The sequence below is a fragment of the Microbulbifer maximicatervae (SeqCode) genome, from assembly GCF_052467695.1.
In genome coordinates, this window is the sequence record NZ_CP174320.1 from 2,270,515 (window position 1) to 2,328,185 (window position 57,671).

Sequence of the window (57,671 nt, forward strand, 5' to 3'; positions counted from 1 at the left end):
GAAATATCGGCTGATATTAGTACGGGTGGCCCCTAATGCACGTCTAACACCAATTTGCTTGGCCCTTTGGTTAATCCAAAAAATGGTTAGACCTACAATGCCAAGGGCTACAATAAAGCTCAGCATAGCTGCAACGATAGAGAGTACTTTAACCATCATATTGTCGATAGCATAGCTGCGTTTGACATACTTAGAGAGTGGCTCAACAGAGATTACTCGCTGAGGGTCTCGCTCGGAAAGCTTGTCAGCTAACACCTTCATTACCTCATCGCGTTTACCCGGCTCTGTACGTACTATATATTTTGCATAACGCCTATTTTTTATTTCTGGGTAAAACATCACATTACCAGCTTTGGACCATCCAACCCATGCTCCCAGATGCCGTTCTACAACTCCGACTATTTCCATCGGTTCAGAGCTACCACCGGAGAAAATTGGCCGTCCTATAGGATCCTGATTGGGGTAGAATTTATCGGCAAGTTGCTGGGTGATAATGACAACAGGTTTTTTTGTAGCCTCGTGAGAGTTGCTGGCCTGCATATCGGCCTCGGTAAAGTTACGACCTGCGACTAACTTTAAATTGAGGGTGTTAATAAAGTGTGGATCAACTTGATAGTAGTTGGCTCCTTCTCCGCCGATTTCCTGATTGGCTTTATTGTGATATACCGAAGACGATCCTGATTGCGATAGAGGGATTTGTTGAGTGATCGAGGCATCGACAACATTTGGAAGTTGACGGAGAATCCCTAAATCGGCTCGTACCGCCCCAATTGTGTCGTAGTCTTTTGGTATTGCCATGAACCCAATAGTAATAATGTTGTCGACATCGATTCCTGTGGGCCGGTTTATCTTTTCTACTCTATCTTGGATTATTATTGCTGTGTTGCTGATAATTGCCAGGGTTAAGCCAAGCTGAAGGGCAATCAGCAGTGCAGAAACTTTGTTGCGCCAGAGGGCGGACAGCATCGGTTTTAATTCAAGCATGGTCAGGCCTTACTGGGTTTTCAGGTAGATAGAAGGGTTGGTTTGACTGATCTTCAATGCTGGGTAAAAGCCTGCCAATAGGCTTGCGACAATAGCCAGGCCAATAGCCGCAACCATCATGACCCAATCCATAGTTGGAAGTGTGTCGATTTGGCCCATGGCCAGGTAGCGAATGCCGCTAAGGCCGAGTATGGCGAGAAAAATACCTGCTACTCCGCCGATGATTCCTATGGTTGCGCTTTCAATCAAGTGCTGGGTGAAAATCGCACTTCTACTTGCTCCCAAGGCGCGACGTACACCAGCTTCTGGTGCTTTGCGTAGAAATTTTGCCAACAACAATGCGACGGCATTGATAATACATACCAGGAGAAACGCCAGAGAAACCCACCCAAGAATACGGTTGTCATCACTGAGTACCTCATTGAGAACCAACCATTCAGATGGTTTACTCAAGGCAAATTTTAGTGGTCGCTCGAAACGCCCTTGAGCTTTCTCTTGCTGTATATAAGCGCGAAGAAAATTTTCGTACTGCGCTTTTTGCTCGCTAGTTGTAAGTTCAACCCAGTATTGAACCCAGAGATATTCACTCTGTAGAAACTCTTCATATCCCTGCGGATCGGCATTGTCCCAGCCATTGGTGTTGCCCCAGCTGTGAATTTCCAACTTGCGGTGTAAGCCAAAGGGTATGAATAACTCTTCTACTGTATCAAACGGGCTGTTGTTGACATCATATACCTTTGGTGAGGGCTCCCAAGTGTCGATAACACCCACTACCGTATAGGGTTCGTCGTTGAGTTTTATTGTCTTTCCAACGCTATTTTGACCAGAGAAAAGCTTGTCATTTGTCGGCTTGGAAAGCACAACTACTTGAGTAGGAGAGCTATCAGCAGACTCCTCCCAGGTGCCGCCATAAATAAAGGGCACATCGAACAAAGCGAAAAAGTCCCGGGTAGTTACCCGGGTATGTGATTCAAAAGGTCTAATAGCAGAGTTTTCAATCTCAACGGTAAAACCGTAGCGATGCATGGCAACTTGGCGGGTGGGAATATCTGAGCGCAATAACGCTTCGGCGTCCCGATAGGTCAGCTGCCAGGGTATTTCATTCTTACTTTTGTAAGCTTTATTAACATCCCAACTGTCTAGCTGTACAGCAAAGAGAACGTCGTCTTTGTGCTTTAAAGCATTCTGGGACATGGTGTAGTTCAGGGTCAGCACCGTCATAGAGGCGCCGACACCGACTGCAATAGCGGCAACCATTAAGCTGCTTAAAATCGGGGTTCCGCGCAAACTTCGTAGGGCCAGGGAAATATAATATCCAAACATGGTGCAGTCTCCTTAAGCAGTAACGGCAGCAGGATGCTCGGGGACCGCACGTAAATCGCAAACCTGTCCATCTACGATCTGGATGTTGCGGTGGGCACGGCGTGCAAGTTCTGGATCGTGGGTAACCATTACGATGGTGGTTCCCCACTCGTTAATAAACTCCAGTAGCTCCATTACCTGGCGGGCCATTAAGGAGTCGAGGTTACCGGTGGGCTCATCCGCAAGCAGAAAACGGGGTTCGCCAGCTAAAGCGCGGGCGATAGCGATACGTTGCTGCTGTCCACCGGAGAGCTGTGCCGGCAGGTGTTTAGCGCGTGCAGAAAGGCCTACCTGCTCGAGCACTTTTTCAATACGCTTGCGACGTTCTTTTGCATTGAAACCACGATAGCGCAGGGGAACGTCGATATTGTCGAATAAGGTTAGGTCGGGAATCAGGTTAAACCCCTGGAAAATAAAGCCTATTTTTTCGTTGCGCAGATGTGAGCGCTGGCGGTCATTGAGATTACTGACATTCTCACCGTCGAGCAGGTACTCTCCACTGGTGGGCGTTTCCAGTAGGCCGGCAATATTAAGAAAGGTGGTTTTACCGGAGCCACTGGGGCCGGTTACAGAAACAAACTCACCCTCTTTAACCTCGAGACTGAAATCGCGCAGCGCATGAGTTTCGATAGTATCGGTACGGAAACTTTTACGGATATTGTTCATTTTCAACATTGCGATATTCCCTTTTTCTTAAACTTTAAATTATTGATTGATTTACTAAGGAGCTATATCGAGCTCCAATTTGAATTCGGGGTTAATCTGTCAGCGCAATTAGCTGGGCATTTTCGAGTTCCTCGGAAGAGGAGATAATGATTCTGTCTCCCTCTTGTAGGCCCGAGATAATCTCTACCTGTTTTAAGCCAAAGGCGCCTATCTGGATGGAAACTCGCTCCGCCTGTTGTTCGCTGTTCAAACGAAAGGCATGGTTGCCACCGCTTTGATCGAGGAAGCCACCGCGTTTGACCAACAGTACGTTATTGCGGTTTTCCAGCAGTATGCGGGCGGTGAGGCGGAGATTTTGTCGAAGCTTTTTCGGCTGGCCCTCAGTGAAACGAACCCGTGCAACCACCTGACCGTTGATGACTTCGGGGGAGATTGCGGTAATTTCCCCGGATAATTCTTTTCCACCGAGATTGATTGCCACGGCCATGCTGATGCCCAGGTCGTCGGCATAGTTTTCCGGCACCTTGGCCTCGAGTTCAAAGCTGGTGAGATCGACAACTGTAATAAGTGGCGCATTGGCGCCTACGGCGCTGCGCTGCGCCACAGCTAAGCTACCGACGGTGCCGTTGACCGGTGAGATAATGTTCAGCTCGCGTACACGGCGCTCAGTTTCTTCTACCTGAAGGCGTTGTTGTGAGACCTGGAGTTCCAGGTTCTGGGTTTCAAAGGTCAGTGATTCTTTTTCCAGTCCCGCATTTTGTACGGCTTGTTCGTACTCCAGCTGGGCTCGGGCCATATCGTCTTTGGTTTTTTCAAAATCCAGCCGCGAGATAATTTGCTTTTCCATAGACAGCTCTGCACGTCTTAACTCTCGCTTGGCAGCGGTGAGGTTGACTTTGGCCAGGTCGGCCTTTTGCTGGTTTTCCATATGCTGGCGTTTGGCCTGGATTTTTTGGCGCTGCAGGTTCACCGTCAACTGGTTGAGTTGGGCGTTTTCCTGGGCCAGCTGATTGGATAGTTCCGGGCTGTCGACGGTGGCCAACAACTGCCCTTCGTCAACGGTATCCCCAGCTTTCACTGCAAACTTCACAATGCCCTGGGCAGGGCTGAAAAGCGTGGGGCTGTTTGCGGCGACCACTTGGCCCTGAACCACCAGATCCCGCACCAGGTCTCCTCGCCGGACCTGGGCGATATTGACTTGAGACAGGGAGAGGGTGCTGTCGACAGAGCTATTGCTGTGCCAGGAGCTAATACCCCAGGTCAGGAATGCCACTGTCAAACCGGCAAATACCGAGGCTTTGACGACCTTTTTGTTCTTCCAAACCGGCACGGCTTCTATCTTGGTATCTTGTCCGGAAGTATCTCTAATCATTGCGGCTTTCCGTTTCTCTTGCTGTTTTGCCTGTCATTGCTATTTGGATGCAGGCTTTTGGAAATTTGGATTCAGAGCTAAGAATCTGCTTGTTAGGAGGGGTATCGCAATAAGCATGCCAACAGTTAAATTTTATTTAACCTGTTGATATAAAAAGACTTTTTTAGGTTTTTGTGTTTTTTTGTTTTCTTAATGGTGTCCGCAAAAAGTGTCCGGTGTCCGCCTTGTCCGCGGTCGGACAGCTGTGGACAGTTCTGATATTTATCAGGGGAAAAGTGGGGAGAGGGAGGCTGCGCCATGCGGGGTTGCTGCCGTTTATGTTAGAGTGCGCGGCCTTTTTTTGATCAATCTCAATTTAATTAGCTGTCTCCTATGTTTCCTTCGCTGCTCTCATCGACCAAAGCCGACTGGTTCGGCAACATACGTCGGGATGTTCTCGCCGGCCTGGTAGTGGCCCTGGCTTTGATACCCGAAGCCATCGCTTTCTCGATCATTGCGGGCGTTGACCCCAGGGTCGGGCTCTACGCCTCTTTCTGTATCGCTGTTGTGATTGCATTTGTCGGCGGTCGCCCGGGAATGATCTCCGCTGCCACCGGGGCCATGGCTCTGCTGATGGTGACTCTGGTGAAAGAACACGGGTTGCAGTATCTGCTTGCGGCAACCTTATTGACTGGGGTACTGCAGATTATTGCGGGTTACCTGAAGCTGGGGAGCTTAATGAGTTTTGTCTCCCGGGCTGTGGTGACAGGGTTCGTCAATGCCCTGGCAATATTGATATTCCTGGCGCAAATGCCGGAATTGATCGGCGGCACCTGGGAAGTCTATGCAATGACTGCGGCGGGTCTGGGGATTATTTACCTGTTCCCTTATATCCCCGTGATTGGCAAGGCTGTGCCATCACCGCTGGTGTGTATTCTGCTCCTCACCGCAGTGGCAGTGACGATGGGATTGGATATTCGCACTGTCGGCGATATGGGTGAGCTGCCGGATACTTTGCCTGTTTTCCTCTGGCCAGAAGTTCCGCTTAACTTTGAAACCTTACAGATTATCTTTCCCTACTCCGCAGGTCTGGCCGTCGTGGGCTTGCTGGAATCCCTGATGACCGCGACGATTGTCGACGACCTGACGGATACTACCAGTGACAAGAACCGCGAGTGTAAAGGTCAGGGTATTGCCAATATTGCTGCGGGTACCCTGGGTGGTATGGCTGGCTGTGCGATGATCGGCCAGTCTGTTATTAATGTGAAATCCGGTGGCCGCGGCCGTCTTTCCACTCTGGTGGCCGGTATCGGTCTGCTGACACTGGTAGTGTTTATCAGTGACTGGGTTGCTGTGATCCCCATGGCGGCGCTGGTGGCAGTCATGATTATGGTCTCTATCGGCACCTTTGACTGGGGCTCCATCCGCAACCTGAAGCACTACCCACTCTCTACAAATTTGGTCATGCTGGCCACTGTGGTTGTGGTAGTGTGGACTCACAACCTGGCCTATGGTGTATTTGTCGGTGTGCTGTTGGCATCGCTGTTCTTTGCCAACAAAGTCAGTCACTTTATGTATGTGAGCAGCTCCCTGGATGAAAAGCAGAGTCGCCGCACTTACAAGGTCATTGGGCAGGTATTTTTCAATTCAGCCGATAAGTTTACCGCTTCATTTGATTTCAAAGAGGTGGTGGATACGGTGGTGATCGACCTCAACCGCGCGCATTTCTGGGATGTTTCCGGGGTTAATGCGCTGGATAAGGTGGTGCTTAAGTTCCGCCGCGAGGGAGCACAAGTTGAGCTGGTAGGACTGAATGAGGCCAGTGAAACGATCGTCGACCGTTTTGGCGTACACGATAAGCCCGAGGAAATTGAGCGGGTTCTTGGAGGACATTGATGGCCGTAAGCAACAGCGAAAATAACAATGAGAACACAGGTAATGGCGGCAAGGCGCCATTGATACTCTCTTGTATCGATGGCTCTCATTACACTGGAGCGGTGTGTGATTACTCGGCCTGGCTGGCCAGGAGCCTGCAAGCACCGCTGAAGCTGTTGCACAACATCGAAAGAAGCAGTGTCCCTGCGGTAACCGATTTTACCGGCAGTATTGGCCTGGGAAGTCAGGAGGAGTTGCTGGAAGAGTTAACTGCGCTGGAGCAGCAGCGGGCGCAGTTAATGGTGCAGCAGGGCAAACTGATGCTACAGGCCGCCCGCAGCCGCGCCGAAGACGCCGGTGTGCAAAATATCAAAGCCTGCCAGCGTCACGACAGCCTGACAGAATCAGTGGTGGAAATGGAAGACTCCATTCGCGCGCTGGTGTTGGGAATTCGCGGTGAAGAGCACGGGGATTCTGAGCGTGGACTTGGCGCTCACCTGGAGACAGTAGTGCGCTCACTGCACAAGCCGATTCTGGTGGTCAATCGGGACTTCACAGAGCCCAGCAGGGTGATGCTTGCCTACGATGGCAGTGAGGCCTCGTGCAAGGCATTGGCGATGGTTGCAGAGAGCCCATTATTTCGCGAACTCTCCTGTCACCTTGTCTATGTAGGGCCCGCTGAAACTGCGGAGAGTTTGTTGGCTGAAGCCTCGGCCAAACTGGATTCTGCAGGACTCACTTGTACTGCCAGTAATCTCACCGGCAATACCGTTGAAGCTTTGGTGGCTTACCAAACCGAGCACCAGATTGACCTAACCGTGATGGGAGCTTTCAGTCACAACCGCCTGCACGACCTTCTGATGGGAAGTATCACTGTAAAAATGTTGTTGAAAGCCCGCCAACCTCTGTTGCTGTTGCGGTAGAAGCCCCTTCGCTTCCCACTTAAAGTGCCAGTGCCGCTTCCCGGGGGCTGGCAAACCAGCGTAGGGGTTCTGCCTCATCGGGTAGTCTTAAATCGTAGAAATGGGCTTCGCGACCAACTTTGCGAAGCTCTTTTTCTCCCATCATTAAATAGCTCTTAAGATCTAAGTTGCAACGGTTTTCCTGCTCTTGTTGCGTGTCTTTATCAGTAAATGTCAGCTGAGAAATATCAAGCGATGTCCTCATTTTCTTATCCTGATATCTCCATACGCCGGTGAGTGGGTCAAAACGGTAAAACGGCAACAATCTCCAGCCGTAGTTGGCGACCAGGGCCACTGCCTCCAATAAGTATTCGAAGACCTCCTCGCTGATAAAATAGTTAAAGTTGAGTCTTATCCAACCGGGTCTCAGTACCTTCTGACCTTGCAGGATTTGTTCTTCCAGGGATTTACTGTGGGCCATATCGATGCCCAATAAAGCGTGTCCATAGGGACCGGCACAGGAGCAGCCTCCGCGAACCTGAATACCAAATAGGTCATTGAGCAATGCCACCGCAAAACCGTAGTGAAGGTCCTTATGGTTCCATTTAATTCGCAGGGAGATGATGGATAGTCGCGCAGAGTCAGTATTGCCGAGTATCTCAATGGCCTCTTCCTCCGACCAGCGTTGCAGTGCCCGCTGTAAAAATTGGGTTTCGCGTCGACCAATCTCTTTTGCGCCCACCGTCTGTTGAAGTTTGAAAACCATACCGGCCCTGATCGACTCGATAATGGCTGGAGTGCCGCCCTCTTCACTGCGCTCGGCGTCTTCCAGATAGCGGTGATCTTCCGGCGTGACATAAAGGACGGTACCGCCTCCCGGTGTGGCAGGTACCGAATTTTTCAGCAGGTCTTCGTGTACAACCAGAATACCTGGAGTGCCGGGTCCTCCGATGAATTTGTGCGGGGAGATAAACACGGCATCCTTTTGGTAGTGGCTATCCGGCGTTGCTGGCCCTTGCATATTAATTTGCACATAGGGTGCTGCGGCGGCGTAGTCCCAAAATGATAAAGCTCCGTGTTTTTTAAGGAGTGCAGTCACTGCCTCTACATCTGTTTTGATTCCGGTTACGTTAGAGGCCGCAGAAAAACTGCCGATTTTAAATGGTCTATGGGCATGGGCACGCAGTTCTGATTCCAGTACTTCAAGGTCAAGTTTTCCACTTTGATCCAGTGGAATAGCGATTAAATCGGCAATGCTCTCTCGCCAGGGGAGTTCATTGGAATGGTGCTCGTATGGGCCGATAAAAATAACCGGGCGATCATGTTCGGGAATTCTACTTAAGAGCTGGTGTTGCCTATCCAGGTCTGCGGGCAGGCGCAAGTTGAGAATATCGATCAATTTGTTGATCGCCGCTGTTGCACCAGAACCACAAAAAATTACTTTATGGTTATCGCTGGCGTTGACTGCCTGACGAATTTCTTCACGGGCCTGCTCCCGTAGCGCGGTGGTATGGGCACCGGTATAGGAACTCTCGCTGTGGGTATTGGCATAGAAGGGCAGTACCTGCTGGCGGATAGTCTCTTCGATAAATGTCAGCGCACGACCGGAAGCTGTGTAGTCGGCGTACACCAGAGGACGTTTTCCAAACGGCGTTACGATTGCTTGCATATCGCCGATTACTGAGTCGCGGATGTGCTTTATCAGGTCTGTCATGATTTCCTTTCCCCTGTTTTGTGGGGCTCACTTTAGTCCCGAATGCTTGAAACAATGTCTCTACTTGTATCCTTTATTGTGTGATTTATGAATGATTGTGCCGATAATAAGATTTAAATCGTAAAACTGTGCCATAAAGCGTTATTTTTGTGTGATTGGGCGAGGCGGGGACTGAGTGATGACTGAAGGATTAAGCAAACTGGATAGGGCAATACTCGAGCTGTTGCAGGCTGATGCGACCCTGTCAGTGGGGGAAATTGCCGAGCGGGTTGGGATGTCCAAGTCGGCATGTTGGCGCCGCATTCACCGTCTTGAGAATGAGGGGGTGATTTGCGACAGGGTTACCCTCCTCGATCAGCAAAAACTGAACTTGCCGCTGACGGTCTATATTTCAATTCGTACCAACCAGCATAATGATCAGTGGGCCGCCCGTTTTAGCGAATTGATACAGGGGGTGGCTGAAATTCTTGAGGTCCATCGTATGAGTGGAGACTTGGACTATCTGATCAAAGCGGTAGTCACCGATATGCCTGGCTACGATCGTCTCTACAAGGAACTGATCAAGGCCGACCTGTTTGATGTCAGCTCCAGTTTTGTGATGGAGACGATGAAGCAGACAACCCGTTTACCGCTAAATCATGCATTGTCGAAATAGGGGTGGATTCTAGCCGCGTCGATTACTCCACCAGTGGCGCAATCGGGTTTCTCCCAGGGCGCTGTCACCCGGGGGGGCCTTAAGGCTGTTGCGAATCTCACTCCAGGCGTTGGAGTTCAACCACAGGTTCAGGGCGAGTACCACCAGCATGGTGGTGATAGAGCCGAGCCCCGCCAGCAGCATGTCTTTCTGCGCGTCCCAGATATCTCCCTGGGAGCCGAGGAAGGCTGCGCCCAATTCTGGAGAGACAGCTTTTGCCGCTTGCCACTCAATGATTTCGTAGATTGATGAGAGCGCAAAAGTCACGTCTACCGGGAAGAAATAGGCCCAGAATCCACGCAGCTGAGCCAGGCGCACAAGAATCTCTCGCACCGGATAGGCCAGGAGAAGGCCAAAGCTGAAATGCACCAGGCGGTCGTACATATTGCGATCGGAGCCCAGCCATTCCTGCAAGGTGTAGCCAAAAGGCGTTTCGGCATAGGTGTAGTGAGAGCCGATCACATGAAGGCACATGAAGATGGTGATCAATGTATAGGAGATATTTGATAAGGGAAAACTCCGTGCACTGATCAAAATGATCGGTAGAGCGGCAAATACCAGATAGTTCTCAAGCAACCAGTCATCAGGGTGCAGGGGGTTCCAGGCTGACCAGGCCCAGGTAATGGCAAATGTGGTCAATAAGAACAGGTGGAACCAGTGTTGGCGAAGGAAAGTCTGCATATGTTTGGCGCCTCTACGTCGGGCTAGAGATTGGCGCCAGGATACACCATTGGAGGGGAATAGGAATTGCGTTGAATTACGGTCCGCTAATGCAATGCCGCGCGGTGTGGGGGTGCGGCAGTAATCGCGGCTTCCTCGTCGAGTAATTCAGATAGCCTCGCTTCCACTTTTTCGCGGGGAAAGTACTCCAGGGCGAGTTCGACAAATAGTTCGTGGTGGCGAGCTTCACTATCGGTGATGACCTGGTAGAAGGTCTTCAGGGGGCCAGCTGGCAGTGCATCAGCCACCAGTCCAAAGCGCTCGCACCCCCGCGCTTCGATGATCGCTGCGGTGAGCAGGCGGTCCATCAAGTATTCATCTGGCCCCTGGCGAATCAGTTGGCGCAGGGCGTTGATATACGGATCTTTCGCATCCGGTGCCTGGTAGATCCCTCGATCATGCATAATCTTGATAACCTGGCGGAAGTGGTTCATTTCTTCCAGTGCCAGGTTGATCATGGCTTCCACTAAAACGGGCTTGTCGGGATAGTGGGAGAACATGGATACCGCCATGCCGGAGGCCTTTTTCTCTGCGGCAGCATGGTCCTGCAGGAATCGATCAAAGTCGGCGAGCACCACTTGAGCCCAGGGTTTGGGGGTGTGAAATCGCAGTTCAAACATAGTCGATGGCGGTTAGTGCAAAGCGTCAGTATACCGCCACCGTTTCACTGCTCTAGAGCGTTATTGCTCCGGGGTAGAGTCAGCTGGCAATTCTGCGTTCGCGAACCTCCCGCTCTTGTTGAGTAACAATTCGGGCCTGTTCCAGGGACATGCCGGCCTTTGCGTGAGGGGTGGGCTTGCCATTTGCGTCCAGCGCGACAAAAACAATTTGGTCCACTTGCACAATCAGCTGTTGTGACTGTTTGTTGCGAACCTCGCAATGGACTGTGAGTGAGGTTTGGCCGATACCAACCACCTCGAATCCAAACTCCACCACATCACCGCAGCAAGCGGAGCTGACGAAGTCAATTTCCGACATCAGTTTGGTGACCAGCATTGGAGTACCCATCTGGCAGCCGGCAAAGATTGCCGCTTCCTCATCAATCCAGGACAGTAGCTGTCCGCCGAACAGGCGCTGGGCGGGATTGAGGTCTCCGGGTTTCACACAGTGTCGCGAATAGTATTTCACTCTGACCTTCCTAACTTACTACAGGTTGAACAACGCTCGAGCCATCCCTGGCTTGCTGTATGACAGCGAAAAGCTTCCTTCACTGGTGAGACTGCATACAGCGTGCCAAGCCAGAAAAAGCGCAGTTGATGAATTTTCCTGTGGAAATATGTCAATTAGCCCTTTTGTGGCACCGGCTTGGCGCGATATTAATCACTGTAGCCCCTTTTATGTGCAGGAAAGTCAGGAAATATCGATTTCCTGTTTGGGTTTTGAACAGGATGTGGCGCTTTGGCCGGGATAGTAGATATTTTGGACGTCATCTATCGATTGTGGGAAATACCGCTATGGGACTCCTCGGCGACAGAGATTAGAATGGCCCACGAACCTGACCCAGGCGTCGCACTCACGACCTTGGGTTGATAGTTCTCCGGAGCGCCACCAGCGTATCTGTAATCAGGTAACAACGATTCCCAAAAGACGAAGGGAGAGACTGTAAGGATGATCATCCAGCCGAAAGTACGCGGTTTTATTTGTACCAATGCCCACCCGCAGGGCTGCGCTGCTAACGTACGCGAGCAGATTGAGTATATTCAGTCCCAGCCAGCGGTCGAAAATGGGCCCAAAAAGGTGCTGGTGATAGGTGCCTCCACAGGCTACGGCCTGGCATCACGAATTACAGCTGCTTTTGGTTGCGGCGCAAGCACCCTTGGTGTGTTCTTCGAGAAGCCGCCTACTGAAAAGCGCACGGCTTCTGCGGGTTATTACAATTCCGCAGCTTTTGAGCAGGAGGCCCACAAAGCGGGGCTTTACGCAAAGAGTATCAATGGCGATGCCTTTTCAGATGAGGTGAAAGCCCAGACTGTAGCGATGATCAAAGAAGACCTAGGTCAGGTTGATCTCGTGGTTTACAGCTTGGCATCCCCGCGTCGCACAGATCCGAAAAGCGGTGAGCTGTATAGCTCTGTACTCAAGCCCATTAACAAATCTTACACTGCCAAGAATCTGAACACTGACAAGCTGGAGATCTCCGATATTACTTTGGAGCCGGCGAGCGACGAAGAGATCGCAAATACCGTCAAGGTTATGGGTGGTGAAGACTGGGAACTGTGGATGCAGGCCCTCGGTGATGCCGGGGTATTGGCTGATAACTGCAAAACTGTGGCTTATACCTATATCGGTGAAAAGTTGACCTGGCCGATTTATGGTCACGCGACTATCGGTAAAGCTAAAGAAGATCTTGATCGCGCGGCAAAAGCGATCACCGATAACGGTAAGGCTGCGGCTAACGTTGCCGTTTTGAAGGCGCTGGTGACCCAATCCAGCTCTGCTATTCCGGTGATGCCACTCTATATCTCTCTTGCGTACAAAATCATGAAAGAAGAGGGGACTCATGAGGGCTGTATCGAACAGCTATACCGCCTCTACACTGAGGGGCTCTATACCGATACTCCACGTCTCGATGATGTGAACCGTTTACGTATGGATGAGAAAGAGCTGCGCCCTGAGACTCAGGCGAAGATCGAAAAGCTCTGGCCAGAGGTAACTGCTGAGAACCTGTTTGACTTGACTGACTTCAAGGGCTATCAGGCGGATTTCCTCAAGCTGTTTGGATTTGGTGTTGATGGCATTGATTACGATGCAGACACCTCACCTATGGTAGATACCAAATTCGGCTGATTTTTTGCGGGACTCCATTTGGGAGTCCCGTTTCCCCTTCCTTAACGCACTCCTACAACTCTTCCTAGCAAAGCTGCATAATCCGGTTTTTCGGTTTATGGGGGCTCTTCAATGGAGTATCGCCAACTCGGCACCACCAACCTTAAGGTCAGCCAGATCTGCCTGGGCACCATGACTTATGGTGAACAGAATAATGAAGCTGAATCCGCTGAGCAACTCGACTATGCAATATCTCAGGGGGTTAACTTTATTGATTGTGCGGAAATGTATCCCGTACCGCCACGGCCAGAAACACAGGGCCGAACCGAGGAATATATCGGCAACTGGTTGGCTACACGAGGAGGCAGGCACCAGGTTGTTGTCGCAACTAAAGTGGCGGGCCGCAGTGCCGCCAATTCAGGTGTCGGCCATATTCGCTCGGGTCCCCGCCTGAGTCGAGAGCAGATTTTGCAGGCTTGTGATGATTCCTTAAAACGGTTGCGCACTGACTATATCGACCTCTACCAGGTCCACTGGCCTGAAAGGCAAACTAATTTCTTCGGGCGCCTGGACTATACCCACGGCAGCGATGATGGTGTGTCTTTAGCTGAAACATTGGGCGCACTCGAGGAGTTGGTCGAACAGGGCAAGGTTCGTCATATCGGTGTTTCCAATGAGACCCCCTGGGGTATGTTTGAGTACCTGCAACAGTCGATTGCCTACGGAAAGCCAAGGATTGTATCGATTCAAAACCCCTACAGTCTTTTAAACAGGGTTTTTGAAGTTGGCTGCGCTGAAATTGCTATTCGCGAGAGGTGTGGCCTATTGGCGTACTCCCCCCTCGCATTTGGGGTTCTTTCGGGCAAGTATCTGGGTGGAAGGAAGCCTGAGGGTGCACGACTTACCCGCTATGATCGCTTTCAGCGCTACGCTGGAGAGCGAACCCTGGCTGCGACCCAGGCCTATGTGGATTTGGCCCATGAGTTTGGTCTGGACCCTGCGCAGATGGCACTGGCATTCGTGAATCAGCAGCCATTTGTTACTTCAAATATCATTGGCGCCACAACTATCGAGCAATTGCGTTCCAATATTTCCAGCGTTGAAATTACCCTGGACAGTGAGCAATTAGCGGCTATCGAAGCTATACACCAGGGGAATCCCAACCCGGCGCCCTAAAAGGGCAGAGCCTGATTTCTATTGATGAAAGCCTGTGATGCCTCTGAAAGCCCCGCAGGAATAATGCGGAATGAATCAGGGGCTGCCCAACTATAATTGGGGTAGTCGCCATGAAAATCTGGCTGCCAGAATAGATAGCGGTAATCGTTATGGAAACTACTGGACATCACACACTGAAGGACCTGTTTTCCCAGTTGGGGCTGGCGTCTGAAGATGCACAGATCCATGAATTTCTGGTCACGCACTATTTGCACCGTCACGAGAAGCTTTCCTCCGCCTCCTTCTGGAGCGATGGGCAGCGAGAGTTCCTGGAGAATGCCATCTTGGATGATTCGGATTGGTGTGTCGCAGTGGATGAGTTGGACACCCTGCTAAGGCACTGACCTCCTGTGGCTGTTACGCGCTCCCCGCTCTCTTCGCATAGGGTATACTACGTCGTTTTCAACCGACTTAGGTTGCGCTTCGGCGCCACACCCTGATATAGATCTGATGGAAAAACCCCGATTTCGCGCGGCGCTGCTGCATCCTCGCTACTTGCTGACCTGGCTGCTTTTTGCACTATGGTTTTTGATCGCGCAACTGCCCTATCGCTGGCAGTTGGCCATGGGCCGTGCGTTTGGCCGCCTAATGCTAAGAGTAGCTACCAGCCGGCGCACGATTGCTGAACGCAATCTCGCGCTGTGCTTCCCCGAGCTGGGGGAAGATGAGCGAGCTGAACTTCTTAGGCGTAATTTTGAGTCCAGTGGTATCGCCTTGATGGAAACCGGCATGGCCTGGTTTCGCTCTGCAGCGTGGTTACAGAAACGCTTTACCTTTGAAGGGCTGGAAGCCCTGCAGGCCATCCAGGCCCAAGGCCAGGGCGTTCTCCTGATGGCTATGCATTTCACTACCCTGGAAATCGGCGCCGCCATGATGGGGATGAGCATTACTCTCGATGGCATGTATCGGCCGCACAAAAATCCGGTTTATGACTACATGCAGCGCAAAGGGCGAGAGCGCCATACTGAGAATGGCAGTGTTTATCAGCGTAAAGATGTGCGTGGGGTATTGCGAGCCCTGCAGCGCGGGCGTGCGGTCTGGTATGCTCCGGATCAGGATTATGGGATTAAGCAGGGGATCTTTGCTCCTTTCTTCGATGTTCCGGCGGCGACTGTTACGGGAACCTCACGGTTCGCCAGGGTCGGCAAGGCCAAAGTGGTGCCCTATGTGGTGACACGACTGGATGATGGCTCAGGTTACCGTTTGAAGATTTACGATCCTATTGATCAGATCCCTTCGGGAGATGAGCTGCAAGATGCCATTTTGGTGAACCAGTTTATCGAAGCGCGTATTCGCGAGGCCCCAGAACAATACATGTGGGTGCATCGCCGTTTTAAGACCCGTCCTGAAGGGGCAGAAAATGTGTATCACGGGGTACGCAAAAAGAAAAAGAAACGCAAAAGAGTGGCGAGCTAGTCGCACTGGCGCAGATACCCTGGCCTAAGTAACATACTGAACTGACTCTGGCGGTGGTATTCCGGGTGGAGTGCAAAAAATAAGGAGTGAGGATGTTAACCGGTAGTATGGTGGCCCTGGCCACCCCAATGTACGCAGACGGAAGCCCGGATTGGGACAGTCTGCACAACCTCGTTGAGTGGCATATCGAGCAGGGGACCCGAGCACTGGTTGCTGTGGGGACTACCGGTGAATCTGCAACCTTGGACTTCAATGAGCATATTGAGGTTATTCGACGTGTTGTGGACCAAGTGGCAGGTCGAGTGCCAGTGATTGCTGGAACTGGCGCAAACTCTACTTCTGAAGCGATTGACCTTACAGAGAATGCCGCCCGATGTGGTGCAGATGCCTGCCTGCTGGTTACACCTTATTACAATAAGCCCACCCAAGAAGGCCTCTACCAGCACTATCGTGCGGTGGCCAAAGCTGTCTCCATTCCCCAAATTCTCTACAATGTTCCCGGCCGCACAGCAGTAGATATGCTGCCAGAAACGGTACAGCGCCTGGCGTTGGTCGGCAATATCGTAGGCATTAAGGAGGCCACTGGTGACCTGGAGCGGGCTAAGGTTTTAATAGATACTCTGCCCGAAGGGTTTGCCGTTTACTCTGGCGACGATAGTACCGCGGTTGAACTAATGTTACTGGGTGGTCATGGAAATATTAGTGTAACCGCTAATGTGGCCCCCGCAGCAGTGGCCCAAATGTGTGAAGCGGCGCTGGCCGGTGATGCGGTGACTGCACGGACAATTGACCAGCGAATACAAATATTGCACAAAGTGCTGTTTTTGGAGTCCAACCCGATACCGGTGAAATGGGCTCTCCGGGAGATGGGTCGTGTCGACGGTGGAATACGCCTGCCTCTGACAAGTTTATCCCCTGAGCACCACGGAACAGTGCGCGAAGCTCTGCGCAGTGCCGGTGTACTCTAAACCCGCGAACTGAGAATTAACCAGGATAGCTTTAATGAAAAAATTGACCGTTGGAGCCGGGCTCTTTATCTCCAGTATTACGCTGGCAGGGTGCGGTGTGTTCGGCAACGATGGCTATTTCCGCGATCGCAGTAATGATTACCAGCATGCCGATAGCCTGACGCCTCTGCGGATACCTGAAGGTGTTAATACCAAGCACCAGGAGGAACTCTATGAGATCCCCCAGATTGCAGGAGAGCAGCTGGCCCAGGGGGAGTTTGAAGTTCCGCGTCCTCAAGCGCTTTCAGTGAATGCGGGTCTGGAGAGAGTAAAGATTCAAAAGCTCGGCGGAAATCGCTGGGTGCTGGTATCCCAGCCTCCTGAAGAGGTGTGGCCCCAGTTGCACCAATTCCTTCGCAGCTCAGGCTTGAATATAGAAATGTCAGATGCCAATGCGGGTGTGATGGAAACTGCCTGGATGGCCTTTAAAGAGAGTCCTGACACTAAAGATAAGTATCGCTTGCAGGTAGAAACTGGTGTGCAACCCGATACGACAGAGATTCATGTGCGTCACTTGTCTGTGCCTTCTGCAGCCCCGGTTGGCGGTAGCGTTAATTGGCCAGACCGCTCTTCGAGCCCTGAGCGAGAAGGGTGGATGATTGATGAAATGTCCACGGCACTGGCGTCAGAAACAGCTGCTGCTACAGCGTCTTTGGTTGCCCAGGCAATTGGTAGCAGCTCACTTAAGGTCCAGTTGAGGGAGCCTGCTGGTCATGAGCCCTATATTGCAATGGGGCTCGAAATGGATCGGGCCTGGGCTACTGTCGCTCATGCTGTGAATTCTGGTGCTTATCGTCTACACCGTGAAGATTCCGATATTGGACTTTTTTACGTCACCTACGATGAAGATCGTGCACTTGCTTCTGATGAGGAAGATGGCGACGGAGGCTGGTTCTCCTGGGGTAGCAAGAGTGATGAAGACGAGCTGGCAGAGAGCGCTGATCAGGTAAGCCTACAGCAGATCTTGGCTGGAATTGATATGACTGAGGGTGCTGAACCTGCTCTCTTCAAGGAAATCAAAGGCCTGGGAGTAGGAACCGCTACAAGCGAGGCTTATCCCGGTTATCTGATTGTTATTCGTGGCAATGACGATGAGATTGAAGTGCGCGTGCGCGATACTCGCGGACAGCCGCTTTCAAAGAATGAAGCTTCCCAGCTGCTTCAATCTATCCAGCAGAACCTTATTTAATGGGCCTGCGCTTCGCCTCTTTGGGAAGCGGCAGTAAAGGCAATGGAACAGTGGTCGCCAGTGGCGACCACTTTCTTTTGGTTGACTGCGGTTTTACCATCAAGGAAACCGAACGCCGTATGGCGCGGCTCGGTATGTCTCCCGCTGATATCTCTGCGATTGTGGTTACCCACGAACACAGTGATCACCTCTCTGGTGTAGGTCCACTTGCGCGCAGATATGGCCTGCCTGTCTACCTGACGCCCGGTACTTTTAAGGCGCGTGATATTGGCAGGTTACCGGAGCTGCACTTAATTGAGGGGCACCAGCCCTTTGTCGTCGCTGATATTGAAGTAACCCCGGTCGCGGTTCCCCACGATGCCCGTGAGGCGGCGCAGTTTGTGTTTCGCTGTCGCGGTAGCAGTCTGGGCTTGTTGACGGATCTGGGGACTATCACCCCTCATGTTGAAGCGCACTTTGGTGATTGTGATGCCTTGGTTCTAGAGGCAAATCACGACCCCCTGATGCTCGCTCAAGGACCTTATCCACCTTCGTTGAAGCGACGCGTTGGTGGTGCCTATGGCCACCTGAGTAATCAGCAGGCTGCTGGCTTCCTACAGCGTGTTGGCTATGAGCAGCTACAGCACCTGGTTGTAGCCCATATCAGTGAAAAAAATAACAGCCTTGCCCTGGCAAAGGAGGCCCTGGCAGAGGTTGCCGAAACAGTGGAGAGCTGTATTTTTGCCTGTCAGCAGGAAGGCTTTGACTGGCTTACAGTGGAAAGCCGAAGTTAAGGTCGCTATCTATCCCCAGCTTATATCTGTTTAAATGCGACAAAATTGTTTGTTGTATTTAAACGGGGGGGGCTATGGAAATACTACTGGTTTATTTGTTGGTTGGTGCCGCTGCTGGAACTATTGCCGGACTATTTGGCGTAGGTGGTGGCCTGATCATTGTCCCTGCCTTGGTCTTTGTTTTCACCGCCATGGGGATATCCCCTGAAATCCTCACCCACATGGCTGTGGGTACCTCCCTGGCAACAATCATTGTCACTTCAATCAGTTCAGTGCGCGCCCACAACAAGAAAAGGGCGGTGGACTGGAAGATCTTTGGGATTATGGCTCCAGGCATTTTAATCGGCTCCTGGGCCGGTGGTGCCACTGCTGAACTGCTGCCCGGTGCCTGGCTGCAGCTGCTGATCGGCGTCTTTGCGATCGTGATTGCGGTGAGGATGTGGCTTAGTGGTGCCCGGCACGATCAATTAACGGAGGGGGCCGGCAACTTGCCAAGGTCATCTTTATTGCTATCTGCTGGGGGAGTTATCGGCTGGGTATCCGCGATTTTTGGTATCGGTGGGGGCTCACTAACCGTTCCATTTTTATCCCGCTGCCGGGTGAAGATGCAGCGTGCGGTCGCTACGTCGGCGGCTTGTGGTCTTCCCATTGCGGTTGCGGGTGCGCTGAGCTTTGGTTTCCAGGGCTGGGGTAATCAGCTTCTACCAGAATGGAGTAGTGGCTATGTGTACTGGCCTGCGTTTTTTGGAATCGTTGTCACCAGCACGTTTTTTGCCCGCTTTGGTGCCAATCTCGCCCATCGCCTTTCTCCCAAAATGCTTAAGCATTGCTTTGCCGTTTTGCTGTTTATTATTGGGGCGCGCTTTATCTGGCTGAATGTCGGTCTGTTACAAGGCTTGCTTTAGGCGAGGGAAAATAAAAAAGGCCACTGCATAGCAGTGGCCTTTTTGGAATACAGCTAAGTATTAGGCCGTTTTAGTAGAGCCTTCAGCTGTCGCAGTATTCTGGGGTGCTTCTGAGTCAGTTTCCCAGTACTTGGACTTGAGGCTGATCAGGGCCAGGATGATACCCACTCCGATTGTGAACAAGCTGATTTGCAGGAATAGGTTTGGCATTTCAGCAACATTGTTCGGGTCAAAGTTACCTGACAGAAGACCGGCAAAGAGGTTGCCGATAGAGTAAGTCAGAACAAAGACACCCATCATCTGGCCAGCAAAGCGGCGAGGAGAAAGTTTACTTACTGCACTCAGGGCCACCGGGCTTAGGCAGAGTTCACCGACAGTGTGCAGGAAGTAAGTGGCTACCAGCCAGTAAGGAGCAACTTTCAGGCCTGCTGCTGCGTATTGAGCGGCAAAGAACATTACCAGGAAGCCACTGGCCATGATGATCAGGCCAAGTGCACATTTCAGCCCATAGGATGGGGTGATCATACGTTTGCCCAGGTTAATCCACAGCGCGGCAAAGAAGGGGGACAGGGTAATGATAAAGATGGAGTTAAAGCTTTGTAGCCAGGAGGTGGGCATTTCAAAGCTGCCAATCAGACGATCTGTGTAGTCGCGGCCGAATAGGTTCAGTGAGGAGCCCGCTTGCTCGAAGCCCGACCAGAAAAAGGTAGAGGCTACACAGACTAGGAATAGCGCCCACATTTTCTTTTTCTCTGACCCGCTCAGCTGGCCGCCAAAGTAGATAAAGCCAAAGTAGGCAAGGAAGGTCAGGGTGAAGGCTACAGCTACGTACTTGGCTATTTCTACCGGGTTGATGGTGATAGTGCCATTCATCACCAAGCCAGTAATCACTGCAACACCGACTACGACAGCACCAATTATGCGCCAAGCCAGTTTTGCCTTTTCTGGCGAAAGTGGGTTCTCGGGATTGAGGCTTGCGTCCCCCAGATTGTGGATAGTGCGGCGATACTGGATCAGGCCAATAGCCATTCCCACAGCAGCGGCACCAAAGCCCCAATGCCAGCCGACATTTTCACCAAAGTACCCGCAGACGGCATAACCGATGATTGAGCCCATATTGATGCCCATATAGTACAGTGCGTATCCACTGTCGCGACGAACATCATCTGGTTGGTACAGGTGTCCAACTGCTGCACTGATATTGGGTTTGAGCAGGCCGGTGCCGGTAGCAACAAGGATCAAGCCTATAAAGAAGCTCCAGCTGGTTGGGATAGCGAGCACAATATGGCCACACATAATGATGATGCCGCCGTACCAAATGGTGCGTTGCCCTCCTAGTAGGCGGTCTGCAATCCAGCCACCGGGCAGGCCGAGGAAGTACACGGCGCCAGTGTAGAGCCCATAAATAGCTCCAGCTGCTGCAACGGTAAAGGCCAAGCCCTCTTCCTGAAGGCTGGCTGTCATAAACAGCACAAGCAGGGCTCGCATACCGTAGTAACTCATCCGCTCCCACATCTCAGTGAAGAAAAGTGTCGAGAGTCCTTTGGGGTGGCCAAAAAAGCCGGCGTCATTTTGGTCTGTATTTGACGACATAAGCTGAAATTCCAGTTGTTATAGCTCTAATGCAATATGCTGTTGCATATTAGGAAGGCAGCCTGGCCAGGGAACTGAAATTTCGGTGCCCTTTGGCTAGCCAGGTAATTCATCCGTGTGTCAGAGTACTATTTTTTTCCTGTATTGCTCTTGTTTAAAGAGGTTGGGACCGATCTGGATTTGGACTGGGTGTTTCCAGCCAGCTCAAAGGCCCAAATGTTTGTACCGCCTACCTCCTGCGTAACTTGGAAAGTTTACCAGCTGTCTATTTAACAGGCGAACTGTTGTGAGGTTATTCATAAAAATGGCAACAGGGTACTTTGTGAGTCTGTAAATTAGAGTTAAATCCTGTTGTAGTCCTAATCTTGAGGGGAAATAACTGTGAAGCTTCTATTCGGACTTACTCTGGTGCTACTAACCACTGGTTGCTCCCAGTCTTCAAGTCGTCATGTGGAAATTACAGATACCGAGCTTGTGTTAAATGGTAAAGCGGTTTTTGGAAGTGCAGTTGAGCATTTAGAACTACCAGATGAAGATTTATTAGATCTTGATAGCAATATAGAGTCTTACCTCAATACAATTTCTCCCGGCTTAGCTCCTGATACACGGTTAAGGGGACTACTTCGCGCTTTCCGTCAGGGAGATATGCAATTTGAATACGATGCTGATACTACCCTTCCCGCAGTAGAGGCTTACCACCGAAAGCGTGGCAATTGCCTGACCTTCACCTTATTGATGGTTGCTATGGCTAGGCATTTGGGTGCCCAAGCCTATTTTAATGAGGTAGATGTACCGGCAGTTTGGACTCAAGATGAGGCCGAAATCTTCGTTGTCTACCGCCATGTGAACATGGTGTCCGAGCATGCGCGGGGCCGGCGGGTGATCGACTTAAACCTGGCTGCTTATGACCCTATCTACAAGCAGCAAAAGCTCGAGGATAGAGTTGCTTTTGCGCTCTATTACAGCAATCGAGGGGTTGAGTTGATGCGCGAGGGAGAAGAGAGGCAAGCATTTTTGTACCTGCGCAAAGCTATTCAGTTACATCCGGATAGGGCGGACCTCTGGTCAAACCTAGGAGCTTTCTACAGCCACTTTAACCATCTTGACGAAGCTGAACAGAGTTATTTACAGGCGTTAAACCTGCAAAAGGGAAACCTTGTTGCCATTAGTAATTTAGAGCGTTTGTACCGTAGCACAGGTAGGGAAGTGCTGGCTGATGGCTACGCAGATAGGGTTCGCTATCATCGTGAGAGAAACCCTTATTACATTTACTATCAGGCGCGGGAAGCCTATGAAAACGGCAAGTTTAAGCTCGCCGAAAAGCGTCTTCGAAGGGCTCTAAGAGCCGATAGTAGCGATCACCGATTTCATTTTTTGTTGGGGTTAACCCGATACCAGCTTGGGGATGTGGCATCTTCCAAGGAGAGCTTTTCAGAGGCATTTTCACTGGTAAATAATTTAACTGTTAAAAATAGATATATGAATAAGTTAGAGTTTTTAATGGGCTCAGGGAAGTAGTTGCTGGAGGGGAGCTGGTAACTTTCTTTGCGAGTACTTCACCAGCAAAAATAAGGGCGCCAAGAGGCGCCCTTATCGATTTGACTTAGAAAGTCAGTAATTAGAACTGATAGCTAACACCAGCCCAGGCGTAGCGGCCTTGGAAGTCGTAAGTACCATTCCAGTCGCTACCAGAGGTAGTAGACGGTTCGCGATCGGTGACGTTGTCGATACCTGCAGTAAGACGCATGGAATCGTTAACATCCCAACCAGCTTTCAAGTTCAGGTAGGTGTGTGAAGGCATATCCATATAGGGGCTATGGCCATCACCGATATACTGAATGTCTGCTCCAAAGTCCCAGCTGTCGGCATACCAGGTTGCACTGGCCAGCCCGCGCCATTTGGTGTATGCGTCACCAGTAGTGCCTATGTAGTCTACATAGTCAGTAGTTTGGTCAGTCTGGGTGTTGTACTCCTCATACTCAAGCAGGTGGGTCGCTTGAGCGCGCAGAGCCAGCTTACCAGCATCGTAGTAAAGGTTTTGAACTACGTCGATATCAATACCACTGGTATTAATTTCGCCAATATTCAGCAGAGAGCCTTCCAGGTAGTTAATTTGCCCACTGGTACCACGGCTAACAAGCTCACAGGCAGAGCTGATGCCGTCTCTGTAGCAATCATCCAAAATCTGCTGGGTGTCGGCATCTGTGATGGCGTCTTTGATTTGGATATCGAAGTAGTCCAGGGTAATGGACAGGTCTTCTACAAAGCTAGGAGTCCAAACAATACCAGCGGTGAAACTTGTTGATTCTTCAGGCTGAAGATCTTCGTTACCACCGATGTTTGTCGGTACCTGGGAGCCGGCTTGGGTGAAGCCCGCGCTTACCATGTCGCAGTTTGCGCCCTGGCCAGCAGAGTTGTTGCTGCTAGTGTCACATGGGTCGATGAGATACTCGTAGCTCTGTGAAGAACCGCTGTAGAGCTCATAAATACCTGGAGCACGGAATGCAGTAGACAAGCTGGTGCGGAAGCGCAGGTTTTCAGTCGGCGCATAGACTGCACCGAGCTTGTAAGTCGCTTGGCCGCCAAATGTGTCGTAGTCGGAATAACGAACAGCGGCGTCAACAGACAGCTCATCCGCATACTTTAAGCCAGCCAGGATAGGCAGGTTAAACTCGGCAAATACTTCAGTTACTGCGAAATCACCAGAAGTTGCATCTTGCTGGTTGCTAAATGTGGCACCGGATTGAGTTTCTTCGCTGGGGTTAAATTCGCCAGACTCCTCTCGATATTCAAGACCAGCAGCAAACCCTAAGGCACCGCCTTGGAATTGAATCTGTTCGATGTCTCCAGTCAAGCTCGCGCCGACATTGAGCATGTCGTACTCGTTGTCTTCGCGATCGGTGTAGCTGATGTAGTCGATAACTTCATCGCTCATGCCGCCGAGAAACTGAATATCCTCATCAGCAATTCCACTTTCCCCATCCAGAATTTCCTGCAGCATTGTTTTACTGATGGAGTTTCCGACAGTGTTTTCACCTTCGTTTTTACCGTAGCTTACGAAAGCGTCCCAGCCCCAACCATTTGCGAGATCTCCGCGCAAGCCGCCGAGGATACGGTAGGTTTCAGTTTTCTGTTCGGAGTCACGGGTTCCACCGGCAACAGGGCGCAGGCGAACATCAGAGAGGCCGTCTGCCCAGCTATCCCCATGGGTTGCAGTTGGTGCTGTAGGCTCAAGATCCTCTGGGCTACCTTGTGCTTCCCACTCAGCAACGGCAGCGTTGTAAGCTGCAAGTTCAATCTGGTAAGCATCTTCTGCTACCTGCCATGCTTCTGCTAATTGCTCTTGAACTTCATCAGAGAGGTGGTCAGCGGTCAGGTTGAGGCCATTGCCAGCGTACATGGGCTGAGCAGCAAGCTGTTGATTGGTAGTTTTCAGGGTGTAAGAACCTTCCCCGTAAAACTCAATATCATCAGTAATAGAGAATGTGCCACTTCCTGTGAAACTGGTTCGCTCCATAGAGCCAGACAGCCACATGTATTGGCCGATATCGTAGCTGGAGTAATCGCCCAGAGTGACACCATCATCAGCAACACTGAATGAACCGTAGCTGGTAAAGATATTACCGGTAGGAGACATGGAGCTTTGCAGGCCCGCCCAGTCACGGTCGTTATAAGTGATCTCGTCACGCTTGCTGTGGGTTACGTTTCCGATAAACGAGCCGCGTTCGAACTCTTTACCAAAAGTGATAGACAGTTCGCCGTTCTCACCGCCGCCAGCTTCGGTTGCGCCTGCACGAGCATTTATGCGGACGCCATCGAAAGAGTCCTTCATTACAACATTGATAACACCGGCAACTGCATCGGAGCCGTAAACAGCTGATGCACCATCGGTCAGTACTTCAATGCGGTCGATCATATCTACAGGGATATTGTTCATATCTACCGCAGAGGCTACGCCGGAGCTGGAAGATACGAAGCGACGGCCATTAACGAGAACAAGAGTCCTAGCTGAACCCAAGTTGCGAAGGTCTACAAATGAAAGACCGGCACCGCCGTTGTTGTCGTTTGCATTGATACCAGTGGTACCCATGGATGGGAGCTGGTTCAGCAGCTCATCAATGGTGCCTACACCAGAGCGCTGGATAGCTTCGGAATCAACCAAAGTAATTGGGCCAGTAGTGGATAACGGGTCACGAGCAATGCGCGAGCCAGTAACAATTACTTCTTCTACCTCTGCGCCAACATCAGCAGACTCCTGAGCAAAAGCGCCAGTGCTGGCGATGGTGCCCAGAGCAGCTATGGCGATGCTCAATTTGGTCTTGATCATAGTGGAACCTTCTTATAGTTAAGGTACTTATAATGCTTTTTATGATAAGGGTTAAAAGCTGTCGATGCTGACTTTAATGCATTAGATGGAAATATGGAACTATTCTGGTGATTTAATGATCTACTCGGTTGTAGATATCAAGAGCCTTTAAATGAAGTTTTTGGTTTAATTTTTGATTTTTTTAGGTTGAACAGCTCAATAACCTGATAAAACAAGCTATATTTTTCAATTTTGGACTGAAATTTAGTTGATAATGTTTTTTGGCTGACCCTCTCGTCAGAGGGCGGTGAAAAGCTAAATTTTGGTAAATTTAGCTGCAAGTCTTTCCGTGAGGGGGCAGTAAGGTTCAGATTTAACCTTAGAAAGTTACTGAATACGAAAGGTGTATCCTACTGTGCGTTCATTCCAGTGCTTTTTTTGTGGGATAGAGTGATAAAGCTCTTGGGAAATCCCGCTTTAATCTTAGCGATGAATTTCTATATTTATCCTGCAGTTAGATTTGTCACTGATTTGTGATAGTGCATAGCCTGAGACTATTTAAGTCACTTCCAGTGCATACACTTTGCCGATTTCTGCTTGATTCTATGCACTTTGTTTTGAATCTATTATTTTCTTTAACTTATTTGCAAGGTTGATAGGGGTGATGTGGGTTTAACTGTTTAATGTGATCCACACGCGTACTCATGTTCCTTTTCTGGATAGTTGGTGTTGTTAAAACTAATGAATTATCTCTACTGGACTAGGTGGCAAGATGATCTCTGGCAGTGGTATGGATTTATAGATTAAAGCTTCTTTTTTGAGTTGGTAGAAGGTGACTTGGGGATGATTAGTAGTCGTTAACAATAGCTGAATCTATAATTCTAGTTTTTCTGCTCCTTGTTAGTATTTTGTTTTCATAAATACTATAGATGAGTATTTCCTTAATGTTCAAAGAGCCCGGATTCTAATGTAGGTGCTTGGTGCGGTAGTCTTCATGGTGGCGTGGCCCTAAAAATAGATCTTGTGCTGTGAAGATTGGCATAACCTGCGCTTGAAGTGGCTATTTGGTAGTCACTCTATCTGGGGTCCTTGTATGCGCTGGAGCCTATATCGGTATAGAATCGAGTTTCGAGTCGATACCGTAATGGTTTTTAAACAAGGAGAGAAAATAATGGGCTTGAAAGTAGCTTTAGCTGGTCTTTGCACTGTTGTACTTGTTGGTGCGTGCGCAAGTAAACCAGTAGTTGATGAAGGGGGGGCAAATAATGATCTGGCCACCGCTTCAAGTAGTGATGCTGGCTCTCAGGCTGAAACATCTGAAAGCCGCTTAATTTGTAAAGTACGCTCTATTACTGGGTCCCGGTTTAAAGAAAAAACATGCATGACGGCTGAAGAGTGGAAGAGTGTTGCTGAAGCCTCAAAAAGCATGGTGAACTCTGCTAGTCGTAGGGGCGCGCAGGGAAACCCTGACGGGATTTAAGGAGTTTTGGGTCGACCCTTCTTGTGACGGAGGGGTCTACTTCCTTCCATACTGATACTTAGCATTTTACTCAAACATAAATAGTTGTAGAAATGATAAATCGACGCGGTCTTTTAAAGGAGTTGGGGCGTGCGCGTGAAGCGTGTGCTTCTTCAAATTTATCTGAAGCAGAAAATATCTTACTGGCATTGCTTAATTTAGGTGTTAAGGATGAGTTGGTCCTTGCGGAAATTTGCCAGTTTTATATTGCAAGTAAAAAGGTTGAAAGGGCGATTTATTATCAGAGAGAGTTTGTATCAATTAAGCCTTTAAGTATAGAGCTTGTTCTTAAACTAGCCTCTACATTTGCCGCTTCAGGAATAAGCGAAAGCGCAGTGGAAATGTACAAGTATGCTTTACTCCTCAATGCGAATCAGCCGAATTGTTTGTTCAATTTGGCTTTGCAGTTAAAGAGGCTAGGTAAGCTTGAGGAATCTGCGGAAGCTTATCAAAAGGCGGTGAAGCTTGGAATTGATGGTCTAGAGGAAGTTTACAACAACCTAGCGCTAGTGTACGCAGATATGAATCAGCTGGAGCTGGCGGTAAGGTTTTATGAAAAAGCTCTGTTAGTGGATCCAAATTATATCCCAGCTTTGTTTAACTTAGCTGGGCTGGTTGAGGAGCGAGGGGATAGGGTTTACTCGGGGAAGTTATATAGAAAGATACTTTTATTAGATGCAAATTATTATCCCGCTCTCTGTAGGCTGGCGTATCAAAGTGAAATTGAGAGTAAGGATGATCCAGTTGTTTGTGAGATAAAAGCTGCCCTATCGTCCGGTGTGGCATCTCCGCTGGAACATGAAGAACTGCTGTTTTCTCTAGGCAAGGCTCTTGATGATTGTGCTGAATATGACGACGCTTTTGAGGCCTATCATAAAGCTAATGAAATCGGACGTCAGAGGTTCCGCCCGTATCAAGGGGACTTGCAGGAAAAATATGTGAAGGATCTTATATCAACTTTTGACCAAAAGTGGGCTGAAAATTTGCCACAAAGAGAAGGCTTTGCCCCTACTTTTATTTGTGGAATGTTGCGCTCTGGTTCTACCTTGTTAGAAAGGGTTTTGAGTGGACACTCCCAGGTGACTGCGGGTGGGGAGCTCGATTTTATTCCCAGGCAAGTTGCAAGATTGGGTGGTGCATATTTTTTACAGCTTAAAGATAGGGAGAATGATTTCTTTGAAAGTACTGCATTAGCTTATGAGGACCATGTTAGCAGGAAGTTTGATCTGAAGAGTCTCTTTACCGATAAAAGGCCTGATAATTTTTTACATGTAGGGTTTATTAAGAGTCTTTTTCCTGAAGCTAAAGTTATATGGACGAGACGGGATTTTATGGATAATTGCCTGTCCGTCTACTTTCAGCAATTAGGGGCAGGGATGAATTATTCTGTTGATCTTGAGTGGATAGGGCATTATTACCGGCAGCAGGAGCTGTTGATGGAGCATTGGAGGCGCTTATTTCCTGATTCGGTGTGCTGTGTGGATTATGATAAGTTTGTTCATTCCCCAAAGGGTGAGCTTGAAAAATTGTTGAATTTTCTTGAGCTTGAATGGGAGGATTCTTGTTTGAACTTTTCGGAGAAGGAAGGAGTGGTGAAGACTGCGAGCATTTGGCAGGTTAGAAGGCCTTTATATAAGAAGTCCTCTGGGCGTTATGTGAATTATAGGCAGCATATGCTGGGGCTTCATTAGTATGTTTTGTTTATTGCTGTAAGCTGCCGTAGAGATTGTTTTTTATTTGAGTTGGCTAGAGTAAGTTGTTGTGTGCGAGAATTTTTCTCAGTGGTTCCAGTTCTTGTTTGTAGTTTTTCCATAGGCCAAGGGAGCTAGTGTAAATAGGTTTTCTGACCTGTGCTGCACTTGCTGTTGCTGTCCCTTTATCTTTCTTATTGTGAAAATCTAGACATTCTTCCGTCCAATCAAGGTTGCAATAGCTCATCAATATTTTGGAGGTTGTTCGGGGGGATTGCACAAGCTCCTCATATCTTAGCTCCAAGTATTCACCTTCGAATAAGTTGTTCCAATGAGACATTAGCTTTCTATAAGCGATGTAATATCTTGCCAGGTCTTCCATGCAGTAGGAGTATGGGTGGCCATATTTAAATAGGGTTTTAAATATAGCGTAGCATGTATCCATCGGATCTCGATTGATGTGGATTATTTTTGCTTTTGGGAGCGCGAGTTTAATTGCTCCAATATATAAAAAATTGCTGGGGTTTTTATCAATAATAAAAAGGCTGTTCTTTTGCTTTGCGATCCCTTCTAATTTGTTTTCGTACACTCTTCCCAGTTCTTCAAAATTGATATTTATGCTTTTACGGATAGCTTGTACTTGGGAATCGCTATTGAGAGATTGAATTCCTGAAGCTTGCATCGCGGCCCGGTAGAATATTTCACCGAATGTGTCAGGTTCGCCAGCGGAGTTTACTTGATTATTAGAGCAGAGGATTCTGTCGACAAGGGTAGAGCCGGTTCTCGGCATGCCGAGAATAAAGATTATATTTTCTCCTTTTCCGTTTTTTTTATTTGGTTTACTGTTGATGGAGTCAAAATTATAGGTTTTGCGAATTTCATCAATTGCAGAAAGATCTGATTCAACCTTGTATCCAAGGTTTTCTTTTTTCAATTGGGATCCAAGTTTTAAAGCTAAAAAACTATTCTTGAATTGGTTTAAATCTTCAAGTTCTTTTGCCAGGGCGAATTGTAGTTGGATTTTGCCTGTATTTGGTGTGGAGTCCTTAGATATTAATTGTTCTAGTTCCTGGGTGTGGTTGTTATCTTTTGTCTGTTTTCTTAGTGTTGATCTTAACCAGTAAGCTGGAAAATTGCTGGGAGCTAGTTTTATGGCCTGATCGTATATTTTTTCAGCAGTCTTGAGGTTGCCCAGCGCTCGATGTGTTGAGGCTGCATTGAATAGAAGTTCTGGGTTGCTTGGGTTTAAAAGTAGTGCGGCTTCTAGGGCAGTAAGAGCGGATTTATGTTCTTCACATACCGCTAGCAAATAACCTGCACGCCCGGCCAATATAGGGTCTTGGATTCTTATCAAGGTATCTAGATCGATACAGCTTGCGGCCTCGCCTAAGTCGCCAGACTTGATGTAAAGGCTGGTGAGGTGAATCTGGAGAGAAATTATTTCGGTGGGGGGAAACTTATGTTGGGTTATTGCGGACTTCAATGTGCTAATTCCCATTGGTAAACCCTGTGATCTACAATGGGAATCTGCTAGAAGATGCCATATGTTGGCATGTCCTGAATCAATGGTAAGTGCCTTCTGCAACAGCTGTTGGGCTAATTGAGGTTGGCTTTGCGATATGGCTGCCTGCGCACTATGAAATAGTTTTTTTATAGTGGCTTGCTGATCTCGTTGCATTCTATTCTCAAGTTCATGTTGCATTTTTTATAGAGCTTAAAAAAGCGCGACGAGGGTGTCCTCGCCGCGCTTTTTAGTAGATTCTCTAAATGTTAACCAATTAGAATTCTACAGTCATGCCCAAAAACGCATAGCGGCCTAGAGCATCGTATACACCGGGGAAGGTATTACCATTTCCGTAAATGCCTGCTCCAGCATTTGCGGTCAAAGGTGGCTCCTCTCCGGTAACATTGTTGATGCCACCACGAATAACAAGGTTGTCTGTGGCAGCCCAAGATGCAGAGAGATCCAGGTAGTCCATAGCGTCGAAGTTTTGGTTCACGTCGACAGTGTGAACTACGTCATTTGCATCGGTAACTCCGATAGTGTTCAGGTCATCTACTGCACTGATGTGGCGCCAAGCAGCAGTCACATCAACACCTACAGGGGTAGCCCAGGTTGCGCGAAGAGTGCTTACGAACTCTGGAGTAGGAGTGCCACAGGATGAGCCCCACTTGCCGACACAGTCTTCTACCGGATTGCCAGGAATTTCCTGCTGATCCCATTTGGTCAGATAGGTGGCGATGAAGTTGAGGTTAGCAGACCCCATAGTGTTGAGATCAAAGCCATAGTTGGCGTTAATATCAAAACCAGCGGTTTCAAAGAAGCCAATATTGGTATTGGTGGACTCTACGTGGGCGTCACCAATCCAAAGGTTTCCGTTAGAACCACGGTTAATCTTGTCACACAATGCGGAATCGCCGGTGTCGATACACTGATTAATGATGGTTTGTGGATCTACAAAAGTAATGGCGTCAGTCACTTCAATATTGAAGTAATCCACACTAACAGTCAGATCTTCTACAAAGCTTGGTGTGAAGACGAAGCCGACAGAAACAGTTTCTGACTCTTCAGGATCCAAGTCTGGGTTACCGCCCTGCAAGTAATTGTACTGGTTAGCAGGAGAGTTAGGGATATTGCCGTACTGTGCCTCAGTTACGCCAGTTAGAGCACATTCAGCTAAAGAGGCTTGAGGTGAAGAGCCGCCACAAGGGTCAACGTTCATATCAAACAGAGCAATACCCTGGCCGGTGAAAAGCTCACGGATATTGGCATGACGAACAGCGGACTGGAAGCTCGCACGTACTCTCACATCGGAAATTGGCTGCCAGTCAAAACCAACTTTGTATGTGTCAGTGGAAATGTCGGTGTCGTAATCTGAATAGCGGTAAGCAAGCTCCAGGCCTGCGTATTCGGCGCCAGGCAGGCCACTCAGAAGAGGGATGTTGGCTTCGGTGAAGAACTCTTTAACACTCAGTGAGCCACTTACAGGCTGAGTGGAGCCACCTTGACCAGCGCCATCTCCAGACTGGAAGCCGCTGTCTGGGCTAAAGTCCAGAGCTTCACGACGAGTCTCCGCACCTATCACCACTGCTACGCCGCTGTCGGCAGTAGGCAGCTGGACGCCATAGTCACCTAAATTACCAGTAACGTAGGCAGAGTAGATCTCTTGCTCGGTAGTGCCGCGGGCAAAAAGAGGTAGGATTAAGTAGTCAAGTGCTTCCTGAGTTACACCACCTTCCTCAAAAATATTCCAAGGTACGCAGTTCGGGTCGGTGCCGTCTAAAACAGACTGACACACGGCTTCACCGGTTTCAGGGTCAGTAACAACATTCAGCGCGCGACGAATGTTGGTATTAGACATATCATTGAGATATGTCTCTTCCATACTTACTTCTGCGTATTGAGCGTAAGCATCATAAGACCATGTTTCATTGATGTCGCCGCGTAAGCCAAATACACCGCGGAAGCTAGTGTGGCGAAGGTCATCCTGGCGTGGACCACCCTCTACATTGCGTCGGCCGATATAGAAAGGTGCATCATCGTCTGCACCCAGGCCAGCGCTCGTACAAATCAAATCACGTTGCTGGTCGGACAGTAGCGGGTTGTCACAATTGATGCTGCTGGTTTCGAAGAAGTTACCAGACGGTGCAATTTGTGCAACGGTACGGTCATCTGAATATGACAGTTGAGTGTATAAGTTGACATTGTCGCTAATATCGTAGTGGCCAAATACACCCATGGTCCAGCGCTCGTCAGGACGCTGGAAGTAGTTTAGTGGGCCGTAGTTATACAGCTGGCCATCCCAGTCCACAAACTCATTGCCGGAAACGTTGTAATAAGTCGAACCATCAAATGGGGTGATCAGGCCGTTAGGCAAGGTGCCAGAGCCCCCACAGCGATCACTTAGATCAGCAGAGGTTGGAGTGCTAGTGACGGTTGAGCTGGATGGCGTACGAATGCCCAGGGCACAGCCACTGTAATCGCGATCGGATTGAAGAACCGCTTCGATTTTGCGGTAGTTGGCGTAGGCTGTGACGTTGCCTCGGCCATTATCTAGGTTGGCACCCATGATCAAGGAGAAATCGTTGATTTCGCCATCGGTAGTGTTGCCGTCAGCAACATCAAAGCCACTGGATGTGACCAGATCTTGCATGTGGCTGTTGTCATTATTATGTTGGTAAACGCTGGTTTGTGTTTCGAAGCGTACGCCTTCGAAATCATCCATCATAACAAAGTTAACGACACCAGCGATTGCATCAGAGCCATAAGCGGCTGATGCGCCACCAGTGAGTACTTCTACTCGTTCTACCAAGGCGCCAGGAATTTGGTTCAGGTCTGCAGAACCACCACCAGCAATAGGAGAACCGGCCGGCATACGACGGCCATCAATTAGAACCAAAGTTCGTTTTGCTTCAAGGCCACGCAGGTCGACAGTGGCAGTACCGGTTGCGCCATTAGCTTGGCCTGCTGTTTGAGTGGCAGCTACTTGTGGCAAGTCGTTGAGTAGGTCTTCAACCCGAACAACACCTGTTGCTTTGAAGTCTTCTGAGTTTACAGAAGTTACCGGGCTGACGCTTGTCTCGTTTGCGTCACGCTGAATTCTAGAACCGGTAACGACAACCTCTTCTACGATCTCTGCATCTTGTTGAGCGAAGGCGGGCATAGCCGGAACCATGATTGCAGCTGCGGTGAAGCCAAGGGCTCCTTTGACAGCTACAGACAGGAGGTTCTTTTTCATTGTCAATCCTCTCTTGATCGTTGGATTTCTAGTCTTTTGTCATGAATGACGATTGCCGGAAGTAGCTACCCCCAAGTGGCTACTTCCCTCCCAACACACCTATTAACGTTTGGCGGACGGAACCCCTCAAAAGAATCGTGTTTTTTTCTGATACTGCGTATTGTCAGGTTTGGTAGGTCAGCTTGCGTTTGCTTATCAGTCTTTTTTTATTTTTGGTTTGTCTGAGAGCGGTAAGGGGGAGTAGCAGGGGTTTGGATAGAAAGGTGTAACCTAGAGGCTCAGAGAAAAGCTTCCGTAAAAAAATCGACCGGTAAGATCATATGTTAAGTAGTCGTGGTTGTTGCTCTCTGCGGTTGAAGCAAAAGGAGGTGAGCGATCAAGCAAGTTATTGATACCGAAGGCAAACCTCAGTCTAGAGCCCGAAGTGTAAGCAACCTGAATATCGTGTGAAGACCAGTCGCTGATGTTGCGGTTTTCGCTTGTGCCATCCAGGCTGGTAAACGTTTCATTAAGGCTGTCTACATAATGGACAGTATAGCCGGCATTCCAAGGGCCTTTTTTTAAGTAGGCTCCAGCATTGGCTTTCCATTTTGGCAATGATCCTGGGCCGCCGGCTGAAATATCTGTGAAGGTGCCAGATAGATCTTCTTTGGTTGAGTTAGGTGAGCTTTGATTGAAGTAGTGAAGCATTCTGCTGATGTTTAAAGCCAAATGCAGCTCGTTTTCACCCTCTAATTGGAAGTTATAACGAAAGGCTGCGTCATATCCGCGGATCTCACGGCTTCCTTGATTTATACGAGAAGCGTATATTTTGGTTATATCACCGCTCTGGTCGCGTATGACCAAGTCAGTATAAAGGTTGTAGTAGGCATTTTGGTCCAACAAAAACTGGGGGTTGGTGCCGATCACTTGGTCTTCGTCGATGTCATAAAGATCAAATTTAGCGGTAAAGTCGGGAAGCTTGAGGGGCTCCCATGTCACTCCGAGAGAAATTGTGCGGGATGTTTCAGGTGCTAGATCTGGATTACCGCTAAATTCAGTTAAATATTGTATCCGCGAGCTGTCAGACCGATATTGGCAGCCAGGAAGGTCACTTGTATTTGTGCTTGTACAGGGGTCGAATAGAAATTCTTGAGTTTGGTAGCCCTGTTGATTCATGTCTGTGAGAGTTGGGGCTCTAAATCCTGTGGTATAGCTGCTTCGTACAAGAAGTGAGGGGGTTGGTTTCCATCTCAGAGCCAGTTTGGGGTTACTAGTATCCCCGAAGTCGTCATAGTGAGAGCTTCTAATGGCACCATCTAGCCATAGCTTTTCTGAAATTAGCGGGATGGACACCTCAGCAAAAGCTTCTTTGACAAGCCGGGTTCCTTCTGTAGATCCAGGGGCATGCCCACCAATAAAGGACATTCCGAAATTATCATTGGAGTGAAGACTTACGCTTTCCCGTCTGAACTCAATTCCTGCTGCTGCAAGAATATTTCCTGCCGATATCTTTTTGATAATGCCGTCAGTTATGAATGTGAAAGATGTCATTCGCGAGTTGCTAGTGGTTATACTCTTGCCACGAATGAACTCTAGTTGTTCCGCATCAATACTGCCGCTGGGGCCAAGAAGGTTTACGGCCACACAGGAAGTTGTGGTATTGCAGACATCTGGTCCTTTTAGCCCTAGGGAGAGCGCAAAGGGATCTATTACATTGTTTAGTGTTTCTTTCTTAGAAGTTCTGTGGATTGAGGCACCCAGTTCCCATTGCCATTCATTCCAGAAGCCTTTAATTCCGGTATTGAATCTCCAGCTGTTTGTTCGGTTATTTTGTGTCCTTGGGCCAAGCTCGATAACGCGTCTGCGGACATCATAAATTTCTTCGTTAAAAGTATTGTAAATATTATCAGCCGCTATCGTTAAGTCCCCGTTGTCAAAGCGTGTGAATACAGGGGTGGGAGCAGAGGTTGATACTCCGCTGGATCGGACGCCCATAATTTCAGAAAAAGCTTGCGTGCTTTCGCCAATATCCAGGTTGCCGGCTATGTATATTGAGTCGCTTTGGGTGGGGGTAATTGCTGAGGTGTAGTCGCTGTAGTTAAATTTCTCTTCCGGCGACCAGTTCTGATAGGTCCCAGGGGAGAGGTTGGTTAATACCTCATTTCTCTCGAGGGCAATAAAGCCATCTGGGATGGCAGATGACCGCTGATCGGTCCCCCCAATTGCGCGACTATCCGCTGAGCTGGATAGGTCCCTGTCTCGGCTCATTACTTTTCCCTGGCGATTTTGGGCCAGGTTAAACATTACGTGAGACCGGTCCCCTCTCCACCCCCAGGTTAGGTGGTGAGATTCACTCTGTCGATCACCTTGCGAAGCTTGTCCGTAATAGCTCTTCATCGAGAGCCCTTCAAAGTCAGTTTGCAAGATAATATTCACAACTCCCGCGATAGCATCGGAGCCATAAACAGCTGAAGCTCCGTCTTTTAGAATCTCGACTCTTTCAACTAGTGCTAGAGGGATAGTGTTTAAGTCGGTCGCTTCACCATTAAATCCATCGCTGATGATTCGCCTCCCATTGAGGAGAACAAGAGTGCTATTGGCTGGTAGGCCGCGTAGCGAGACTGCTGCAGTACCATCGCTCTCCTGGCTAACTGAAGTGCTTGTGGAGTTGCCTGAAATGGCAGGTAAAAACTTTAGTAAATCGGCAATAGTCTGAGCGCCGGTCATCTCCAGCTGGTCTCGCGAAAGGCGGTCTACCGGCAGGTATCCTTCTGATTGGAAGTGGCGCAAGTGGCTTCCGGTTAGGCTTTGGCCGGTAACCGTTACTTCTTCGGTTTGCAAAGCTTCCGTTGCTATTTGCCGGGAAGAATCAGTCTGGGGTGATTCAATAACAGCTACTGATGATGGGCCTACTTTTTTGAAGGATAGCGGTACTCCTTCTAATAGTTGTTCTAGAGCGGGCTCAAAATGGCCATCGGGGCTAAGTAGTGTCTGCCTGTTAACTTGAAATTTTGCAGCTGATGAGGCTCTAACCAGTAGTGATATTTTACATTGCTGGCCCAGAGATATCAGGGCTTGAGAAAGGTTTCCTTTGGAGATTTCGATTCCTGACTCTGGGCACAGGGCATAGGTAGCGCTAGGGGAACAAAGCGCTAACACAAGGGATATTGTTATCCAGTGCCTAGGTGTCAATGAGGTGCCCATTCAAATACATGCAGCATGTCAAAATGCAGCAAACTGATAGTTCTTCTTAGATTCTGGGCGGGCTTATTTTGCTTGCCTAATATATAACCGCCGTGATGACGGTTATAACCTAGTTATGTGCGGGAGACAAGATAGTCAGGTTGGAGTTACTGTGGTCTTCGTGTAAGTCGAGCGCAGTAGCGATAGCTTTCAAGGTGCTGTCTGGATCGGAGATCTCGAAGGTCCCCGAAACTAATTTGTCCTCTACTTGGGGGGAGGCGGCAACGGGAACAGCTAAATAGCGGTTTAACTCAGTTAAAGCATCCTTAAGTGGGGTTTTTTCAAAGACTAACAGTCCTTTTGTCCAGTCGGTAGCTTCTTCCGGTGATGTTTGGCCAATTGGGCTAAGGCCTCTTTCAGAAACACTGACTTTTTCGTTCTTGATTAGTTGTACTGATTCGGGTCCTAAGCCGGGAGCGCTATCGGTCTCACTGACTGAGACGGTGCCTTCGGTTACGGATACTTTCGTGCTCTGCGGGTTGAGCTCAACGTTAAATTCAGTTCCCAATACGCGGATATTGGCGCTGCCGGCAGTAACAGTAAAGGGGCGAGAAGTTTGTCTTGCCACTTCGAAGAAGGCTTCACCTCGGACTAACTCCGTGCGGCGCTCATTGCGGTTATAGATTACCCGAAGTTCACTATTTGAGTTCAGTTTCACTTCTGAGCCGTCGGACAGACTTATGGTTTGTATTTGTCCGCGTTCGGTCACATATATTTGGGCTTTGAGTTCGCCGCCCATACCCTGATAACCAACCCACAGGGCAACTATTGCTCCACAGGTTGCCAGTCCTCCGCCCATAAGCCACTGAGGCAATGTCCATTGCTTCGAGCTCAGCTGCTTCTGTGTTTCGCTAGATGCGGAGCATGAGGCCGCTTTACTTTGTGGATAGGGGATGCTTTCAGGGAACAGTGTGTCGATCGGCAGATGAGACAAGGCCCCCAAATCTCCCCAGAGTTCAGTGATTTCAGTAAAAGCCAGCTGATTCTCTTCTTTGGAAATCCACTGCTTGAATTGACGGCGGTCGCTAGATGTGATCGAGTCAGAGCGCAAACGAGCAACCCAAGCGCAAGCCTGATCCAGGCTATCTTCACTTAATGCTTGCTTAGGGTTAGTCTTCATGGCTGCTCTAGCACCTTGGATTTGCGAAAATTAACTTAGTACTTTGATACTAAAGGCGGCATATTACTCAAAGTCTCTCAATTTGTGCGACCTTTACTACACGGACCTATGAGTAAAAAAATAATTCCAACGTGTTTTTACTGTATTGCAGTAAAAAGTTCTGTTGTATGTAGAGTATTTAGGTTTACTCAATACGGCCCTTCGAAGCTGAGACGGCTGAACAGCTTCCCCCCTCAAATAATTTTGTGGCGCTGCTGCTAAGGTTTGAATACCGGTGATTCATCTTCTTTTTATCGTTATGTTAAGGATAGGTGTCATAAGTGGCGCAACTGACTGAAGGTCACCTTTCAGGAGTTACCTTTTTACGACACGCTTTCAAAGCCTGCAAAATATACTTTTCCACACTACTCACGGAGATATTCATCTCCTTAGCTATCTCGCTATAGGAGAGGCCCCGGGTCCTATGTAATAGAAAGGCCTGGCGGCACTTTAGGGGTAGCTTGTCCATGGTTTCGTAGATGGACTGTAGTTGCTGGCGGGCTGCCAGCAACCTTTCTGGTGACTGGTGGTCCGCATGGTCGTCGTTATAGGGTTCACCCTCCATGGGGATCTGCTGGCTCACGTACTCTACATGCAGCTTGCCCCGACGCAGCTGGTCTACGGCCAGGTTGTTGGCAATCTGGTAGAGGTAGGCCCGTGGATTCTCGAGTTCCTTTTCATCGCTGAGTTTTTGCAGGCGTAGATAGGCGTGTTGGGCGATATCCTCGGCATCGTCAGGGCTTTTTACAATGCGAGAGACAAAGCGCACCAAGGCCTGTCCGTGCTCGGTAAACAGCCTTTCAAGAAGCGTCTTCCTGGCCTTATTCATTACTGATCGTGATCCCCGTACCCTGCTCGCTGTAGTTATGGACTGATTGTTCTTAGTGCGAGCTGGCGCACAGTTATATCACAAGCATTGGTTTCGCTACGAGAGGTACGATAGAACTTGACTGGTCACACTCTTCGATTCTCTATGCCTGACGGTGGATGCCGGTATAATGGCGGCCGCGCCACAGGCGCAGACAATAAGACCTTGCAGAGGTGTGTCGAGCACCGGAGATTGAATGAGTTATCAAGTACTGGCACGGAAGTGGCGGCCGAAGCTGTTTCGCGAGATGGTGGGACAGGAGCATGTTCTCCAGGCGTTGATCAACGCCCTGGATAATGGTCGCTTGCACCACGCCTACCTCTTTGCCGGTACCCGTGGTGTGGGTAAAACCACGATCGCACGAATCCTGGCCAAGTGTCTGAATTGTGAAGAGGGAGTTAGTTCCGAACCCTGTGGCCAGTGCCACACTTGCAATGAGATTGCCGATGGCCGTTTTGTCGACTTGATCGAAGTGGATGCAGCCTCGCGTACCAAGGTCGAAGATACTCGTGAACTGCTTGAGAACGTGCAGTACGCACCGACCCGGGGCCGCTTCAAGGTTTACCTGATCGACGAAGTCCATATGTTGTCGAACAGCTCGTTTAACGCGCTGTTAAAAACCCTCGAAGAACCGCCTCCCCATGTGAAGTTTCTATTGGCAACGACTGATCCGCAGAAGTTGCCGGTTACCGTGCTGTCCCGCTGTCTCCAGTTCAAACTGAAGAATATGAGCCCCGAGCGGGTTGTGGGGCACTTGAAGTTTGTGTTGGAGCAGGAACAGGTTCCGTTTGAAGAAGGAGCCCTGTGGCATCTCGGTCGCGCCGCAGATGGCAGTATGCGAGATGGGATGAGTCTTACTGACCAGGCCATCGCATTTGGTGGGGGGCAAATTACCGAGGCAGAAGTGCGCGGTATGCTGGGCAGTATCGATACCGGTTTGGTGTGGAAGCTGCTGCAAGCCTTGTCTGAAGAGGACGCACAGGCTTTATTTGCCACAGTTGCTGAGTTGTCTCAGCAGGCCCCTGATTACAGTGCTGCGCTGGCAGAACTCGCCGATAACCTGCACCGTATCGCAGTGGCTCAGGTGTTGCCGCAATCTATCGATAATTCCCTGGGTGATGGTGAGCGACTGAGAAATTTAGCTGGGCGTATCGCCCCGGAAAATGTGCAGCTGTATTACCAGATGGCCCTGCTGGCCCGGCGTGACTTGCCCTTGGCCCCGGATCAGCGCAGTGGCTTTGAAATGGCTCTACTGCGGATGTTGGCCTTCCGTCCCCAGGGAGTTGCGGATATTCCCCGTTCTCCACTGCCATCGGCTTCCGAATCCGTTTCACCAGCACCAGCTCCAGAAGCGCTACAGCCACAGGCCCCTGTAGCGCCAGAAGTACCGGAGGTCAGTCCGGCAAAAAAGCCTGAAGCGGCACAGCCGCAGGCTGTTACAAAGGTTGATGTGGCTCCCCGGCAGGCAGTGCAGGGCCTGCAGCCGTTGCAGAATCAGGCAGAGCAAAGGGAGGTAGAGCCTGCAGCCCCAACTGAAATGATCAGTGAGCCAGCGACGGAGGCTCAGCCGGAGCAAATTACAAGCCCGTCTCCTGTCCGGGGAGTGGCAGAAGAACGTCCCCAGCGTAAAGATGTCCTGGCCGAGCTTCGCCAGCGAGTTGCGGAAGTGGAGTCGGCGCCGGCACCACAGCAACCAGTACCACAAAATACGGTGAATACCTCGCGGGAGGCTCCGGTAGAAAGCCGCAGTCAGGAAGTGCCAAAAGGGCGTTTGGAAGCATTAACGCCTGGCAGTTGGCCGGTAATGTATGGACAGCTGGGTATTACCGGTATTTTGCACTCTATTGCCCAGCACTTGGAGATGGTGGGCAGGCAGGACAATATACTCTCGTTCACCCTGGATGAATCTTACAGCAGCCTCTACGACGAAGTTCACCAGCGGCGTCTGGGGGACTCTCTGGCTGACTTCTTCCAACAGCCTGTGGTAGCGCAGATACAAGTAGGGCAGGTACATGGGAGTACCCCCGCCCGATTAGTCGCAGCTACCCGCCAAGCGCGGCTAGAAGCTGCCCAGGATGCACTGGTCGCTGACCCACTGGTTCAAGAATTACAGGCAGAATTGAGTGCGGAACTGGTGCCGGGCTCCGTAGAATCACTAGTAGTAGAAGATTAATGACAATTAGGGCCCGGTTTATTCCGGGGCCACATGCACAAGATAGAGGTTACCTATGAAAGGTTTGGGCGATTTGATGCAGCAGGCCCAGAAAATGCAGGCCGATATGCAGGAAAAAATGCAGAAGATGCAGCAGGACCTGACTGAGCTTCGCATCTGCGGTGAGTCTGGGGCGGGTATGGTCAAGGTGACGATGAATGGTCGCCACGATGTGGTATCTGTGGAAATTGATCCCTCCCTGATGACCGAAGAGAAGGAAATGCTGGAAGACCTGCTGGCCGCTGCGGTCAACGACGCTGTGCGCCGTGTAGAGGAAAAAACACAGGAACTGCAAAAGCAGGGGATGGGAGACCTGACTTCAGGTATCAATTTGCCTGAAGGCTTTAAGTTCCCCTTTTAAGAAGTGGCCATCCACTGGTTTTGAGTTTGTATGTTTAGTCCCCTGATTGAAGAGCTGATCCGCGCGCTCCGCTGTCTGCCCAGTGTGGGCCCCAAGTCCGCGCAGCGCATGGCGATGTACCTGTTGGAAAAAGACCGGGAAGCTGCCTCCCTGCTGGCCCAGAGTTTGGCGCGAGCGGTGGAACAAGTGGGGCGCTGTGGGCAGTGTCGCACCCTGACAGAGGAGCCCGTTTGCTCATTGTGTAGCAATAGCCGGCGCGAGCAGGACTCACTGTGCGTGGTTGAGACGCCCGCTGATGTTCTGGCCATTGAACAGGCTGGTAATTATCACGGTCGCTACTTTGTCCTGCATGGGCATCTCTCGCCCATCGATGGTATTGGCCCGGGGGACCTGGGGATCGACTTGCTGGAGCAGAGACTCGCTACTGAGCAGTTGCGCGAACTTATTGTTGCCACTAACCCTACGGTAGAAGGTGAAGCCACCGCGCAGTACATCGCGGAGAGAGCTCGTGCCCAGGGGGTGACGGTGAGCCGGATTGCCCACGGTGTGCCCATCGGCGGAGAATTGGAATATATCGATGGCGGCACTCTCGCCCACGCCTTTAATAGTCGAACCGCATTTTTTTCCGGCAGTTGAGTGATATCGATGACAGAAATAGATACCACTCCACGCTGGGTTGACAGTTACGAGCAGCTGGTAGAGTTGTGTGCAGAGTGGCGCAAGCAGAGTGCGGTAGCCTTGGATACCGAGTTCATGCGCAGTCGTACTTTTTATCCCCAGCCGGCCCTGGTCCAGGTAGGTGATGGAAAACACTGCTACCTGATCGACAATTTGGCGATTGAGGAGTTACAGCCGCTTCGTGACCTCTTGCTCGATACCGCTGTCACTAAAATCATGCACAGTTGTAGTGAGGACCTGGAAACCCTGGAGCGCTTGCTGGGGGTGATTCCCGAGCCCATTTTTGATACCCAAATTGCCGCTGCAATCTGTGGTATGGGAGCAGGCTTAGGTTATGCGGCGACAGTTAACCAGCTACTGCATATTGAGTTGCCCAAGAGTGAAACCCGCTCGGACTGGCTGCAGAGACCTCTCAGCGATGCACAGAAAACCTATGCCGCCCTCGATGTCGCTTGGTTGCCGGTACTCTACGGCGTACTGGTAAAGGACCTCAATGGGAAGGGGCGCCTGGAGTGGTTACAGGAAGACTGTGCATCATTGGTGGTTACGGCTCGAAACCCGAACCCACCTGAGGTTTACTACCAAAAAGTGAAAGGTGCCTGGCGCCTGCGCAGTAAACAACTGGCAGTGCTACAGGATGTGTGTGCCTGGCGCGAAAAACAGGCCAGGGCGCTGAATATGCCGCGTAATCACCTGTTGAAAGAGAATATCTGTCTCGGCCTGGCCCAGCAGTTGCCCCGGCATAGAGGTGCCTTGAGCCAACTGGGTATGGAAGGGCGGGCTTTGCGTGAACACGGCGAGGCCCTGTTAAAAATCGTTGCCCAAGCCTGCGAGAGAAGCGATCCACCTGCGCGAATGCAGCAGCCTCTCAACCGGCAGCAGGGAGAGATCCTCAAGCAACTGCGACTTGAAATGGTGTCTATTGCCGAGCGGGCCGGGTTGCCTGCCGAAATATTAATTCGCAAAAAAGAGCTCGAAGCCTTGGTCCAGGCCCGTCGACCAGAGTTAGAGGGCCGGCTCAGAGGATGGCGGGCCGATGTGATTGGCCGCCCGTTGCTCGAAGCTCTGAAACAATTGCGTAAAGAGGAATTGAAGTGAAAGTTTTATGCGATATTTATCGCAGTCCAAATAAAGACGAAATGTATCTGTACGTGGATAAGCGCGAGGGCACTGCGAGGGTTCCCAAAAATCTACTGGAGCTTTTCGGCAAGCCGCAGCACGTCACTACGATGTTGGTGACGCCGGACAAAAAGCTGGCCCGTGCAGAGGCGGACAAGTTGCTCAAAGAGGTGCGCACTCGCGGCTATTACTTACAGATGCCGCCAATAGCCGATTCCGAAATGAGTGAAATCGCGCTGAAGAACAGCAAGTTGCAACGCTGAGTCGAGCTAAATGGCACAGGAGCCTTTTTGGCGGCGGAAAACGCTGGAGCAAATGAGTCGATCCGAGTGGGAGCAGCTTTGTGACGGTTGTGGTCGCTGCTGTCTGCACAGCTTGGAGGATGAGGATACGGGTGAGGTCTACCTCACTAATGTGGCCTGCCGCCTGTTGGATACCCATTCCTGCCAGTGCAGTGAGTACAGCCAGCGCAAAGCCCATGTTCCCGGATGCATTCAGTTGCGTATAGAGGATATTGCCGAATTCGATTGGTTGCCGCTCACCTGCGCATACCGCAGTCTTGCGGAAGGGCGCCCTCTTGCGGACTGGCACCCATTGGTATCGGGAGACCCGGAATCCGTTCATCGGGCGGGGATATCGGTGCGTGGGCGCGTTGTCAGTGAAGAGTCGGTTCATCCAGACGATATGGAGGATCATATTGTCTCTTGGGTTGAACAGGGTTGATCGCAAACGGGAACTGCGACCTGTGAACGCCTTTGAATATTGCGCATAATTAATTCGATTCTTCGAATTAATTATCGCTGGCAGTCTTTGTCTGCGAAGCGGCGTAAATATGCCGGTTCCGAGCGAGTGACGATGTAAAGGACCCTGGCATATTTGCCCGATATTGGATCGGTGTGCCAGAAAGTAGAGTGAGAGAATGACAGAAGATTTCCAATTTGCCTGGATGGTATACGCCGCTTCAACACTGGTTATGCTGTTGGCGGGCTGGTGGTTTATGCGCAATTGGCGCTGGAGTTGGGTGCGCCAGACTCTACTGTTAGTGGCTGCGGCGGTGTTGCTGGCGCCGGCAAAGACCTCTGTAGCGGAGTCAGTTGCTGTGCCGGTGTTGCCGCTATTTGTTTATCAAACGCTGTTTGAAGAAAATGGAGCGGCGCCAGAGGTCACTACCAATTTGATATTCGCTTCGGGTGGAGCCCTGGCGATCATGGTTGTTTGGGGGATTGTCAGCTTGCTGATGAGGTTTCGCCGGGACAGGCGTCGTCGCTTTGATGAAGATCCCTACTTTAACGAACAATAACCCAAGATATGGCTGTCATGCCTGAGGGCAGGGTAGCCATTCCCCCAGTATTTTTTGTTGCACTTTAATTCACTTGCGCAGCCATCGTCCCTCCTCGACGCCTATATCCAGGCCTTCACTCGGTTGCTCGTATCAAAGGCGCTAAAACCCTTTAGACCGGCAACCCCAGTCAATGACAGCTGCTATATCTATTAAGCTGGTTCCCGCTGTGGCGCAATGCAAAACAATGTAAAAGCCGTGTCACTTTTCTGCCAGGTATCCAGTAACAACAAGAGGCGGCTGTATCCAGCATGTGGGAAATACCTCGCACCTAATAGGGGAAGAGGGCAAGGGCAGTCGTGAATAGAGTGAAATATTCAGTTCAATACCCACTTGCCCGGATTGGCAGTGAGAGCCGAATGGCTGAGGAATACTGATGCTCGATCACCTGCTTATATTGACTGCAGTAATGCTGGTTTCGGGCATTTTGGGTGGGTTGGTCAATTACTATCAAATGCTGTTTACCGAAGAAGATCCAGCGGGGCTCGCACGTTGCCTGATTATGGGGCTGTGTGGCGCCTTGATGGTGCCGATATTCCTTAAATTCACCCAGAGTGACTTGTTGATAGAAATCCAGGGTGACCCCTCGCGTTTATTGATTTTTACCGGTTACTGCCTGCTCGCTGCAATTGCGTCCCGTATGTTCGTGTTTAACGCCGCGCGGCGCCAGTTGCGCGACGCCAGTATTGCCCGCGCCCGAGTAGAGAATATGGAGCAGGAACTGCGCACCATGCAGTTGGAAATGATGCCCCTATTGGAGCATGAAATTGAGGGCGATCCCGAGCAGGGGCCGACCATCGATTTCAATCAGATCCGTAAATTGGATGACAATGCCCTACAGGTGCTGCATTTGTTAAATACCGGGGAGTGTGTATTTCGGTCTCTTTCCGGCATGGTGCAGGACAGCGGTATGGAAACCAATTCTATAGCCCGCGCCTTGAATAGCTTGCTGGTGCTGGAGATGGTCGGGAAAATTCACAGTCACCTGGGCATCCGCTGGTATATCACCGGCAAAGGTCGCCAGGTTGTACACCGCCGCAGTACCCAGATGGCCTAGGCTGCTTCGGTAAGCCCACGCGTACTTTCAAGGCTCGCCCTGCGGGACTGGCAAATTCCTCCAGCGCAAGCTGGTCATCCAAATTGAGCGTTACCGCCTCGCCCCCAACCTGTTGTTCAATTATCATTCGCTAAAAGAGATAGTTAGCCTCGACGACAGGATTGGAGCAGTTATGAAGTTTACCGGTACCGAAAGCTATGTAGCGACCGACGACTTGCAGATGGCGGTGAATGCGGCCGTTACCCTGCAGCGCCCACTATTGATCAAGGGTGAGCCCGGCACCGGCAAAACACTGCTCGCCGAGCAGGTAGCAGAGAGCCTCGGACTAAAGCTGATTCAGTGGCATATTAAATCCACCACCAAAGCCCAGCAGGGCCTGTACGAGTACGACGCGGTATCCCGCCTGCGGGACTCCCAACTGGGGGTGGATAAGGTTCACGATATTGGCAACTACATTAAGCGCGGTAAGCTTTGGGAGGCCTTTGCGGCAGAAGAGCGCGTGGTGCTGCTGATCGATGAAATCGATAAAGCGGATATCGAATTCCCCAACGACCTGCTGGTTGAGCTGGATCGTATGGAGTTCTTTGTCTATGAGACTGGCGAAACCATCAAGGCCAAGCAGCGCCCCATCGTAATTATCACTTCCAATAATGAGAAAGAATTGCCGGACGCCTTTTTACGCCGTTGCTTTTTCCATTACATCAGCTTCCCCGATCGTGACACCATGCGCAAAATTGTCGATGTGCACTACCCAGGGATCAAAGGGCAGCTGGTGGCCGAGGCAATGGATATTTTCTTCCAGCTGCGCGAGGTTCCAGGCCTGAAGAAAAAGCCTTCGACCTCCGAACTGATCGATTGGCTCAAGCTGTTGATGGCTGATGATATTCCCGAGGAGATCCTGAAAAACAGCGATAGCAGCAATGCCATTCCGCCGCTCTACGGTGCCCTGCTGAAAAACGAGCAGGATGTCCATATGCTGGAGCGCCTGGCGTTTATGGCCCGTCGCGATAATCGCTAAACTGTGTTGGTTAATGTCACCGAGGGCTGAAATTGTCCTCGGTGATTTCGGCCCGGTTTAACCGGGTGTTATTTTTTCTCTGTGCTGACTGCGAATTATTATGCTGATTGGCTTTTTCCAGAATTTACGCCGCTATAAATTACCGGTAACCATCACCGAACTGCTGGCCCTGCTTGAGGCATTACAGCAGCGCCTGGTATTTGCCGACCTTGAGGAATTTTACTTCCTTGCCCGCGTTTGCCTCGTCAAGGATGAGAAGCACTTCGATAAATTTGATCGCGCTTTCGACGCCTATTTTAAGGACCTTGAGACCCTCGACGACATTGTCGAGCAAATGATTCCCGAGGACTGGCTGCGTGCAGAATTTATGAAGCAGCTGACCGAAGAGGAAAAGGCCCAGGTGCAAAGCCTCGGTGGCTTGGAAAAACTACTGGAGGAATTTAAAAAGCGTCTAGAGGAGCAGAAGAAGCGTCACAGCGGTGGTAATCGCTGGATTGGTACTGGCGGCACCAGCCCGTTTGGCAATAGTGGTTATCATCCCGGCGGTATCCGTGTGGGTGGTAAGGGGCGCAATCGCTCGGCGTCAAAAGTGTGGGAGAAGCGCCAGTTTAAAAATCTGGATGACAGTATCAGTCTGGGCACCCGCAATATCCAGGTGGCTCTGCGCAAGCTGCGCAAATTTGCCCGCACCGGTGCCGCAGAGGAACTGGATCTGGATAACACCATTTCCTCTACTGCACGCAACGCAGGGTTACTGGATATTCAAATGGTGCCGGAGCGACATAATGCAATTAAGGTGCTGATCTTTTTCGATGTAGGGGGCTCTATGGACCCCTATGTGCGCGTCTGTGAAGAACTGTTCTCCGCCTGTCGTTCTGAGTTCAAGCATCTCGAATATTTTTATTTCCACAATTTTGTTTACGAGCATGTGTGGAAAGACAACCAGCGGCGCTATAGCGAAAATACCTCGCTGCTGGAAATACTGCGCACCTATGGCAAGGACTACAAAGTAATTTTTGTCGGCGATGCGTCTATGGCGCCCTACGAAATTACCAGTCGTTTCGGCAGTGTCGAACATATGAATGAAGAGCCCGGTGCGGCCTGGATGGAGCGTGTTACCGATACCTACAGTAACCTGATCTGGTTGAACCCTGTAGGAGAGGAGTACTGGCAATATACTCCCAGTATCGGTATGACCCAGAGACTGGTGGACGGGCATATGTATCCGATGACCCTGGAGGGGTTGGATCGAGCCATCGCTTATTTGGTTAAAGGGCGTTAAAAAGCTGATCGCTTTTTCAGGTAGCACCTTAGGTGCTACCTGCTATTCCTTCGAGGGATTTTGTTAGTTGCGCAACTAGAGATAGAAGCGAAAAATCGCTTTGTGGAGTCATTATCAATGAGAAGCCAGAGGGTTTCTCTATCTCTTTTCCCCCAGTATTAATCCCATTTTCTAGGATAGAAAACAACGGCAGATGACATTGGGGGGCGCCCCAAAGCCCTGCAATAGCGGTTAAACCCAATAGTCGCTGGCGATTTGTTTGTACTTTGCTGGGTTCACTATCGGTCCCTTTCTTAATTGCGGTTGTGGGGGTGGTTGGTACTAGTAAAACGCTACTGTTGTCCGGTAGTAATGTCTCCATCAACTTGCACCACTGTTGTCGTTTTTCGTTGGCCCAGGATATCTCATCGTCGGTAATTGATAGGGCCATAGTAATTCTTGTGGCGGTGTCCTCTGAAAATACCGGCCGGTATTTTCGCAACCAGTCTCCGTGGGTATTGGCGATGGCGCGGCCCTGCAAAATTCTGAATACACCCGCCAGTTCGCCGAGTAATTCAATATCAGACAGGTGTTTAATCTCGCAGATAGGAAATTGATTATTTAATGTAGGAATAAATTCCTGGATTGCTGCTTGAATGGGCGTATCTGCCAGTTGACTGATCTCGGGGCAAATAACCAGGCGGGTTACTTTATTTGTGGACAAGTGCTGTGACGGGATGAGAATTTTGCCGACGTCTACAAGTAATGAAGGAGTTTGACTAAACCAACCGACAGTATCAAAGCAGGGTGCTAAACCGATAACACCGTCGGTAGGAATAAGTGAGTGACTGGTTCGAATGCCGAATAAACCACAATAGCTTGCAGGTACCCTCACCGATCCGCCGGTGTCGGTGCCTAAGCCAATATCGGCTGTCCCTGAGGCCACGGCGGCGGCCGATCCCATAGAGGAACCCCCACAAAAATAGCCGGGCAGTTTAGGGTTGTCGGCAGAACCGTAGTGTAAATTACTCCCCTGCATGCTGTAGGCGAGTTCATCAAGGTGAGTAAACCCAGTAAAGGTTGAGCCGGCCTCCAGTAATTGCTGCAAGCTAAGTGCGGTTTTATTGGCAGGAGGGTGAGTATTGAACCACTCGGGGCTGCCTGCCGTATTTTTCTCCCCTTTCAATTGAAAGAGATCTTTGACCGCTAAACGTACGCCTGTTAGCGGTCCGGAATCTGATAACGTTAAAGAGCGAGGTCCGTGCTCGCAAAATACGCCTTTTATGGGGTTGGCTCCCTTATTTGTCATTACCGCTAAAATGCTTCGGCGGTACACCGTCGTGATCGGCGGTGATGCTCAGTTCCTCCTTGGTGGTTTCGCCCACCTTTACGTGAACCTCTTCTGCACCGTGCATCCAGTCCACCAGTTTCTCGCGAATAAAGTACAGGATAATTCCGGCAATAATTGCGGCCAGGGCTACTCCGCCAAAGGTTGCGAGTGGGCCGGATACACCAACGAGTTTACCGATCTCTGCGGCTCCTTTGTTGGCAATACCAATAAAGGCAAACCAAAGCCCCATCATCAGGGATAAATAGCGCAGCGGAGATAATTTAGTTACGACAGAGAGCCCAATTGGCGATAGGCAAAGTTCGCCAATGGTGTGGAAAATATAGGCAAATACCAGCCACCAAATACTCGCTTTAATGGTCTCTGAATCGCCAATTTGCAGGGCGGCACCGCACATGGATAAGAATCCCACGCCGAGAAAAACCAGTCCCAAACTGAATTTGGCCGGTGAGCTGGGTTCCCGGTCTCCCATGCCTACCCAAATACTGGCCATAATTGGCGCGAGGATAATAATAAACAGTGGGTTTACCATCTGCAGCCAACTGGCTGGAATCTCCCACCCCAGTACATTCAGGTCGGTTCGATATTTGGCGAATAAGTTCATTGAGCCGGCAGCCTGCTCAAAGCCGGCCCAAAAAATCACGATAAACACGCCCAAAACCAAAATAACTTTGATGCGGTCTCGCTCCTCCTGAGTCAACGGGCGGCGCTTATCGACGTCCTCATCTTTCTTGTCTTTCAGTTCCAGGTGCGCAGAAGGTTCTACACCGATTTCTCCCAGGTAGCGCTTGGCTTGGGTCATCTGCAGGATTAGGCCGGCTAACATGCCAAGGCCAGCGACGATAAAGGCCAGCTGGTAATCCACCTTTTCCCCAATCCAGCCCACCAGCAGGTAACCGAGGATAGAGCCCAGGTTGATGCCCATATAAAAAATGGTAAAAGCGGTATCCCGGCGGTGGTCACCTTCCTCGTAAAGGTCCCCGACCATGGTAGAGATATTTGGTTTGAAGAAACCGTTGCCGATAATCAGCAAGGCCAACCCGATCCACAGCATATAAATTTGACTGCCATTTGGCAGCCAACCGTGGGGGAATCCCAGGGCGAACTGCCCCAGCATCATCAAGGTGCCGCCGAACATAATACAGCGGCGCTGGCCCCAGCGATTATCTGCCATCCAACCGCCAATAATGGGGGTCAGGTACACCAGCATTGCATACCAGCCCAGGTAGCTGAGGGCTTTGGATTGCAACTCGGTATCGGTCAGTTGTTCCCAGCCGAAGACTGCGGCAGTCGCTGTAGAGGTCAGGTAGAAGACAAAAATACCACGCATGCCGTAGTAGCTGAGACGTTCCCACATCTCAGTACCAAACAACAGGAAGAGTCCCTTGGGGTGGCCAAACAGCTGGCCTGCGCTGGCGGGGGGCTTGGGCTTGATCTCTTGCATAGTACTGCTCGCAAGGTATGACCCTGAGGAATTGCACCAGCAGTAAAGGCCGTGCCCCTCAGAAGAAGTGCTATTCGCACCAGTATAGATGAGCGCCACAATAAGGTTTGATAGCCCTGCGGTGCTCAGGGGGTATAATCCCGCGTTTGCCATTGCTGTACGAATTATGAGTCACACCGAAGCAGAAAAAGTACTGGGGGCGCTGCAGGCCCGAATCTCCGCGACCATGGGGCGTGACCGCTATGGGTTGCGCAGGACTGTCAAAAATGTGCGCCGGCGCCAGAAAGAGGGCAAGCCGGTAGATCGCATGTTGGCCCAATTGGAGCAGCAGCTCCAAGCGTCTGAGACCCTGGTGGAGGAGCGCCGGCGCAAGTTGCCGGAAGTGCAGTGGCCGGAGTCTTTGCCAGTGGTAGCGCGGCGGGAGGAAATCGCCGAGCAGATCGAAAAAAATCAGGTTGTAGTGATTGCCGGTGAAACCGGTTCTGGTAAAACCACTCAGTTGCCAAAAATTTGCCTGTCACTGGGCCGGGGAATTTTCGGCCAGATCGGCCACACTCAGCCGCGCAGGATTGCCGCGCGCACTGTAGCCAATCGAATTGCTGAGGAGCTGGGGCAGCCCCTGGGAGAGTCCGTCGGTTACCAGGTGCGCTTTACCGACCACAGCACCGAGCATACCCACGTCAAACTGATGACAGACGGTATCCTGCTGGCTGAAATTCAGCGCGATCCCCTGCTAAATAAATACGATACGTTGATCATCGATGAGGCCCATGAGCGCAGCCTTAATATTGATTTTCTGTTGGGCTATTTGAAAACCATACTGCCCAAGCGCCCTGACCTGAAACTGATAATTACCTCGGCGACCATCGACCTGGAAAAATTTTCCCGGCACTTTGACGATGCGCCGATTATCGAGGTTTCCGGTCGTACCTACCCGGTGGAAGTTCACTATCGCCCCGCAGCGGATACGGATGCAGATCTCAACGAGCAGGTGGTCACTGCTGTGGAGGAGTTGCTGCACGAGGAGAAATCCAGCAGTCGGCGCGGTGGGGATATCCTGGTATTTATGAGCGGCGAGCGGGAAATTCGCGAGTGCGCTAAGGCTTTGCGCGATGCACAGATAGCGCAATTGGAAGTGCTGCCCTTGTATGCTCGCTTGAGCCTTGCGGAGCAAGCCAAAGTTTTCCACGGCCATAAAGGTCGCCGCATCGTACTCGCTACCAATGTGGCGGAGACCTCTATTACCGTGCCCGGTATCCGCTATGTGATCGACCCGGGTACTGCACGAGTGAGCCGCTACAGCTACCGCAGTAAAATTCAGCGGCTGCCTATAGAGCCGGTTTCCCAGGCCAGCGCCAACCAGCGTGCCGGTCGCTGCGGCCGTGTCAGCGCTGGTGTTTGTGTGCGCTTGTATGAAGAGCGGGATTTTGAGCAGCGCCCGGAATTTACCGATGCGGAAATTCTGCGCACGAATCTGGCCGCAGTCATTCTGCAAATGTTGCAGTTGCGTATCGGTGATATCCGCGAGTTTCCATTTGTCGATCCGCCGGACCCACGACTGATTAATGACGGCTATAAATTGCTGCAGGAATTACAGGCGGTAGATGAGCAGGGCCGGGTCACTAAATTGGGGCGATCCCTGTCAAGATTGCCTTTGGACCCGCGCCTGAGCCGCATGTTGTTGGCGGGGGCAGAAAATGGCAGTGCGCGGGAGCTCTTGATTATTGTCGCCGCTCTGGCCGTGCAGGACCCGCGCGAGCGCCCAGCAGAAAAACGCCAGGCTGCGGATGAAAAACACCGCCAATGGCAGCATGAACAATCGGATTTTTTATCCTTCGTTCAGCTGTGGGATGCCTTTGAAGTCCAGCGTCAGGAACTGAGTCAAAATCAGTTGCGCAAGTGGTGCCAGAAAAACTTCCTTTCCTGGCTGCGTATGCGTGAGTGGAGAGATATCCACCATCAGTTGCGCGTGGCTTGTCGCGATCTCGACGTTAAAGAAAACAAAGAGCCGGCGGAATACGAAGCGATACACCGAGCCATCGTGGTGGGATTGCTGGGCAATATTGGCGCGCGGGATGAAAACAAGGAGTTTAACGGCTGTCGCAATCGTCGTTTCCATATTTTCCCAGGCTCCGGTCAATTTAAAAAACCTCCCCGCTGGGTGGTGTCTGCCCAGTTACTGGAGACCAGCCGCCTGTTCGCCCATACCGTAGCCAAGGTCGAACCCGAGTGGATATTGGCCGCTGCGCAGCATCTGGTTAAGCGCAATTATTTTGAACCCCATTTTGACGCTCGCTCCGGGCAGGTGATGGCCTTTGAGAAGGTCTCCCTTTACGGTTTGGTGCTAGTGGAAAAACGCCGAATTCCCTACGGCAAACTGGACCCGCAAACTTCTCGGGAAGTGTTTATTCGCCAGGCGCTGGTGGAGCAACGCTATCGCGGTAAGGGGCGATTTTATAAGCACTATCTCGACCTGTTGAAGTCCCTGGAAGAGCTGGAAGCCAAATCCCGTCGTCGGGATATTCTGGTGGATGATGAAGTGGTGTACCGCTTCTTCGATGAGCGTATCCCAGCGGATATCGTCAACCTGGATGGATTTGAGCACTGGCGCAAGAAAGCGGAATCCAGCGATACACAGCTGCTGTTTATTCCCCGCGACTTATTGATGCAGCAGAGTGCCGATCATGTGGGAGAGGCCCAATTCCCCAATGAGTTGCAGGCGGGCGGTATTGTCTATCCGCTCAGCTATCACTTTGAGCCTGGCAGTGTGGATGATGGCGTCAGTATCCAGGTGCCGGTTGCAGCGCTGCACCAGGTGCCGGCAGCTCGCCTCTCCTGGTTGGTGCCGGGCATCTTGCGGGACAAGTGCATCGCTTTGGTAAAAGCCCTGCCCAAGCAGTGGCGCAAGTATTTTGTGCCAGTGCCGGCTGCGATAGATAAGGCTTTGCCCCGACTGCGTGCAGACAATACTCCGTTGTGGCAGTCGTTGGCTCTGGAGCTGAAGCGCCAGACAGCACAGCAGCTGCCAGATGAGGTGTGGGAGTCTGCGGAACAGGCCCTGGAAGATTATTACCGTTTCAATATCCAGGTGATGGATGAAGCCGGTAAATTGCTGGATCAAGATCGGGATTTGGCCCTATTGCAGGCGCGCTACCGGGATCGGGTACAGCAGGGGCTGGCAACAGCTGGCGACAGTTTTGAGCGGGAGGGTATTTCCCGCTGGGACTTCGGTAATCTTCCAGAGACCCACACCCTCAACCAGGGTGGGCTCAAGGTGCGGGCTTACCCCGCGCTGGTTGAAGGAAAAGACAGTGTTTCCCTGAAGCTACTGGATAACCCCAGTGAGGCTCGCAGGCTTACTCGCGCCGGTATTTGTCGTTTGGCTCTGTTGCACTTGCCGGAGAAGGTGAAGTATCTGCGCAAAGAGCTGTTGCGAGGTAAGGAGCTGGGGCTTTCTGCAGCGGATCTGGGGCGCCGTGAGGAGGTAGCTGACGACATCCTGATGGCAGCCGTGCGCGAAGTTTTCTGGCCCAAAGAGGAGTTGCCGCGCACCGAAGCTGAATTCCTGGCCGCTTTGGAAAATGACGCTGACTTGGTGGGGGTGGCCCAGGAGATTGGTGATCTGTTGGTCAAGGCCTTGGCTCAGCTGGTGCCACTGCGCAAACAAATCAAACAGCAGAAAAACCTGGCGGTCGCAATGGCGGTGGGGGATATCCAGCAGCAACTGGCTGGGCTCTTCTACCGAGGCTGCTTGTTTGATACTCCGCTGTCATGGCTGCGCCAGTACGGCCGCTATCTGAAGGCGATCGCAATGCGCTTGGAAAAGGCCGCTCTCGACCCTAACCGTGACCGAAAACTGCAAGTTGAATACCAGAAGGCGGCGGAGCCTTACTTGGCGCAAGTGGAGAAATATTCACCCAGAGAACTCTCTGCAGAGGCAGAATTGTGTGAGTTTCGCTGGATGTTGGAGGAATTTCGTGTTTCCTTATTCGCGCAGACTCTAAAAACCCTGATGCCGGTGTCATCCAAGCGCTTAAGCAAGTCATGGGCAGGAATTGATGGGAAAGGTTTGCTTGGTTGATTTTCTCTATGGAAAAGAGATCACAAAAAAAATTTTGATCAAGTGTAAGAATTTGATGGAGAGCCCGACAGAAGTACTGAAAGCAGGCCTGGAGCCCAGAATGACCCCTTGATACCGGTTATTTTGTGGCGGGTTCTATTCAATGACTGATTTTTGTTTCGCAGCATTATACTTCTGCGGAGTGGAAAAAAGTCTCTTGTACTTTTTATTGCTAAGGACACCTAGTTAGGAGATTCACTATGAACAAGAAGCACCTTTCCCCTGTAGCCGCCGCAGTTGGCGCAGCGTTTATCGCCACTGCCGCTATGAATGTATCTGCTGCCAACAGCAATGCTAACCCCTTTGCCGCAGCAGACCTGAGCTCAGGCTACAACGTGGCGCTGGCTGATCACGATGGTGATGATAAAAAGAAAGAGGGTAAGTGCGGCGAAGGCAAGTGCGGCGAAGGTAAGAAAAAAGAAGGCAAGTGCGGCGAAGGTAAGTGCGGCGAAGGCAAGAAAAAAGAAGGTAAGTGCGGCGAAGGTAAGTGTGGCGGGTAATTTTTCGCTGTACTTAAAGAGGGTGGATACGCTTTAGCGATCCACCCTGTTTTTTATTGATCGCTGAAAATAGTGAGACCTGAAAGTGTTGCGCGAGTTTTCCGTAGAAGGCGCTGGGTTTGGATTGCGCCGCTCAATGATGGGTGAAAACCTTGATACAGATGCCGTAGATTTTCTGGAGGTAGCACCTGAGAACTGGATTGGTGTTGGCGGTCGCTATGGGCGCTGGTTTAAGGAATATACAGAGCGTTTTCCTTTTTTACTTCACGGTTTATCTCTCTCGATTGGTGCACCAGAACCATTGGATATGGAATTGGTTGCAGCCATTAAAAAATTTATCAAGCAACACAATATTCGCGGTTACAGTGAGCACTTGAGTTATTGCTCAGATCACGGCCATCTGTACGATTTATTGCCCATTCCCTTTACGCAAGAAGCGGTGATGTATGTTGCCGAGCGAATCCGTATGGTCCAGGACGCACTGGAAGAACGGATTGCAATGGAGAATGTCTCCTACTATGCGGCGCCGGGCCAGGAGATGACTGAACTGGCTTTTTTAAATGCGGTGCTGGAAGAGGCCGATTGTGATTTGCTTCTGGACGTGAACAATATTTATGTAAACTCGATTAACCATCGCTACGATGCGCTGGACTTTCTATCTGCACTACCTACTGAAAGAATTCGCTACGTACATATTGCCGGGCACTATGATGAGGCAGAGGATTTAAAGGTGGACACCCATGGTGCACCGGTTATTGATCCTGTGTGGGAACTTCTGGATCGCGCCTACGATATTCACGGTGTGATGCCGACGCTACTTGAGCGGGATTTTAATATTCCGCCGATTCCCAAATTACTCGAAGAAGTAGGACATATTAAAACCATTCAGGCCAGTCACCAGGTGGAAGAGAATTATGTCCTCAGTCGTCGATAAGCCCGAGACATTCAAAAGTGTGCAGCGGGACTTTGCTGCCCATTTGCGCGCACCGGATCAAGTTGCGCCGCCGGCAGAAATTGAGGACCGGCGTGTCGCTATTTATCGAGATTTGATTTACAACAATATTGAGTCCTTTGTTGCCAGTGGATTCCCGGTATTGCGCAGTCTTTATAGCGACGAAGACTGGCATCAAATGGTGCGTGATTTTGTCCACAAACACACATCCGTTAGCCCGTATTTTTTGCAGATCAGTGAAGAGTTTCTCTCATATTTACAGAACGAACGGGGAGAACAACCACAAGATCCTCCCTTTTTGTTGGAACTTGCCCACTACGAGTGGGTAGAGTTGGCTTTAGATGTCAGTGATGTGGAATTACCGGAAGGGCTGGCGATAGAGGGGGATGTTTTACAGCAAGTTCCTGTAGTTTCCCCTCTTGTCTGGAGCCTCAGCTACCGCTACCCAGTGCATCGCCTGGGGCCGGATTTTCAGCCCCAAGAGCCGCCGGAGGTACCGACGTTCCTTTTCGTTTACCGGGATCATTCCGACAAAGTGAATTTTATGGAGATCAATGCCGTCACCGCCAGATTGTTGCAGTTGGTCTCTGCGGGCGATTACACCGGCTTACAAATATTGGAACAGATGGCTCAGGAATTACCCAATATTAGTCGTGACTCCTTATTTGATTTTGGTGCCGATTTATTAGAAAAACTACTGAATAAAGGGGTTATTGCCGGTTTAAAGGCTTAGCCTGTGATTGCCTGAAACTCCTTTATCTTTGGCAAATCCCAGCTGCTATGCTGCCGAGGGTAGCTTACGAATTACTAGGGCGTTAGAATCCTTGGTCTCATTAGTTTGATATAAGAGGAGCAGGGTTGTGCTTGGAAGCAAAACTTTATCGCCCTGGTTAATGGCAACTCTGATAGCTGTTACTCCAGTAGGGGCGCTAGCGCAACAAGATCCGTTTGGTGGTGTAGCTCAAAACCCGGCTGCGGTAGATACCAGTGGAGCAGAGGATGCCAGTGCCGATGACGGGGGCCTGTCTCTCGAGGATGAGTACGGCTTTGATCCTGCCGATGAATTTGGTGGTGCCGAGGGCGAAGATTTATCACTTCGCGACCCCTGGGAAGGTTTTAATCGGGCCATATTCTCCTTCAACGATGGCGCAGATCGCTATGTGTTGAAGCCCGCCGCTGTCAGCTATCGCCAAATTACTCCGATTTTCGTGCAGCACGGTGTCAGCAACTTTTTCGACAACCTGCGCGAAGTTACCAATACCTTTAATGATGTTCTGCAGGGTAAATGGGGCCAAGCGGGCAATGACGCCGGTCGTTTCCTGGTGAATTCTACGGTGGGTATTGCCGGTATTCTGGATGTTGCCCAGCATATGGGTCTCGAGCAGGGTGATGGCGAGGACTTTGGCCAGACCTTGGCTGTTTGGGGAGTCCCTTCTGGCCCCTACCTGGTTTTACCGCTACTGGGTCCGTCCACTGTACGGGATACCCCTGCCAGGGTCGTGGATTACTACACCAACCCCTTGACCTATGTAAATGACGACGCGACCAAATATGCATTGAAGGGTACAGATATCATTCAGAGCCGTGCCAGCCTGCTGCAAGCGGAGTCCCTGTTACATGGTG

Annotated in this window: 46 protein-coding genes (2 of these 46 only partly in view); 29 read left to right on the forward strand and 17 right to left on the reverse strand. The window is 50.5% G+C overall.

Translation table 11 applies throughout. The features are described from left to right. From ACJJI8_RS09930 to ACJJI8_RS09945, 4 genes are all read right to left on the reverse strand, one after another. A protein-coding gene (locus ACJJI8_RS09930) for an ABC transporter permease (protein WP_444934917.1) crosses the window boundary here: on the reverse strand, positions 1 to 984 show its 5' portion. The gene continues 225 nt to the left of window position 1, outside the view; 984 of the gene's 1,209 nt are visible here — the first part of the coding sequence; the start codon lies at positions 982 to 984; the stop codon falls past the left edge of the window. A 9-nt stretch (positions 985 to 993) separates the two neighbouring features. Further along, the gene (locus ACJJI8_RS09935) at positions 994 to 2,307 is read right to left on the reverse strand and encodes an ABC transporter permease (protein WP_444895139.1); all 1,314 of its coding nucleotides are present in this window, start codon (positions 2,305 to 2,307) and stop codon (positions 994 to 996) included. A 12-nt stretch (positions 2,308 to 2,319) separates the two neighbouring features. Further along, the gene (locus ACJJI8_RS09940) at positions 2,320 to 3,021 is read right to left on the reverse strand and encodes an ABC transporter ATP-binding protein (RefSeq protein ID WP_444895138.1); all 702 of its coding nucleotides are present in this window, start codon (positions 3,019 to 3,021) and stop codon (positions 2,320 to 2,322) included. 82 nt (positions 3,022 to 3,103) lie between these two features. Next, positions 3,104 to 4,384: an efflux RND transporter periplasmic adaptor subunit gene (locus ACJJI8_RS09945; RefSeq protein WP_444934918.1), complete on the reverse strand. Its 1,281-nt coding sequence runs from the start codon at positions 4,382 to 4,384 to the stop codon at positions 3,104 to 3,106. A 372-nt stretch (positions 4,385 to 4,756) separates the two neighbouring features. On the opposite strand from ACJJI8_RS09945, the gene ACJJI8_RS09950 reads away from it, so the two are divergent. Together ACJJI8_RS09950 and ACJJI8_RS09955 are read left to right on the forward strand one after the other, a co-directional pair. After that, complete coding sequence (locus tag ACJJI8_RS09950) at positions 4,757 to 6,259, forward strand: SulP family inorganic anion transporter (RefSeq protein ID WP_413664447.1); 1,503 nt, start codon at positions 4,757 to 4,759, stop codon at positions 6,257 to 6,259. Continuing rightward, positions 6,259 to 7,161 carry a universal stress protein gene (locus ACJJI8_RS09955; protein ID WP_444934919.1) on the forward strand — a complete coding sequence of 301 codons (903 nt, stop codon included), beginning with the start codon at positions 6,259 to 6,261 and terminating at the stop codon, positions 7,159 to 7,161. The genes ACJJI8_RS09950 and ACJJI8_RS09955 overlap by 1 nt, the downstream gene beginning before the upstream one ends. 19 nt (positions 7,162 to 7,180) lie before the next feature. Here the strand turns inward: ACJJI8_RS09955 and ACJJI8_RS09960 are convergent, their stop codons facing one another. Beyond that, positions 7,181 to 8,854, reverse strand: a complete 1,674-nt coding sequence (locus ACJJI8_RS09960) for an aminotransferase class V-fold PLP-dependent enzyme (RefSeq protein WP_444934920.1) — start codon at positions 8,852 to 8,854, stop codon at positions 7,181 to 7,183. 178 nt (positions 8,855 to 9,032) lie between these two features. Between ACJJI8_RS09960 and ACJJI8_RS09965 the strand changes: the two genes are divergently transcribed. Then, positions 9,033 to 9,509, forward strand: coding sequence for an Lrp/AsnC family transcriptional regulator (locus tag ACJJI8_RS09965; RefSeq protein ID WP_413664450.1), 477 nt, complete (start codon positions 9,033 to 9,035; stop codon positions 9,507 to 9,509). 9 nt (positions 9,510 to 9,518) lie between these two features. Here the strand turns inward: ACJJI8_RS09965 and ACJJI8_RS09970 are convergent, their stop codons facing one another. The 3 genes from ACJJI8_RS09970 to ACJJI8_RS09980 form a co-directional block, all read right to left on the reverse strand. Next, on the reverse strand, positions 9,519 to 10,229 hold the full coding sequence (locus tag ACJJI8_RS09970) for a DUF2238 domain-containing protein (protein ID WP_444912152.1): 711 nt from the start codon (positions 10,227 to 10,229) through the stop codon (positions 9,519 to 9,521). Positions 10,230 to 10,315: 86 nt separating this feature from the next. Then, entirely contained in the window at positions 10,316 to 10,888 is a 573-nt protein-coding gene (locus ACJJI8_RS09975) for a tRNA-(ms[2]io[6]A)-hydroxylase (RefSeq protein WP_444934921.1), read from the reverse strand. Positions 10,889 to 10,967: 79 nt separating this feature from the next. Further along, entirely contained in the window at positions 10,968 to 11,396 is a 429-nt protein-coding gene (locus ACJJI8_RS09980) for an acyl-CoA thioesterase (RefSeq protein ID WP_108731868.1), read from the reverse strand. Positions 11,397 to 11,876: 480 nt separating this feature from the next. Between ACJJI8_RS09980 and fabV the strand changes: the two genes are divergently transcribed. The 8 genes from fabV to ACJJI8_RS10020 all read left to right on the forward strand — a co-directional run bounded on the left by fabV (position 11,877) and on the right by ACJJI8_RS10020 (position 19,539). Further along, positions 11,877 to 13,055 carry an enoyl-ACP reductase FabV gene (gene fabV, locus ACJJI8_RS09985; RefSeq protein WP_444934922.1) on the forward strand — a complete coding sequence of 393 codons (1,179 nt, stop codon included), beginning with the start codon at positions 11,877 to 11,879 and terminating at the stop codon, positions 13,053 to 13,055. A gap of 111 nt (positions 13,056 to 13,166) precedes the next feature. After that, a complete protein-coding gene (locus ACJJI8_RS09990) occupies positions 13,167 to 14,210 on the forward strand; it encodes an NADP(H)-dependent aldo-keto reductase (protein WP_444934923.1) in 1,044 nt (347 codons plus the stop codon). Positions 14,211 to 14,359: 149 nt separating this feature from the next. Next, positions 14,360 to 14,593 (forward strand): DUF2789 family protein, encoded by a 234-nt coding sequence (locus tag ACJJI8_RS09995; RefSeq protein ID WP_413664456.1) that lies wholly within the window; start codon positions 14,360 to 14,362, stop codon positions 14,591 to 14,593. Positions 14,594 to 14,699: 106 nt separating this feature from the next. Continuing rightward, the gene (lpxL, locus tag ACJJI8_RS10000; RefSeq protein ID WP_444934924.1) at positions 14,700 to 15,665 is read left to right on the forward strand and encodes an LpxL/LpxP family Kdo(2)-lipid IV(A) lauroyl/palmitoleoyl acyltransferase; all 966 of its coding nucleotides are present in this window, start codon (positions 14,700 to 14,702) and stop codon (positions 15,663 to 15,665) included. 92 nt (positions 15,666 to 15,757) lie between these two features. After that, on the forward strand, positions 15,758 to 16,633 hold the full coding sequence (dapA, locus tag ACJJI8_RS10005; RefSeq protein ID WP_282934185.1) for a 4-hydroxy-tetrahydrodipicolinate synthase: 876 nt from the start codon (positions 15,758 to 15,760) through the stop codon (positions 16,631 to 16,633). Positions 16,634 to 16,667: 34 nt separating this feature from the next. Then, entirely contained in the window at positions 16,668 to 17,861 is a 1,194-nt protein-coding gene (locus ACJJI8_RS10010) for an NlpB/DapX family lipoprotein (RefSeq protein ID WP_444906359.1), read from the forward strand. Continuing rightward, entirely contained in the window at positions 17,861 to 18,634 is a 774-nt protein-coding gene (locus tag ACJJI8_RS10015) for an MBL fold metallo-hydrolase (protein ID WP_444906358.1), read from the forward strand. The genes ACJJI8_RS10010 and ACJJI8_RS10015 overlap by 1 nt, the downstream gene beginning before the upstream one ends. Before the next feature lie 74 nt (positions 18,635 to 18,708). Beyond that, positions 18,709 to 19,539, forward strand: a complete 831-nt coding sequence (locus ACJJI8_RS10020; RefSeq protein ID WP_444906357.1) for a sulfite exporter TauE/SafE family protein — start codon at positions 18,709 to 18,711, stop codon at positions 19,537 to 19,539. A gap of 60 nt (positions 19,540 to 19,599) precedes the next feature. Here ACJJI8_RS10020 and ACJJI8_RS10025 read toward each other — a convergent pair whose 3' ends face one another. Then, positions 19,600 to 21,132, reverse strand: a complete 1,533-nt coding sequence (locus ACJJI8_RS10025; RefSeq protein WP_444895125.1) for a peptide MFS transporter — start codon at positions 21,130 to 21,132, stop codon at positions 19,600 to 19,602. 381 nt (positions 21,133 to 21,513) lie between these two features. On the opposite strand from ACJJI8_RS10025, the gene ACJJI8_RS10030 reads away from it, so the two are divergent. Next, positions 21,514 to 22,650 (forward strand): tetratricopeptide repeat protein, encoded by a 1,137-nt coding sequence (locus ACJJI8_RS10030; protein WP_444906356.1) that lies wholly within the window; start codon positions 21,514 to 21,516, stop codon positions 22,648 to 22,650. Between the two features lie 100 nt (positions 22,651 to 22,750). On the opposite strand, the gene ACJJI8_RS10035 is transcribed toward ACJJI8_RS10030, so the two are convergent. After that, complete coding sequence (locus tag ACJJI8_RS10035; RefSeq protein WP_444934925.1) at positions 22,751 to 25,459, reverse strand: TonB-dependent receptor plug domain-containing protein; 2,709 nt, start codon at positions 25,457 to 25,459, stop codon at positions 22,751 to 22,753. A gap of 1,150 nt (positions 25,460 to 26,609) precedes the next feature. Here ACJJI8_RS10035 and ACJJI8_RS10040 point away from each other — a divergent pair. After that, a complete protein-coding gene (locus ACJJI8_RS10040; RefSeq protein ID WP_444934926.1) occupies positions 26,610 to 26,918 on the forward strand; it encodes a hypothetical protein in 309 nt (102 codons plus the stop codon). Between the two features lie 92 nt (positions 26,919 to 27,010). After that, complete coding sequence (locus ACJJI8_RS10045; protein ID WP_444934927.1) at positions 27,011 to 28,648, forward strand: sulfotransferase family protein; 1,638 nt, start codon at positions 27,011 to 27,013, stop codon at positions 28,646 to 28,648. Between the two features lie 55 nt (positions 28,649 to 28,703). Here the strand turns inward: ACJJI8_RS10045 and ACJJI8_RS10050 are convergent, their stop codons facing one another. The 5 genes from ACJJI8_RS10050 to ACJJI8_RS10070 all read right to left on the reverse strand — a co-directional run bounded on the left by ACJJI8_RS10050 (position 28,704) and on the right by ACJJI8_RS10070 (position 38,600). Beyond that, positions 28,704 to 30,326 (reverse strand): sulfotransferase, encoded by a 1,623-nt coding sequence (locus tag ACJJI8_RS10050; RefSeq protein ID WP_444934928.1) that lies wholly within the window; start codon positions 30,324 to 30,326, stop codon positions 28,704 to 28,706. 100 nt (positions 30,327 to 30,426) lie between these two features. Further along, complete coding sequence (locus ACJJI8_RS10055; protein ID WP_444934929.1) at positions 30,427 to 33,387, reverse strand: TonB-dependent receptor plug domain-containing protein; 2,961 nt, start codon at positions 33,385 to 33,387, stop codon at positions 30,427 to 30,429. Between the two features lie 270 nt (positions 33,388 to 33,657). Then, positions 33,658 to 36,210: a TonB-dependent receptor gene (locus ACJJI8_RS10060; RefSeq protein ID WP_444934930.1), complete on the reverse strand. Its 2,553-nt coding sequence runs from the start codon at positions 36,208 to 36,210 to the stop codon at positions 33,658 to 33,660. Positions 36,211 to 36,682: 472 nt separating this feature from the next. Continuing rightward, the gene (locus tag ACJJI8_RS10065) at positions 36,683 to 37,732 is read right to left on the reverse strand and encodes a FecR family protein (RefSeq protein WP_444934931.1); all 1,050 of its coding nucleotides are present in this window, start codon (positions 37,730 to 37,732) and stop codon (positions 36,683 to 36,685) included. 340 nt (positions 37,733 to 38,072) lie between these two features. Continuing rightward, a complete protein-coding gene (locus ACJJI8_RS10070; protein ID WP_444914696.1) occupies positions 38,073 to 38,600 on the reverse strand; it encodes an RNA polymerase sigma factor in 528 nt (175 codons plus the stop codon). Between the two features lie 235 nt (positions 38,601 to 38,835). Here ACJJI8_RS10070 and dnaX point away from each other — a divergent pair, with 235 nt between their 5' ends. The 10 genes from dnaX to ACJJI8_RS10120 all read left to right on the forward strand — a co-directional run bounded on the left by dnaX (position 38,836) and on the right by ACJJI8_RS10120 (position 47,705). After that, positions 38,836 to 40,812 carry a DNA polymerase III subunit gamma/tau gene (gene dnaX / locus ACJJI8_RS10075; RefSeq protein ID WP_444934932.1) on the forward strand — a complete coding sequence of 659 codons (1,977 nt, stop codon included), beginning with the start codon at positions 38,836 to 38,838 and terminating at the stop codon, positions 40,810 to 40,812. Positions 40,813 to 40,867: 55 nt separating this feature from the next. Beyond that, on the forward strand, positions 40,868 to 41,212 hold the full coding sequence (locus ACJJI8_RS10080) for a YbaB/EbfC family nucleoid-associated protein (protein ID WP_444895118.1): 345 nt from the start codon (positions 40,868 to 40,870) through the stop codon (positions 41,210 to 41,212). A 30-nt stretch (positions 41,213 to 41,242) separates the two neighbouring features. Next, positions 41,243 to 41,848: a recombination mediator RecR gene (recR, locus tag ACJJI8_RS10085; protein WP_282934172.1), complete on the forward strand. Its 606-nt coding sequence runs from the start codon at positions 41,243 to 41,245 to the stop codon at positions 41,846 to 41,848. A gap of 9 nt (positions 41,849 to 41,857) precedes the next feature. After that, positions 41,858 to 42,988: a ribonuclease D gene (gene rnd / locus ACJJI8_RS10090; protein WP_444934933.1), complete on the forward strand. Its 1,131-nt coding sequence runs from the start codon at positions 41,858 to 41,860 to the stop codon at positions 42,986 to 42,988. Further along, positions 42,985 to 43,272 carry a YcgL domain-containing protein gene (locus tag ACJJI8_RS10095; RefSeq protein ID WP_444892840.1) on the forward strand — a complete coding sequence of 96 codons (288 nt, stop codon included), beginning with the start codon at positions 42,985 to 42,987 and terminating at the stop codon, positions 43,270 to 43,272. The genes rnd and ACJJI8_RS10095 overlap by 4 nt, the downstream gene beginning before the upstream one ends. Positions 43,273 to 43,282: 10 nt before the next feature. Further along, a complete protein-coding gene (locus tag ACJJI8_RS10100) occupies positions 43,283 to 43,732 on the forward strand; it encodes a YcgN family cysteine cluster protein (protein WP_444934934.1) in 450 nt (149 codons plus the stop codon). Positions 43,733 to 43,928: 196 nt separating this feature from the next. Continuing rightward, a complete protein-coding gene (locus ACJJI8_RS10105) occupies positions 43,929 to 44,309 on the forward strand; it encodes a hypothetical protein (RefSeq protein WP_282934168.1) in 381 nt (126 codons plus the stop codon). Positions 44,310 to 44,724: 415 nt separating this feature from the next. Then, positions 44,725 to 45,405: a YEATS-associated helix-containing protein gene (locus tag ACJJI8_RS10110; RefSeq protein ID WP_108731891.1), complete on the forward strand. Its 681-nt coding sequence runs from the start codon at positions 44,725 to 44,727 to the stop codon at positions 45,403 to 45,405. Between the two features lie 172 nt (positions 45,406 to 45,577). Continuing rightward, positions 45,578 to 46,423 (forward strand): AAA family ATPase, encoded by an 846-nt coding sequence (locus ACJJI8_RS10115; protein WP_444912159.1) that lies wholly within the window; start codon positions 45,578 to 45,580, stop codon positions 46,421 to 46,423. 100 nt (positions 46,424 to 46,523) lie between these two features. Continuing rightward, complete coding sequence (locus ACJJI8_RS10120) at positions 46,524 to 47,705, forward strand: vWA domain-containing protein (RefSeq protein ID WP_108731893.1); 1,182 nt, start codon at positions 46,524 to 46,526, stop codon at positions 47,703 to 47,705. 28 nt (positions 47,706 to 47,733) lie between these two features. Here the strand turns inward: ACJJI8_RS10120 and ACJJI8_RS10125 are convergent, their stop codons facing one another. Both ACJJI8_RS10125 and ACJJI8_RS10130 read right to left on the reverse strand, forming a co-directional pair. Then, complete coding sequence (locus ACJJI8_RS10125) at positions 47,734 to 48,993, reverse strand: amidase family protein (protein ID WP_444914690.1); 1,260 nt, start codon at positions 48,991 to 48,993, stop codon at positions 47,734 to 47,736. Next, positions 48,983 to 50,476, reverse strand: a complete 1,494-nt coding sequence (locus ACJJI8_RS10130; RefSeq protein WP_413664480.1) for a peptide MFS transporter — start codon at positions 50,474 to 50,476, stop codon at positions 48,983 to 48,985. Before ACJJI8_RS10130 ends, ACJJI8_RS10125 begins: the two co-directional genes overlap by 11 nt. 166 nt (positions 50,477 to 50,642) lie before the next feature. Here ACJJI8_RS10130 and hrpA point away from each other — a divergent pair, with 166 nt between their 5' ends. The 5 genes from hrpA to ACJJI8_RS10155 form a co-directional block, all read left to right on the forward strand. Beyond that, positions 50,643 to 54,557 (forward strand): ATP-dependent RNA helicase HrpA, encoded by a 3,915-nt coding sequence (gene hrpA, locus ACJJI8_RS10135; protein ID WP_444934935.1) that lies wholly within the window; start codon positions 50,643 to 50,645, stop codon positions 54,555 to 54,557. Positions 54,558 to 54,796: 239 nt separating this feature from the next. Further along, the gene (locus ACJJI8_RS10140) at positions 54,797 to 55,096 is read left to right on the forward strand and encodes an HvfA family oxazolone/thioamide-modified RiPP metallophore (protein ID WP_108731896.1); all 300 of its coding nucleotides are present in this window, start codon (positions 54,797 to 54,799) and stop codon (positions 55,094 to 55,096) included. A gap of 88 nt (positions 55,097 to 55,184) precedes the next feature. After that, complete coding sequence (locus tag ACJJI8_RS10145; protein ID WP_444916226.1) at positions 55,185 to 56,030, forward strand: HvfB family MNIO-type RiPP peptide maturase; 846 nt, start codon at positions 55,185 to 55,187, stop codon at positions 56,028 to 56,030. Next, a complete protein-coding gene (locus ACJJI8_RS10150) occupies positions 56,011 to 56,781 on the forward strand; it encodes an HvfC family RiPP maturation protein (RefSeq protein WP_444934936.1) in 771 nt (256 codons plus the stop codon). The genes ACJJI8_RS10145 and ACJJI8_RS10150 overlap by 20 nt, the downstream gene beginning before the upstream one ends. 127 nt (positions 56,782 to 56,908) lie before the next feature. Beyond that, on the forward strand, positions 56,909 to 57,671 hold the 5' portion of the coding sequence (locus ACJJI8_RS10155) for an MlaA family lipoprotein (RefSeq protein WP_444934937.1). Its footprint extends 140 nt past the window's final position; the window shows 763 of its 903 coding nt (coding positions 1–763); it begins with the start codon at positions 56,909 to 56,911; its stop codon lies beyond the right edge, outside the window.

Excerpts from the sequence above, each read along its gene's own strand:
- ACJJI8_RS10055 (WP_444934929.1), bottom strand. The coding sequence starts at position 33,387 with ATGAAAAAGAACCTCCTGTCTGTAGCTGTCAAAGGAGCCCTTGGCTTC.
- ACJJI8_RS10125 (WP_444914690.1), bottom strand. The coding sequence starts at position 48,993 with ATGACAAATAAGGGAGCCAACCCCATAAAAGGCGTATTTTGCGAGCAC.
- ACJJI8_RS10080 (WP_444895118.1), top strand. The coding sequence starts at position 40,868 with ATGAAAGGTTTGGGCGATTTGATGCAGCAGGCCCAGAAAATGCAGGCC.
- ACJJI8_RS10140 (WP_108731896.1), top strand. The coding sequence starts at position 54,797 with ATGAACAAGAAGCACCTTTCCCCTGTAGCCGCCGCAGTTGGCGCAGCG.
- ACJJI8_RS09965 (WP_413664450.1), top strand. The coding sequence starts at position 9,033 with ATGACTGAAGGATTAAGCAAACTGGATAGGGCAATACTCGAGCTGTTG.
- ACJJI8_RS09935 (WP_444895139.1), bottom strand. The coding sequence starts at position 2,307 with ATGTTTGGATATTATATTTCCCTGGCCCTACGAAGTTTGCGCGGAACC.
- ACJJI8_RS09955 (WP_444934919.1), top strand. The coding sequence starts at position 6,259 with ATGGCCGTAAGCAACAGCGAAAATAACAATGAGAACACAGGTAATGGC.
- dnaX (WP_444934932.1), top strand. The coding sequence starts at position 38,836 with ATGAGTTATCAAGTACTGGCACGGAAGTGGCGGCCGAAGCTGTTTCGC.
- ACJJI8_RS10105 (WP_282934168.1), top strand. The coding sequence starts at position 43,929 with ATGACAGAAGATTTCCAATTTGCCTGGATGGTATACGCCGCTTCAACA.
- ACJJI8_RS10025 (WP_444895125.1), bottom strand. The coding sequence starts at position 21,132 with ATGTCGTCAAATACAGACCAAAATGACGCCGGCTTTTTTGGCCACCCC.
- ACJJI8_RS09990 (WP_444934923.1), top strand. The coding sequence starts at position 13,167 with ATGGAGTATCGCCAACTCGGCACCACCAACCTTAAGGTCAGCCAGATC.
- ACJJI8_RS10020 (WP_444906357.1), top strand. The coding sequence starts at position 18,709 with ATGGAAATACTACTGGTTTATTTGTTGGTTGGTGCCGCTGCTGGAACT.
- ACJJI8_RS10065 (WP_444934931.1), bottom strand. The coding sequence starts at position 37,732 with ATGAAGACTAACCCTAAGCAAGCATTAAGTGAAGATAGCCTGGATCAG.
- ACJJI8_RS09970 (WP_444912152.1), bottom strand. The coding sequence starts at position 10,229 with ATGCAGACTTTCCTTCGCCAACACTGGTTCCACCTGTTCTTATTGACC.
- ACJJI8_RS09950 (WP_413664447.1), top strand. The coding sequence starts at position 4,757 with ATGTTTCCTTCGCTGCTCTCATCGACCAAAGCCGACTGGTTCGGCAAC.
- ACJJI8_RS10150 (WP_444934936.1), top strand. The coding sequence starts at position 56,011 with ATGTCCTCAGTCGTCGATAAGCCCGAGACATTCAAAAGTGTGCAGCGG.
- ACJJI8_RS10110 (WP_108731891.1), top strand. The coding sequence starts at position 44,725 with ATGCTCGATCACCTGCTTATATTGACTGCAGTAATGCTGGTTTCGGGC.
- ACJJI8_RS10100 (WP_444934934.1), top strand. The coding sequence starts at position 43,283 with ATGGCACAGGAGCCTTTTTGGCGGCGGAAAACGCTGGAGCAAATGAGT.
- dapA (WP_282934185.1), top strand. The coding sequence starts at position 15,758 with ATGTTAACCGGTAGTATGGTGGCCCTGGCCACCCCAATGTACGCAGAC.
- ACJJI8_RS09975 (WP_444934921.1), bottom strand. The coding sequence starts at position 10,888 with ATGTTTGAACTGCGATTTCACACCCCCAAACCCTGGGCTCAAGTGGTG.
- ACJJI8_RS10050 (WP_444934928.1), bottom strand. The coding sequence starts at position 30,326 with ATGCAACGAGATCAGCAAGCCACTATAAAAAAACTATTTCATAGTGCG.
- fabV (WP_444934922.1), top strand. The coding sequence starts at position 11,877 with ATGATCATCCAGCCGAAAGTACGCGGTTTTATTTGTACCAATGCCCAC.
- ACJJI8_RS09960 (WP_444934920.1), bottom strand. The coding sequence starts at position 8,854 with ATGACAGACCTGATAAAGCACATCCGCGACTCAGTAATCGGCGATATG.
- ACJJI8_RS10040 (WP_444934926.1), top strand. The coding sequence starts at position 26,610 with ATGGGCTTGAAAGTAGCTTTAGCTGGTCTTTGCACTGTTGTACTTGTT.
- ACJJI8_RS09945 (WP_444934918.1), bottom strand. The coding sequence starts at position 4,384 with ATGATTAGAGATACTTCCGGACAAGATACCAAGATAGAAGCCGTGCCG.
- ACJJI8_RS10115 (WP_444912159.1), top strand. The coding sequence starts at position 45,578 with ATGAAGTTTACCGGTACCGAAAGCTATGTAGCGACCGACGACTTGCAG.
- ACJJI8_RS10130 (WP_413664480.1), bottom strand. The coding sequence starts at position 50,476 with ATGCAAGAGATCAAGCCCAAGCCCCCCGCCAGCGCAGGCCAGCTGTTT.
- hrpA (WP_444934935.1), top strand. The coding sequence starts at position 50,643 with ATGAGTCACACCGAAGCAGAAAAAGTACTGGGGGCGCTGCAGGCCCGA.
- ACJJI8_RS10120 (WP_108731893.1), top strand. The coding sequence starts at position 46,524 with ATGCTGATTGGCTTTTTCCAGAATTTACGCCGCTATAAATTACCGGTA.
- lpxL (WP_444934924.1), top strand. The coding sequence starts at position 14,700 with ATGGAAAAACCCCGATTTCGCGCGGCGCTGCTGCATCCTCGCTACTTG.
- ACJJI8_RS09995 (WP_413664456.1), top strand. The coding sequence starts at position 14,360 with ATGGAAACTACTGGACATCACACACTGAAGGACCTGTTTTCCCAGTTG.
- ACJJI8_RS10015 (WP_444906358.1), top strand. The coding sequence starts at position 17,861 with ATGGGCCTGCGCTTCGCCTCTTTGGGAAGCGGCAGTAAAGGCAATGGA.
- recR (WP_282934172.1), top strand. The coding sequence starts at position 41,243 with ATGTTTAGTCCCCTGATTGAAGAGCTGATCCGCGCGCTCCGCTGTCTG.
- ACJJI8_RS10035 (WP_444934925.1), bottom strand. The coding sequence starts at position 25,459 with ATGATCAAGACCAAATTGAGCATCGCCATAGCTGCTCTGGGCACCATC.
- ACJJI8_RS09940 (WP_444895138.1), bottom strand. The coding sequence starts at position 3,021 with ATGTTGAAAATGAACAATATCCGTAAAAGTTTCCGTACCGATACTATC.
- ACJJI8_RS10045 (WP_444934927.1), top strand. The coding sequence starts at position 27,011 with ATGATAAATCGACGCGGTCTTTTAAAGGAGTTGGGGCGTGCGCGTGAA.
- rnd (WP_444934933.1), top strand. The coding sequence starts at position 41,858 with ATGACAGAAATAGATACCACTCCACGCTGGGTTGACAGTTACGAGCAG.
- ACJJI8_RS10070 (WP_444914696.1), bottom strand. The coding sequence starts at position 38,600 with ATGAATAAGGCCAGGAAGACGCTTCTTGAAAGGCTGTTTACCGAGCAC.
- ACJJI8_RS10010 (WP_444906359.1), top strand. The coding sequence starts at position 16,668 with ATGAAAAAATTGACCGTTGGAGCCGGGCTCTTTATCTCCAGTATTACG.